Annotated in this window: 48 protein-coding genes (1 of these 48 running past the window's edge); 21 read left to right on the plus strand and 27 right to left on the minus strand. The window is 57.5% G+C overall.

Features of this window, described 5'->3' with window-relative positions:
• The 10 genes in view from gspE to gspG are tightly spaced (at most 13 nt apart) and all read right to left on the minus strand, a layout consistent with a single transcriptional unit that may run on beyond the window.
• A protein-coding gene (gspE, locus tag VF694_RS04360; protein WP_003803163.1) for a type II secretion system ATPase GspE crosses the window boundary here: on the minus strand, nt 1-633 show its 5' end (the start). 786 nt of this gene lie to the left of the window's left edge; the window shows 633 of its 1419 coding nt (coding positions 1-633); it begins with the start codon at nt 631-633; the stop codon falls past the left edge of the window.
• Nucleotides 630-2942 (minus strand): type II secretion system secretin GspD, encoded by a 2313-nt coding sequence (gene gspD, locus VF694_RS04365; RefSeq protein WP_131070831.1) that lies wholly within the window; start codon nt 2940-2942, stop codon nt 630-632. The genes gspE and gspD overlap by 4 nt, the downstream gene beginning before the upstream one ends.
• Before the next feature lie 13 nt (nt 2943-2955).
• A complete protein-coding gene (gspN, locus tag VF694_RS04370) occupies nt 2956-3702 on the minus strand; it encodes a type II secretion system protein N (protein WP_440163784.1) in 747 nt (248 codons plus the stop codon).
• Nucleotides 3699-4250: a type II secretion system protein GspM gene (gene gspM / locus VF694_RS04375; protein WP_440163786.1), complete on the minus strand. Its 552-nt coding sequence runs from the start codon at nt 4248-4250 to the stop codon at nt 3699-3701. Before gspM ends, gspN begins: the two co-directional genes overlap by 4 nt.
• Nucleotides 4247-5209 carry a GspL/Epsl periplasmic domain-containing protein gene (locus VF694_RS04380; protein WP_440163787.1) on the minus strand — a complete coding sequence of 321 codons (963 nt, stop codon included), beginning with the start codon at nt 5207-5209 and terminating at the stop codon, nt 4247-4249. Before VF694_RS04380 ends, gspM begins: the two co-directional genes overlap by 4 nt.
• Nucleotides 5210-5213: 4 nt before the next feature.
• Entirely contained in the window at nt 5214-6074 is an 861-nt protein-coding gene (gene gspK / locus VF694_RS04385; RefSeq protein WP_003803151.1) for a type II secretion system minor pseudopilin GspK, read from the minus strand.
• Nucleotides 6071-6670 (minus strand): PulJ/GspJ family protein, encoded by a 600-nt coding sequence (locus VF694_RS04390; protein WP_440163788.1) that lies wholly within the window; start codon nt 6668-6670, stop codon nt 6071-6073. Before VF694_RS04390 ends, gspK begins: the two co-directional genes overlap by 4 nt.
• Nucleotides 6667-7026, minus strand: coding sequence for a type II secretion system minor pseudopilin GspI (gspI, locus tag VF694_RS04395; protein WP_003803147.1), 360 nt, complete (start codon nt 7024-7026; stop codon nt 6667-6669). The genes VF694_RS04390 and gspI overlap by 4 nt, the downstream gene beginning before the upstream one ends.
• Nucleotides 7023-7493: a type II secretion system protein gene (locus VF694_RS04400; RefSeq protein ID WP_003803146.1), complete on the minus strand. Its 471-nt coding sequence runs from the start codon at nt 7491-7493 to the stop codon at nt 7023-7025. The genes gspI and VF694_RS04400 overlap by 4 nt, the downstream gene beginning before the upstream one ends.
• A gap of 1 nt (nt 7494) precedes the next feature.
• Complete coding sequence (gene gspG / locus VF694_RS04405) at nt 7495-7965, minus strand: type II secretion system major pseudopilin GspG (protein ID WP_219235051.1); 471 nt, start codon at nt 7963-7965, stop codon at nt 7495-7497.
• A gap of 125 nt (nt 7966-8090) precedes the next feature.
• Between gspG and VF694_RS04410 the strand changes: the two genes are divergently transcribed.
• Complete coding sequence (locus VF694_RS04410; RefSeq protein ID WP_440163791.1) at nt 8091-8531, plus strand: hypothetical protein; 441 nt, start codon at nt 8091-8093, stop codon at nt 8529-8531.
• Between the two features lie 56 nt (nt 8532-8587).
• Nucleotides 8588-9724 carry an HPP family protein gene (locus tag VF694_RS04415; RefSeq protein ID WP_440163793.1) on the plus strand — a complete coding sequence of 379 codons (1137 nt, stop codon included), beginning with the start codon at nt 8588-8590 and terminating at the stop codon, nt 9722-9724.
• A 93-nt stretch (nt 9725-9817) separates the two neighbouring features.
• On the opposite strand, the gene hppD is transcribed toward VF694_RS04415, so the two are convergent.
• Nucleotides 9818-10894 carry a 4-hydroxyphenylpyruvate dioxygenase gene (gene hppD / locus VF694_RS04420; protein ID WP_003803137.1) on the minus strand — a complete coding sequence of 359 codons (1077 nt, stop codon included), beginning with the start codon at nt 10892-10894 and terminating at the stop codon, nt 9818-9820.
• 374 nt (nt 10895-11268) lie between these two features.
• A complete protein-coding gene (gene aspA, locus VF694_RS04425; protein WP_003803135.1) occupies nt 11269-12687 on the minus strand; it encodes an aspartate ammonia-lyase in 1419 nt (472 codons plus the stop codon).
• Between the two features lie 841 nt (nt 12688-13528).
• Here aspA and VF694_RS04430 point away from each other — a divergent pair.
• From VF694_RS04430 to VF694_RS04455, 6 genes are all read left to right on the plus strand, one after another.
• On the plus strand, nt 13529-14086 hold the full coding sequence (locus tag VF694_RS04430) for a MarR family winged helix-turn-helix transcriptional regulator (RefSeq protein ID WP_003803134.1): 558 nt from the start codon (nt 13529-13531) through the stop codon (nt 14084-14086).
• A gap of 110 nt (nt 14087-14196) precedes the next feature.
• Complete coding sequence (locus tag VF694_RS04435; protein ID WP_003803132.1) at nt 14197-14799, plus strand: DUF2946 family protein; 603 nt, start codon at nt 14197-14199, stop codon at nt 14797-14799.
• A 20-nt stretch (nt 14800-14819) separates the two neighbouring features.
• Nucleotides 14820-15410: an NUDIX hydrolase gene (locus VF694_RS04440; RefSeq protein WP_440163795.1), complete on the plus strand. Its 591-nt coding sequence runs from the start codon at nt 14820-14822 to the stop codon at nt 15408-15410.
• A 2-nt stretch (nt 15411-15412) separates the two neighbouring features.
• Nucleotides 15413-16141 carry a leucyl/phenylalanyl-tRNA--protein transferase gene (gene aat / locus VF694_RS04445; RefSeq protein WP_440163796.1) on the plus strand — a complete coding sequence of 243 codons (729 nt, stop codon included), beginning with the start codon at nt 15413-15415 and terminating at the stop codon, nt 16139-16141.
• 48 nt (nt 16142-16189) lie between these two features.
• Entirely contained in the window at nt 16190-16912 is a 723-nt protein-coding gene (locus VF694_RS04450; RefSeq protein ID WP_003803127.1) for an arginyltransferase, read from the plus strand.
• Between the two features lie 21 nt (nt 16913-16933).
• Entirely contained in the window at nt 16934-17968 is a 1035-nt protein-coding gene (locus VF694_RS04455; RefSeq protein WP_059318579.1) for a quinone-dependent dihydroorotate dehydrogenase, read from the plus strand.
• Between the two features lie 139 nt (nt 17969-18107).
• On the opposite strand, the gene phaP is transcribed toward VF694_RS04455, so the two are convergent.
• From phaP to VF694_RS04475, 4 genes are all read right to left on the minus strand, one after another.
• On the minus strand, nt 18108-18707 hold the full coding sequence (phaP, locus tag VF694_RS04460; protein ID WP_440163798.1) for a TIGR01841 family phasin: 600 nt from the start codon (nt 18705-18707) through the stop codon (nt 18108-18110).
• A gap of 243 nt (nt 18708-18950) precedes the next feature.
• Entirely contained in the window at nt 18951-19700 is a 750-nt protein-coding gene (locus tag VF694_RS04465; RefSeq protein WP_003803119.1) for an IclR family transcriptional regulator, read from the minus strand.
• Nucleotides 19701-19821: 121 nt separating this feature from the next.
• Nucleotides 19822-20631: a competence/damage-inducible protein A gene (locus tag VF694_RS04470; protein WP_059318578.1), complete on the minus strand. Its 810-nt coding sequence runs from the start codon at nt 20629-20631 to the stop codon at nt 19822-19824.
• Entirely contained in the window at nt 20621-21439 is an 819-nt protein-coding gene (locus VF694_RS04475) for an EI24 domain-containing protein (protein WP_440163799.1), read from the minus strand. Before VF694_RS04475 ends, VF694_RS04470 begins: the two co-directional genes overlap by 11 nt.
• Before the next feature lie 73 nt (nt 21440-21512).
• Here VF694_RS04475 and VF694_RS04480 point away from each other — a divergent pair, with 73 nt between their 5' ends.
• A complete protein-coding gene (locus VF694_RS04480) occupies nt 21513-21902 on the plus strand; it encodes a thioredoxin family protein (protein ID WP_003803113.1) in 390 nt (129 codons plus the stop codon).
• Here the strand turns inward: VF694_RS04480 and VF694_RS04485 are convergent.
• The 3 genes from VF694_RS04485 to VF694_RS04495 form a co-directional block, all read right to left on the minus strand.
• The gene (locus VF694_RS04485) at nt 21882-23258 is read right to left on the minus strand and encodes a DEAD/DEAH box helicase (protein ID WP_440163800.1); all 1377 of its coding nucleotides are present in this window, start codon (nt 23256-23258) and stop codon (nt 21882-21884) included. The genes VF694_RS04480 and VF694_RS04485 overlap by 21 nt on opposite strands.
• A gap of 114 nt (nt 23259-23372) precedes the next feature.
• Nucleotides 23373-23708, minus strand: a complete 336-nt coding sequence (locus VF694_RS04490) for an AzlD domain-containing protein (RefSeq protein ID WP_003803109.1) — start codon at nt 23706-23708, stop codon at nt 23373-23375.
• On the minus strand, nt 23708-24394 hold the full coding sequence (locus VF694_RS04495; protein ID WP_003803107.1) for an AzlC family ABC transporter permease: 687 nt from the start codon (nt 24392-24394) through the stop codon (nt 23708-23710). Before VF694_RS04495 ends, VF694_RS04490 begins: the two co-directional genes overlap by 1 nt.
• Before the next feature lie 286 nt (nt 24395-24680).
• On the opposite strand from VF694_RS04495, the gene VF694_RS04500 reads away from it, so the two are divergent.
• Together VF694_RS04500 and VF694_RS04505 are read left to right on the plus strand one after the other, a co-directional pair.
• A complete protein-coding gene (locus tag VF694_RS04500; protein ID WP_003803104.1) occupies nt 24681-24893 on the plus strand; it encodes a zinc-finger domain-containing protein in 213 nt (70 codons plus the stop codon).
• A gap of 51 nt (nt 24894-24944) precedes the next feature.
• Nucleotides 24945-26090 (plus strand): YheT family hydrolase, encoded by a 1146-nt coding sequence (locus VF694_RS04505; protein ID WP_131071848.1) that lies wholly within the window; start codon nt 24945-24947, stop codon nt 26088-26090.
• 34 nt (nt 26091-26124) lie between these two features.
• On the opposite strand, the gene VF694_RS04510 is transcribed toward VF694_RS04505, so the two are convergent.
• From VF694_RS04510 to VF694_RS04525, 4 genes are all read right to left on the minus strand, one after another.
• A complete protein-coding gene (locus VF694_RS04510) occupies nt 26125-27618 on the minus strand; it encodes a M48 family metalloprotease (RefSeq protein ID WP_440163802.1) in 1494 nt (497 codons plus the stop codon).
• Nucleotides 27619-27635: 17 nt separating this feature from the next.
• Nucleotides 27636-28490 (minus strand): cytochrome c oxidase assembly protein, encoded by an 855-nt coding sequence (locus tag VF694_RS04515; protein WP_131070836.1) that lies wholly within the window; start codon nt 28488-28490, stop codon nt 27636-27638.
• A gap of 30 nt (nt 28491-28520) precedes the next feature.
• Entirely contained in the window at nt 28521-28856 is a 336-nt protein-coding gene (locus tag VF694_RS04520; RefSeq protein ID WP_003803097.1) for a hypothetical protein, read from the minus strand.
• A gap of 341 nt (nt 28857-29197) precedes the next feature.
• On the minus strand, nt 29198-29683 hold the full coding sequence (locus VF694_RS04525; protein WP_003803095.1) for a hypothetical protein: 486 nt from the start codon (nt 29681-29683) through the stop codon (nt 29198-29200).
• 89 nt (nt 29684-29772) lie between these two features.
• Here VF694_RS04525 and VF694_RS04530 point away from each other — a divergent pair, with 89 nt between their 5' ends.
• From VF694_RS04530 to ruvA, 6 genes are all read left to right on the plus strand, one after another.
• Nucleotides 29773-30933 carry an FAD-dependent monooxygenase gene (locus VF694_RS04530; protein WP_440163804.1) on the plus strand — a complete coding sequence of 387 codons (1161 nt, stop codon included), beginning with the start codon at nt 29773-29775 and terminating at the stop codon, nt 30931-30933.
• 97 nt (nt 30934-31030) lie between these two features.
• Complete coding sequence (gene dusB / locus VF694_RS04535; RefSeq protein WP_003803091.1) at nt 31031-32026, plus strand: tRNA dihydrouridine synthase DusB; 996 nt, start codon at nt 31031-31033, stop codon at nt 32024-32026.
• Between the two features lie 55 nt (nt 32027-32081).
• On the plus strand, nt 32082-32321 hold the full coding sequence (locus tag VF694_RS04540; RefSeq protein WP_003803089.1) for a helix-turn-helix domain-containing protein: 240 nt from the start codon (nt 32082-32084) through the stop codon (nt 32319-32321).
• Between the two features lie 26 nt (nt 32322-32347).
• Nucleotides 32348-33940 carry a bifunctional phosphoribosylaminoimidazolecarboxamide formyltransferase/IMP cyclohydrolase gene (gene purH, locus VF694_RS04545; RefSeq protein WP_440163805.1) on the plus strand — a complete coding sequence of 531 codons (1593 nt, stop codon included), beginning with the start codon at nt 32348-32350 and terminating at the stop codon, nt 33938-33940.
• A gap of 1 nt (nt 33941) precedes the next feature.
• Entirely contained in the window at nt 33942-34487 is a 546-nt protein-coding gene (gene ruvC / locus VF694_RS04550; protein WP_003803085.1) for a crossover junction endodeoxyribonuclease RuvC, read from the plus strand.
• Between the two features lie 18 nt (nt 34488-34505).
• Nucleotides 34506-35087, plus strand: a complete 582-nt coding sequence (gene ruvA, locus VF694_RS04555) for a Holliday junction branch migration protein RuvA (RefSeq protein WP_003803083.1) — start codon at nt 34506-34508, stop codon at nt 35085-35087.
• A 264-nt stretch (nt 35088-35351) separates the two neighbouring features.
• Here the strand turns inward: ruvA and VF694_RS04560 are convergent, their stop codons facing one another.
• Complete coding sequence (locus tag VF694_RS04560; RefSeq protein WP_003803080.1) at nt 35352-36311, minus strand: threo-3-hydroxy-L-aspartate ammonia-lyase; 960 nt, start codon at nt 36309-36311, stop codon at nt 35352-35354.
• A 201-nt stretch (nt 36312-36512) separates the two neighbouring features.
• On the opposite strand from VF694_RS04560, the gene ruvB reads away from it, so the two are divergent.
• Nucleotides 36513-37583 (plus strand): Holliday junction branch migration DNA helicase RuvB, encoded by a 1071-nt coding sequence (gene ruvB / locus VF694_RS04565; RefSeq protein ID WP_003803078.1) that lies wholly within the window; start codon nt 36513-36515, stop codon nt 37581-37583.
• A gap of 4 nt (nt 37584-37587) precedes the next feature.
• On the opposite strand, the gene VF694_RS04570 is transcribed toward ruvB, so the two are convergent.
• Both VF694_RS04570 and pyrC read right to left on the minus strand, forming a co-directional pair.
• Nucleotides 37588-38340 carry a hypothetical protein gene (locus VF694_RS04570; protein WP_240209412.1) on the minus strand — a complete coding sequence of 251 codons (753 nt, stop codon included), beginning with the start codon at nt 38338-38340 and terminating at the stop codon, nt 37588-37590.
• Between the two features lie 135 nt (nt 38341-38475).
• Entirely contained in the window at nt 38476-39534 is a 1059-nt protein-coding gene (gene pyrC / locus VF694_RS04575; RefSeq protein WP_003803075.1) for a dihydroorotase, read from the minus strand.
• Between the two features lie 319 nt (nt 39535-39853).
• On the opposite strand from pyrC, the gene VF694_RS04580 reads away from it, so the two are divergent.
• From VF694_RS04580 to VF694_RS04590, 3 genes are all read left to right on the plus strand, one after another.
• A complete protein-coding gene (locus VF694_RS04580; RefSeq protein WP_003803072.1) occupies nt 39854-40132 on the plus strand; it encodes an SWIB/MDM2 domain-containing protein in 279 nt (92 codons plus the stop codon).
• 106 nt (nt 40133-40238) lie between these two features.
• Nucleotides 40239-41684 (plus strand): cryptochrome/photolyase family protein, encoded by a 1446-nt coding sequence (locus tag VF694_RS04585; protein WP_051010453.1) that lies wholly within the window; start codon nt 40239-40241, stop codon nt 41682-41684.
• Nucleotides 41685-41702: 18 nt separating this feature from the next.
• A complete protein-coding gene (locus VF694_RS04590) occupies nt 41703-42281 on the plus strand; it encodes a hypothetical protein (protein ID WP_440163807.1) in 579 nt (192 codons plus the stop codon).
• 158 nt (nt 42282-42439) lie between these two features.
• Here the strand turns inward: VF694_RS04590 and VF694_RS04595 are convergent, their stop codons facing one another.
• Entirely contained in the window at nt 42440-42805 is a 366-nt protein-coding gene (locus VF694_RS04595) for a DUF4870 family protein (RefSeq protein ID WP_003803067.1), read from the minus strand.
• Nucleotides 42806-43505: the final 700 nt, after the last annotated feature.

Raw genomic sequence — 43505 nt, forward strand, 5'->3', positions numbered from 1 at the left:
CTTGTCCAGCAAACGCATGACGGCACGCTCGCCATGGCCGGTAGGCAGAATCGATACGCGCAGGTCCAGGGCCCGCCCCCCCACCTTCAGGGCGATGCGGCCATCCTGAGGGAGCCGCTTTTCAGCAATATCCAGGCTGGCCATGATCTTGATACGCGACACCAGGGCACCGTGCAAGGCGCGCCGTGGGCTGACAATATCGCGCAAACGGCCATCCACCCGGTAACGCACCACCGAATGGGTTTCATAGGGCTCCAGGTGAATATCACTCGCTCCGTCCCGCACTGCCTGGGTGAACAAGGCGTTAATCATGCGGATAACCGGTGCATCGTCCTGGTTCTCCAGCAAATCGGTCACGGCGGGCAATTCCTGCATCAAGCGATCCAGGTCCACCTCATTGGCCGCCGCATCCACCACGCTGGCGGCATCGTCTCCCTGCGCATAACTGGCATCAATCAGGGTGTCGAGCTGGGCATCGGGCACTTGCCGTTCCTCGAACTCGGGGTAACGACGACGCAACTCCACCAAAGCCCAATCTGGCGTGCGCTCGCTGATGACCCGCGTTCCCACGCCTTGCTGCTGCGTCAGCACGGCCCGGTGCTGACGTGCCCAGGAATACGGCAGACGACTCATAGTGTCTCCCGCAAGTCGACGGCGCCTGGCGCGCCGGCAGCTTGTGGCAGCACCATATGCTCCGCATCCGGATGGAACCAGGTGGAGCGGTCCGGCAAAGTGGTCTGCAGCGCACGCATATAGTTGTAGCGGTCCAGGGACAAGCTCTGGCTATCCTGGGCATTGCGCACGATATGGGGGCGCAGAAACACCATCAGATTAGTCTTGCTGCGCTTGCGCTTCTCGTATTTAAAAAGATTGCCCACCAACGGAATATCGCCCAGCAAGGGCACCGATTGCTGACCATCCTCAATCGAGTCTTCCAATAAGCCGCCCAGCACAATAATCTGCCCATCATCGACCAGCACATTGGTACTAAGCGCACGTTTACGCGTGACAGGCGTGCTGGGTGATACCGACGTCGTAGGGTCCAGGCTGCTGACCTCCTGGTACAGAGCCATCTTGACGGTCCCACCTTCGGAGATCTGCGGACGCACTTTCAGGGTCAGGCCCACATCCTCGCGCTGAATGGTCTGAAAGGGATTACTGGCCCCATCACCCGTGGTCGTGTACTGCCCCGTCACAAAGGGCACGGTACGGCCCACCATGATGCTGGCTTCTTCGTTATCGAGCGTCATCAGGTTGGGCGTGGACAGAATATTGATGCCGCCCTGGCGCTCCATCGCCCGGGCCAGGACGCCCAGATTGACAATCTGCTGGCCCAGCACGTTCACCGTACCTTTGACCACGCCCAGACTTAAACCCGCCGCCAACGAATCCAGGGTGGTCACCCCGGCCTTGTTAATCCCGCTACCGCCCAGATTGGCGCCCCCGACAAAACCTGAACCTCCATCGGCAATATTGCCACCGCCTGTCATCCACTGGATGCCAAACTCGGCCGCATTCTCCGCATTCACCTCCACAATCAAGCTCTCGACCAGCACTTGAGCGCGACGTTGATCCAGTTGATCGATCACTTCACGCAAGCTGCGGTAAACCGGATCGGGGGCCGAAATGATCAGCGTATTCGTGGATGGATCAGCCTGCACAGTGGCACCGCCAGCGCTAAAAGCCACGGTGCCGCTGGCACTGTTTGCGGCGCTCAAACCCATCTCGGCCTGAGGCTGCTGCTTGGCAGTGGCCGACGTGTCCATGGCCTTGGCACCGCCGGTGATACCGGCATTGGCGGCGGGTGCCAGGCTATTGCTATTTGACTGTTGATTCCCGGTGCTCGCGTTCCCCGAAGCCGCTTGACCGGTCAGGGCCCCGCGCAGCACCTCAGCCAGCTGCACCGCCTGAGCATTGCGCAGATAGACCACATGCAAATTGCCTTTATTGCTTTCCGGGCTGTCAATACGCCGGATCAGGTCACGGGCCAGATCCAGCCGGGCCGGACTGCCTGCCCGCACCAGGACCGAGTTGCTACGCGGGTCGGCCACCACCGTAATGCGCTGCGCCACATCGTTGCCGGGCGTATCGAGCATTTGCGAGGCCAGGGCGGCCACATCCAGGGCCACGCCGTAGTCAATCGGGATAATGTCCGTGTTCAAGCCCGCGGGGGTATCGATCCCCGCAATGACCTGGGCGATACGGTCCAGATTGTCACCGTAATCGGTCACCACCAGCGTATTGTTGGACGGGTAGGCATTGATGGGATTATTGGGCGAAATCATCGGCCGCAGCACCGGAACCAAGGCGGTCGCATTTTCATAACGCAAGGTAAACACCCGCGTTTCCAGCTCACCGCTGCCACTGGCCCCGGTACCAGCCGCCCGCACCGCACCGCCCTGCTGGCGCGCTTCGGCTTCAGGGACCACCCGACTGATCTTGCCATTACGCAGGACGGCAAAGCCTTGCATCCGCAGCGCCGACAGCAGCATCTCGTAGGCCGTTCTGGCGTCTACCGGCACCTCTGACACCAGCGTCAACTGCCCTTTCACGCGCGGGTCCACAATAAAATTCTGACCCGTGAAACGGGCCAGAGCCGCCACCACGCCATCCAGCTCCGCATCCACAAAATTGAGCGTAATGTCGTCGCCTTGCGGGAACTCGGCCGGGTCCGGCAAATCGATAGGCGCCGCACTGCCCCCGACCCGCTGCGGTACCCGCCGCGTGACGGCCGCAGAGGCCGTATTGCTATTGGCAAAGCGCGGATCAGCCTGCCCGCTGCGTACCGGCGCCTTGCCCACTGAGGCAAAAAAAGAAGAAGGGTCGGGACCGGGCTCAGGTTTCTGACCATTGCTGGCACAGGCGCTCAACAGCACGGCTGCACCCAGGCTTAAGAGGAAGCGAGGCCGCAGCCCAGGAAGTCGTTTAGTCAAGGTACTCATAGTCAAAATATCGTTAATCCTGCTTGCTAGTCGTTGTGGCTATCCGCCAATGGGTCACGCCCTGACGCTGAGGCCCCAAGGCCTCTAATAACTCATTAAATCGTTGATCGTCGGCCTGTCTGGGTTGAGCGCGCCCTTCAAACAGGCCGCCCTCCGGCCCCCACTGACCTTGCCCGGCCAAAGTGAAGTCTCCTTGAAGTGTGCGCAGACCCAGTTGAACGCCCTGCCCCTTGCGGCTGACCAGCAACTGGTAATCGCCTAACTGAGCCTGTGCTGCCAAGGCAGAGCGCGCATTGCGCCAGTCCAGTTCCAGCAGCGGACCGGTCGTGGCTGCCAACGCCTGACTGGGCCAACGCAGCTGTAACTGACCTTGCGGTTGCACAGTCTGCAACAAGGGATGCAGACGCCCCAAAAGTGCTGCGGGCACCGTCAGGCTTTGGCCGGATATTCGCCAGCCCTGCAGGCTGGCTTGCAGTCGCACAGGCTGATCCAGCCAATCATGGTTCAATTCCATTTGCGGCCAAGGGGTCAAGCGCCAACGCCAGCTCACCGGCCCAGGAACCGTACGGGCCAGCAGTCCCGAGCCCACGACCAGCAAGCCTTGTCCCGAAGCCAGGCTGCCATGCGCGGTTTCAAGCCGCAAAGGCAAGCGCTCCGGCTGCCAGATCAGCATCAGACGGGCTGGCAAAAAAGGCACCGCGACCAACAACAGTCCCATCGTCAGCAAGGCCAACACGAAAATCTTGGTGAGTTTTTTCATGAGGGCTCTCCGGTGCGCAGCACAATACGCCCATCCAGCAGCCCTGCACGCTCCCGGCTATCCACCACCGAGCGACTGAGACTGAGCTCCTGGACAGCAAAGCCCAAAACACGGGGAGTCTGCAGCAGCCAGTCCATCAAGGCCGAAGCCGCTACGGCCTGACAGATCAAGACACGCTGCCCGGCCGGCGACTCCTCTGTCTGACACTGAGCGCCCAACGTTTGCAAACTGCGCTGCAAGGCCTTGTCCTGCCCCTGCGCATCGACCGACGTCACCAGTGCTTTATCCAGAATCTGAATCTGCGCCAAGACTGTTTGCAACTGCGCCATCTCGTACTGCAGGCGCGGCAATTCCTGTTTGGCCAGGGCCAGATCACGAACGGCGGGGCGCACCAGCAGCAGCCACAAGAACATCAAGGCCAGCAAAGCACCCAATACAGACAAGGCCAGTTGATCCCGGCGGCTCAAGGCCTGCCAATGCTGTCTGGCAATGGCGAGCTTGCCTTGCACGGTCAGCAGGGCAGGCTGGAGGGCAGTGAATTTGCTCATTGCTGCGCCTCCTGCTGGCTGGATTGCCCCTCTTTGCGTAAACCTATTTCCCACTGGCGGGCCGAATCCCCCTGCTTCCAGGTCAGTTCGGACTCGGCAGGCAAGGGCTGTGCCGGCAAGTCACTGGCCAGCGTCAGACGCAACTGCTGATCGTCGAAATGCAGTGCGCGCACCTGCCCCTGCAAGTCTGGCCACTGTATGGCGCTGCTCATCAACAAACGATCAAACGGTGCGGAGGCAGGACTTTTCTCCGCCAGCAAGGCATCACGATGCTGGCTGGCCTGCGTCAAGGGCGCGACGATGACAGGCAAATGCGGCAAGGCTTGTCGAACCGCCTGCTCCATCTGGGTCTGCAGCTGTTTCGTCTGGGACCGCAAGGCCTGTGCCTGCTGCTGCAAAACCAATGTCCAGCTCAGCACGGCGGCCAGCGTCCACCAAAGGCTGTGGCGCACGACGCGACTTGTGCCGCTGGCGGCCATCTCGGGCATCAGCAAGGAACAGGCTGGCACCGTCACGCTCGGCCCCTTGCCCTGTCGATCCTGTGCGTGAGCCTCGGACCAGGGATAAACCGCGTTCAAGGGCAGACCTGCCTGGCGGGCCTGCGCCCCCAACGCCAGCAAAGGCTGCCGCTCTGTCCAGGCCAACTGACTCATCCCGGAAGGATCGGGGGCCGAACACGCCACCCACACCTGTTCAATCGGACTCAGACACAGGGGTTCAACGGCGCTGCAGGCCACAGCCTGCCGCCGCGACGCACTGACCGCGGGAAGGCGCAGCTCGGTCACCGTTGCCATCCCTGCCGGCAAAACCAGCTCCAAGGAGCGGGCCTGGGTCTTGAGCTCGTCAAGTTCTCCTCGCCCGCGACGCAAGACTTTGGCGCGTTTGTCCCGCAGCACAAAGTCCACCGGCTGATCCAGCCTGGGCGGCACGTCCAGATAAATACGCAGCACTTTACTCATCACTTCAACGAATCCAGACAATCCGGCTGCGATCGGCGGCCCTGTGGATCAGGGCCTGAGTCGCCACCCGGCTATGGTCAAGTCGCAACTCACCACTTAATAAAAACCATTCACTGCGCACTGTCAGTGTTTGCCCCTTGAGCCCTTCTTGCGCCTGCAGGCGCGCCTGCACATCTGCCTGATCCCGGAACCATTGCCCCCGGTCACGCTGCTCCAGCAGTCCTCGCCACTCCACCAGACTGACCGAGGGCTGCACGGCGGCGAGCACCTGAGCGCTGGCCGTATTCACATTCAGAGACTTGGCCTGCGGCAAATAGCTCAGATAAGGCTCCAACTGCTTGGCCAGTACGGGTGCATCCGGGAAGAAATCCTGCAAATGAGTGGGCCAGGGTGCCTGCCCCGCCTGTGCCCGCTCCAGGCGCTGAGCCAGCTCAAGCGCAAGAGAAGGCGTTTGCTGAATACTGCGCAGCAACTGCTCAAGCGCCTGCACATACATGGCCTGTACACGCCCCTCCCGCAATAACAGGGCCAGATTGAACTTGCCCTGCTCATCCTGGATGTAACCGGAGAAATAGGCAGCCCGGGTCTTGTCCGGCGTCTCTACCTTGAGCTCACTGAGGGCCTGGGCCCACAGACCACCCTTGTGAGTGACCGCCGTGCGCTGCGAATCCAGGCGCAGTACCAGCACCGCCCAATCCAGCGCACCACGAAGCAACCAGTTGGCCTGAAGATAGTCACGCTCACTGGCCAACTGGCTTGCCAGCCCGCTTTGACGCTGCACAATGCCCATGGTGGCAATGGACACCGCCATCACCAGCACCAACGCATTGATCACGGCCATGCCTTGTTGTCTGGCGCGTGTCATAGCAGCATCACCACCTTGCGATAGGGATGCTCCTGACCTTCGAGCTGCACGGTCAGCTCGATTCCTGTGGCCGCTGCTCCCGCCTGCTCGGGCCAGGGCCAACTTTGCCAGCCGCGCGCCGGAATCCAGATACGTAAATTCCATGCGCTGACCTGCTCCAGAACATCTTGCAAAGGTCCCAGTTCGGGCAAGGGGTAAGCCGTTCCGGCCAGACTCATCGCTCGTTGCAAAACCCCATGCTGCAAACGCCATTGAATATGCTGGGTGCCCGCCCCTGCGTCGGCGCGACGCTCAATCGTCAGGATGGCCGGCCCCTCGCCCTGAGCCTGCCAGCGGATACTGGCCGGCAGGACCGCCGTCGCTGCGCCCGGGTCTTGGGCAGACAGCACGGGGGGTAGATGCAGTTCCAGATCGCGCCCCATTTGGGACAGGACATTGAACAGGGCCTGGGTCTGACGCGCCTGACGACTGAGTTGCTCATCGGCGTGCAAGACTGCGTCCAGACCACGCCAGGACATCAGGCTGATCAAGGCCATGATGGTCAAGGCCACCAACATTTCCACCAGCGTAAATCCCTCCTGAGCCGGCTCTGTCATGGCAAGGACGCCAGGGTCGCATGCAGTTCAGTCAGCACGGGGCCATTGGGCAAGAAAGTCTGAATCGTCACCTGACGAAAGAAACGATTGGCCGTGGGTTGCACCGTCTGTCTGCACTGCAGATCCAAGCCCCCTTGGCGACACGACACCACCGTTTCACCGGGCTCGGGAAACAGACGACGCAATCGCATCTCGGCCATCACGCTGTCGGCGGCCAGCAAGGCCAGGCTGCGCTCATGCATGGCCTGGCTGCCCGAAGCACTCAATCCCAGCGCCCGCAGCCCGGCAGTCAGCGCCACCGACACAATGGCCAACGCAATCAATACTTCTATCAAACTCATGCCGCGCTCAGTCATGACTGCACATCAAAAAGGCCCGTGGGATCGCTGCGCAAATGCAGGACCTCATGACCATCATCCAGCTCCAACTGACGCGGCGCAGACAACCACTCATTGACGAAAACCCACGGTCCTGCCGGATCCAGGCGCACACGCAGCGCCTCCAGCGACCAGGAGCGCGCAGGAAACAATTGTGCAAAGCGGGCCTGGTCGCGCAACCATCCCGGCGTTGGGCTGGAACCATCGGTGGCATCCGGAATCAGGCTGAAGCGATAACCCTGCTGATCCGCACTCCAGATCACACTTCGGCCGCTTTCACGTACATAGCGCTGTACATCGGCCAGGCGCAGAGCCAGCTGGCGGGCTTCCCGCTGTATTCCCTGATCACGATCCAGTACCAGCACACTCAAGCCGGCGCTGCTGACGATGCCCACGATCAGCAAGACCACCAAAGTCTCGATCAAGGAAAAGCCCCGTTGTGTCACGTCAGTCCCAGTTGCCTATGTCCGCGTCACTGCCGGACCCGCCGGCCTGCCCGTCCGCCCCCAAGGAGAACACATCGATCTCGCCATTAACGCCGGGTTGCAGATACTGATAGGGATTGCCCCAAGGGTCATTGGGCAAACGGTCCATATACGAGCGCCAGTTACGAGGCTCTGGCGGCTGCGAGGGCCGCTGATGCAAGGCGGCCAGACCTTGGGCCGTGCTGGGGTAGCGACCGTTATCCAGGCGATACAGCTTGAGCGCCTGGGTCAGGGCGGCAATGTCCTGACGGGCCGCCACTGCGCGCGCCTGATCGGGGCGATCCATGAGGCTGGGAACTACCAAGGCCGCCATAATGCCCATGATGACCACGACCACCATGACCTCAATCAGAGAAAAACCTTGTTGAACGCGCGAGCTGGCCGGTCTGGCCAGGGTACGCGCCGGCGTACGAAATAAAATAGGACGAGACATGAAAGAAGTAAGTCACCCAAAAAGACAAGCTCCTGTCATACGGGCTTCATGCAGCACACGCACAATAAGAGCTCTTAAGACAGCCAAACAGGCCGTCTGCCAAAGCACTATGCGATGCAGTCTAAATGGGTATTATTTCCGCCATATTTCCGTCACATCTTTGGCTGCGTTTGTGTCAGGCCGGCGTTGTGCTGGCCTTGATCACGCTGCTGATCAACCTGTTCCTACCTTCGCAGGACACGATTGCTCCCGTGCTGGACGAAGACCACAGTGAGCAGATCAGCACCCGGCAAATCGCGCAATGGTTTGGCGGCAGCACGGCCCTGCCGGAGTTGCGCTTGCACGGCATGATTGTGAGCGGCACGGGCGGCGCCGCCCTGCTCAGTATCAATCAGCAGTCTGTACGGGCGTATCGCCCTGGTCAGGAGCTGGCTCACGGCGTGTTGCTGGACTCGATACAGCGCGAGCACATCGTGATCACAGTCGATTCCGTCCCTCAGCACATCGCCACCGAGCGCAAAGGTCCTGTTGCCATTCCCGGTATCCGGCAAGGGGCTCAGCCCTGACATAAACAGTTAGCAGTATGATCTGAGGCTGTCGTCCTTCTTTGCCCTGGTGGCTAATGCCCGCTTTACTTCGTCACTGGTTTGACAGCCTGCGCCCCAAGTCCCTGGCCATTGCACGCCCGGAAATGTTGCGTGCCACCTTTGGTGCCACGCTCAGCGTGCTGATTGTTTCCTCCCTGAGCCTGTACCTGTCGGATTTTGCGCATACACATCATTGGCTGGTGGCCTCTCTGGCAGCCAGTGCCTTGCTGATTTTCCTGGTTCCGACCAGCCCCCTGGCTCAGCCCTGGAATGTGTTGCTGGGCAATCTGGTGGGCGCGCTGACGGGCATTAGCTGCGCGATTTTTCTTCCTCATCCGATTGCTGCTATTACGATGGCCGTGTGCCTGAGCATGCCGGTCATGCTGGCCTTGCGCTGCGTCCACCCGCCCAGCCTGGCGATGGCCGTCTTTCCGGCCCTCAATGGCATTCAGAACTATGACTTCGTGCTGTTTCCGGTGATGTTTGACTCCAGCCTGCTGATTATGCTTGGCATGCTGTACAACCGCCTGACAGGCGTGGCTTACCCGCCAGTCCATAAACCCGCCACGCGCGCGGTCACGACACCATCACGCTTTACCGACCAGGATTATGATGCAGCGCTTAGCCATTACAAGCAGACGCTGAATATCAGTCACGATGATCTGGAAAAACTGGTCAGCTATGTGCATCAGTCGGCATTCCGGCGCAATCTGGGCACCCGTCGCTGCGCGAGCCTGATGAACGATGCCCCGCTGGCCTGCCAGGCCGACACGCCCTTGCAACAGGCCTGGGACCTGATGCGCGAGCGCAGGATCAAGGCCTTGCCGGTGCTGGACCAGAACAAGCAGGTGATCGGCATTCTGGCCCTGTCGGACTTTTTACAGCGTGCCGGGCTGGATCAGCCCGATAATCTGCGCCAGCGACTCCGGCGCTTCCTGAGCCCCCGACAGCGTTCGGCACCTACCGTGGCCGATATCATGACCAGTCCCGCCGTCACTGCCAATGCCAACTGGTCGGTGGCCGAACTGATCCCCCTGTTCAGCCAGGGACGGCATCGCCACATGCCGGTGGTCAACGATCACCAAGAGCTGGTGGGCATGATTACTCAGTCGGATCTGATGCTGGAGCTCTTTCGCATTCTGCAGCCAGCCCGCAACATCCAGGGCCAATAGCTAGAACACCCCAAAAAAAATCCCCCTGTTTGCCATCGCCAAACAGGAGGGACAGGTCAGCGCCAGTCGTGTGAGCACTGGCACGGAACCGCTTTACTGTGCCTGCAAGACACCCCGACGCAGCTGGTCGCGCTCAATCGATTCAAACAAGGCCTTGAAGTTGCCTTCACCAAAGCCGTCATCACCCTTGCGCTGGATGAACTCGAAAAACACCGGGCCCATCAAGGTTTCAGAAAAAATCTGCAGCAAGAGACGGCGGTTGCCCCCTTCCGATGTGCCATCGAGCAAGATGCCGCGGCGTTGCAACTCGGCAGTAGGCTCGCCATGTCCGGGCAAGCGGCCCTCCAGCATCTCGTAATAGGTTTGTGGTGGCGCAGTCATAAAACGCATGCCCATCGCCTTGAGCTTGTCCCAAGTGGCAATCAGATCGTCTGTCAGAAAGGCAACGTGCTGAATCCCTTCCCCGTTAAATTGCATCAGGAACTCTTCGATCTGGCCCGACCCCTTGGCGGACTCCTCATTCAAAGGAATACGAATTTTGCCATCGGGAGCCGTCATCGCCTTGGAGGTCAGACCGGTGTACTCCCCCTTGATATCGAAGTAGCGAATCTCGCGGAAATTGAACAGATGCTCGTAGAACTGGGCCCAGTAGGCCATGCGACCGCGGTAGACATTATGGGTCAGGTGATCGATCTCTTTAAGACCTGCACCCACAGGATGACGGTCCACCCCTTCCAGATAAACAAAGTCGATATCGTAAATGGAGTTACCTTCGCCAAAGCGGTCGATCAGGTACAGGGGAGCGCCGCCGATGCCCTTGATGGCGGGCAAACGCAACTCCATGGGGCCGGTCGGAATGTCCACAGGCTGGGCGCCCAGTTCCAGTGCGCGCTCGTACGCTTTTTGCGCATCGCGCACCCGAAACGCCATGCCGCAAGCCGATGGGCCATGCTCGGCTGCAAAATAAGCCGCCTGACTCTTGGGTTCTTCGTTCAGGATCAGATTGATTTCCCCCTGGCGATACAGAGAGACTTTCTTGGAACGGTGCACGGCCACTTTGGTAAATCCCATCATCGCAAAGACGGGTTCCATCAGACCAGGCTGGGGAGAGGCAAATTCGATGAACTCAAAGCCCATCAGGCCCATAGGATTGTCAAACAAGTCAGTCATGGCAGACTCCAGTTGTAATCAGGTAATCAAAGATGGCGTGAAACGCCTTGCAACTTGGACTCAGACCGTGCAGGGGGGCGCGCAGGATACCCCGCGCACACTGCGTGCCAAGTGATCACCAAACAACAATTGAAATCCCAGAACTCTCACAGGCTCTGCTCCAGTGGGCGGGAACCCGAAATGCGCTCCCGATGCCGATTCCCATTATGAGGGGGGCCGTCGCTCAACCGCCATAGAGCATTACCCTAGCGGTCTAAACCACCCAGCCTCTGACACGAAACAAGCGGGCAGAAAAAAGCCTCCACAATGGAGGCTTCCCAAACTGTTACCGGCGTCGGCCAAGACTGGCCAAATCAGGCCTGGTTCAGAATGGTTCAGGCTGGGTCAGCAGCACGCAGATCACGGGGTTGGATCAGCGATTCGGCACGCAATACCTCGTTCAGGGTTTCAGCGTCCATCAGGCCACGCTTGAGAACCACATCACGAATGTTGGTACCGGTCTGGAAGGCTTCGGCGGCAACCGAGGTAGCCGCTTTGTAACCGATGAACGGATTCAAGGCAGTCACCAGCGAAATGGAACGCTCGATATTGCTCTCCAGGCATTCACGGTTGGCCGTGATCCCCACCACGCAGAACTGAGTCAACGTGTCGCATGCATTGCTCAACAAAGCCATGCTACGCAACAGGGAGTGAATAATCACGGGCTCAAACGCGTTCAACTGCAGTTGACCTGCTTCGGCGGCCATGGTCACGGTCATGTCAGCACCGATCACTTCAAAGGCAACCTGGTTGACCACTTCTGGAATCACCGGATTGACCTTGCCAGGCATGATGGACGAGCCAGCTTGCACGGCAGGCAGACAAATTTCACCCATACCGGCACGAGGACCGCTCGAGAGCAGACGCAAGTCATTGGACAGCTTGGACAGTTTGACGGCAGCGCGCTTCAACACGCCCGACAGGTGCAGGAAACCACCGCAATCCTGCGTTGCTTCGATCAGGTCCGCCGATACGCGCAACGGCACACCGGACAGCTCAGACAAGGCAGCCACCGCCAGCTCGGCGTAATCAGGGTGGGCCGTAATGCCCGTGCCAATGGCGGTACCGCCCAGATTCACGTCACACATCAGTTTGCGCGATTCCTTCAGGCGCACGATGTCTTCGTTAATCATGGTGGCAAACGCGTTGAACTCCTGACCCAGGGTCATGGGCACTGCATCTTGCAGCTGGGTGCGACCAATCTTCATGTACGAGGAGAATTCCTCGGACTTTTTCAGGAACGCATCACGCAAACGCTCCATGGAGGCAAACAAGGGGTCCAGCGAACGGTAGGCCGCCAGATGCAGCGCCGTCGGGTAAACGTCGTTGGTGCTTTGGGCCATGTTCACATCTTCATTGGGGTGAAGATACTGGTATTCGCCCCGCTTGTGACCCATATGCTCCAAGGCCAGATTACAAATAACCTCGTTGGCATTCATATTGGTCGAAGTACCGGCGCCACCTTGAATCATGTCTACCACGAAATGCTCGTGACATTTACCCGTTTGAACGGCTTGACATGCCGCCACGATGGCATCGTGCTTGTCCTGCTCCAACAAACCCAGTTTGAAATTGGCCTGCGCAGCGGCCTGCTTGACCAGCGCCAGAGCATTAATCAGTTCCGGGTAAGTTGAAATAGGCGTACCGGTAATGTGGAAATTCTCCTTGGCACGCAAGGTATGAACACCATAATAGACTTCATCGGGGACTTGTCGGTCTCCCAGCAAATCATGTTCGATACGGAACTGACTCATAATTCCTTCGTTTCCTTAATAACGATAGCAAGACTTTTCTGACACGCCTCATACTCGATCCCGGACTACAAACGGAACAAAGCCCTGCCATTTCTTGCGAACTTGGCAGGGGCTCGGGGACATGCTGGCAAATACCGCCAATAAGCTTTGGATAATGCTTGCATCCAAATCTGGAAAGCAAAGGCCCGTAAAAAACGGGCCTCTATTGCAATCCGCCACGCGGGGTGAATGATCCAACCGCCTTTTTTGAAGGCATCGTCGAGCTCGGGAAGCGCTGGGAACATTGTAAACGCCGAGCGCACGCGTGTACGCCGTTTTACGGTTTTTCTTGGATTGAGCTGCCTTATCGGACGAACCCACGGTTGAAAACACGCTTAATTTAGCCGTGTATGTCTGGCATAGCTCGCTCATCCTGCCTGCAACCTGCTAAGGGTTCCGACGTGATGAACGTTGCGCGCTTGCATCATTTTGGGGCCTAAATGTCATAAAACTCCCAGGCACAGAAGGCATCAGATCGTCGTGACAGACCGATAGGAAGTTCACACACCTTGCAGTTTGAGAAAAAAAGGAAGGCGAAAGAGTATACCCAGGCTTTAACGCTATTCCATAAAAGTATGGCTGCCTATACTGAAAAAAACTGGTCTTATTTTACTAAATGAAAATTCCTGATCAATAAAAGATGTTTAAATCAGACAAAATGGAATTAAAAAATAAGATCAATTTCCACATTAAAAGAAGCGGCTCAGTAATAAAAGAAAGCAAACCCGTTTTTATTGGGTTTTGTTGATTCTTTCTAAATAACTACTGCTCTTTGCCGCGCCCTCCTTAACGGCACAGCACTATGAAATTACTCGATCTGAAATATCAAACCATCCTGAGCGAATCACAGCGCCGGGCTCATCCTAAAACCGAGGATATCGAACTGTGTTTGCGCGTTCTGTCGCTGGCCTCCAGCATTAATCGCGCCTCCAGCACTGTTTTGAACGAGTTCGGCCTATCCGAAGGACGTCTGGTCCTGTTGTTTTTGCTTAGCCGCCAGCCGTCGGGGCTGAGCCCGGCTCTGTTGGCAGAGCAGGCCGGTGTCACCCGGGCCACCATTACCGGGCTGCTTGACGGACTGGAACAGCAGCAGTTGCTGGTGCGACAAAACAATACCTCAGACCGCCGTGTGCTCACTGTTAAACTCACCGAAGCCGGACACGAATTGTGCGAACACCTGTTGCCCTATTACATCGACTGGCTCTCGGATGCCCTCAGTCATGTGCCACAGGATATGCGCCAACGCTTGTCCAGTTTGTTATCCAAAGCCTTGCAAGGCAATGAAACGCCGGAAGTCAAAGTTGAAAAGACTCACTCGCACCCCCTGCCCGGTACCCTGCAACGCAGTTATATGGCTTAAGACACCAGACCGTCTTGCCCTTGGGGCGACTGTGCTGTCGCCCCTCTCCCATCAAGGGTGGCGCCAGTATGGCTGCCACCCTTTGTTTTCCCCCCTGCCAGGCTAACTCTATGGATACCGCCGTTATTGAAGCCATGAAAAAATGGCCCAATGTCCCCGCTGTCAGCGGCTATCTTTCCCTGGATCAATCCGGCCACTGGCGTCATCATCGGGCCGGTGATGCCAACCGGTATCCCGAGCAGCCCGGTGAGCGCATCACTCATCCAGGGCTGCTGGCTTTTTTCAATCGCAACTACCAGAGCGATGAGCAAGGCCGCTGGTTTATTCAGAATGGCCCTCAACGAGTCTACGTTCGGCTGGACGCTGCCCCCCTGATCGTGTCTCTGGCCCAGGACCTGCTTCATTTACAAGACCATACGGGCAGACAAGTCGACACCATCCAGGCCTGGTATCTCAGTGCCCAGGGCACACTCTATCTGCGCACGCCTGCCGGTCCCGCCTTGCTGTCAGGCCGTGATATTGCCGCCTTGCTGGACCAACTGCGCTCAGCCGATCAGGGACTGGACAGCCTGGATCTGGGGCAGCCCTGCCACTACGAAGGCTGGACATTGCCCGCCTATCCCGATGCCTGTCCGTTGACGGTGTGGTCTTCCTGCGTGTCACCGGCCCGGGAATTGGCGTATATTGTTTTGCCAGAGCCCGATCCAACTTGAACCGCCCTCACAGAATCTGCATGACCCAGCCATCCGCCTCTTTTTATTTTCCCGCCCCTCGTACACAAAACTTTTGCACTCAATGTGGCAGCAAGCTGACACGCATGGTGCCGCCAGACGATAACCGCATGCGCGACGTCTGCGAAAACTGTGGGGCCGTTCACTATCAGAACCCTCGCAATGTGGTCGGTATCGTTCCTATGTGGAAAGACGATCAGGTCTTGCTGTGCCGTCGAGCCATCGAGCCACGCTACAACACATGGACGCTGCCGGCCGGCTTTATGGAGCTGGGCGAGACCCTGGTGCAGGGCGCCTTGCGTGAAATGGGCGAAGAAGCGGGCGCACTGGTCGAACCCGGCCCGCTTTTTACCGTCATCAGCGTGCCCTATGCAGAACAGGTGCATGTGTACTATCTGGCCAAAGTCACTAGCGATGTGCTGGACCCCGGCCCGGAATCCCTGGAAGCGCGCTTTTTTCACCTGGACGAAATTCCGTGGGACCAGTTGGCTTTCCGTACGGTCAGCGCCACGCTGGAACGCTACGTTCAGGACCACAAAGCCGGCCGCTTCCAAATCCACGAGTTTGATATCGCCCCCCGCGACCACGAGTAATCATGGCGCTGACATGGGTCACTGCAGAACAAGCCCTGCCTAACCCGGAACATGCCAGCCCTGACGGGCTGGTGGCTGCGGGCCTGGATTTGAGCGTCCCGCGTTTGCTGCAGGCCTATGGTCAAGGCATGTTCCCCTGGTACAGCCCGGGCGACCCGGTACTGTGGTGGTCTCCGGACCCGCGCATGGTGCTGGAGGTCGACAAGTTCAAGGTTTCCCGGTCCCTGGGCAAGAAATTGCGCCAGATTCATCGACAGCAGGATCTGGCCCAAGCTCGTATCCGCGTCACCTGCGATTTGGCCTTTGAGCAAGTAATTGGCCAATGTGCAGCCCTGCGCAGCATCACCGGAACCTGGATCAGCCCGGACATTCAAAAGGTCTATACCGAGCTGCACCACGAAGGCTATGCACACAGCATAGAAACCTGGGTGGACGGCAAGCTCGTTGGCGGTTTGTACGGTGTCAGTCTGGGGCGCTTCTTTTTTGGCGAATCCATGTTTGCCTTGCAAACCGATGCCAGCAAGATCGCCCTGGCTCATCTGGTGGAGTTTCTGAGGTTTGCCGGCGTGCCGTACATAGACTGCCAACAGGAAACCTCCCACCTGGCCAGTTTGGGCGCGGCCCCCATTCCCCGCAAGGCCTTCCTGCAAAAGCTGGCTTGGGCCACAAGCCAACCCGGCCCCGCCTGGCCACGCGGGCTCCTGCCACTAGGCCTGCCCCCAACTTGCTAGGTGGGCGCGAGCATCCCATAATGGCTCTATCACGCTTGGCAGAGTCGCATGAATTATCCCAAAGCACCCAGTCCCCAAACGCTGCAATTCTATTCCACGGCCAGTTATCGTTGCAGCTACCTACCTGAACAACAGGCACGCTCTCTGGTTGCCGCTCCCGCCCATCTGATCAACGATGCGGTTTACTCCAGGCTGGTCCAGCAAGGGTTTCGGCGCAGCGGCACCTTTACCTACCGCCCTTATTGCGACCAATGCCGCGCCTGTCTGCCCTTGCGCTGCGATACCCAGAACTTCAAACCGGACCGCACCCAGCGCCGCGCTAAAAAACGCCACAGTACGCTGATCGTGCAGGATCTGCCTTTGCATTGGAACGCAGAACACTACGCGCTGTACCGCCGTTACCAGGCCAGTCGTCACCCCGGCGCGGGCATGGATGACGATGACCAGTCACAATATGCCCAGTTTTTGCTGGCCAGCCACGTCACCTCGCGCCTGCTGGAGTTTCGCGAGCCTGACGGCACCTTGAAAATTGTGGCAGTGATTGACGTGCTGCAAGACGGACTGTCTGCCGTCTACACCTTTTTCGATCCCGATGACACCGGCAGTCTGGGCACCTATGCCGTACTGTGGCAACTGGACTATTGTCGTCAGCAATCGCTGCCCTGGCTCTATTTAGGCTACTGGATCGAAGAAAGCCGTAAAATGGCCTATAAAACCCGCTTTCGCCCCTACCAGCTCCTGATGAAAGGTCGTTGGGAATGGCTGGCTTAATGTCCTCTTTTATCGATCCCCATGTCTGCCCTATTCAGCCTTTATCCCTTGGCTCGTCGGGTGCTGTTCAGTCTGGATGCTGAACGCGCGCACGAACTGACCCTGAAATCTCTGCATTGCGCCCACCAAACCCCGCTTTTGGGAAATTTGCTCAAAGACCTGCCCAGCAAACCCCTGGAGTTAATGGGTTTGACGTTGCGCAATCCCGTGGGACTGGCCGCTGGCCTGGATAAGAACGGCGCCCATATCGATGCTTTGGGAGCACTGGGTTTCGGTTTTGTGGAAGTGGGTACGGTGACCCCGAAGCCGCAGCCCGGCAATCCCAAACCCCGTCTTTTTCGCTTGCCTGAGGCCCATAGCCTCATCAACCGGTTCGGCTTTAACAACCACGGGCTGGATACGTTTATCGACAATGTGCGTAAAAGTCAGTTTCGCTCCCAAGGAGGCATTCTCGGACTGAATATTGGCAAGAATGCCACCACCCCTATTGAGCAGGCTGACCAGGACTATCTGACCTGCCTGCGCGCGGTCTATCCGCACGCAGACTATGTCACTGTCAATATTTCCTCGCCCAACACCCAGAACCTGCGCGCGCTACAGGCACAGGACGAATTGGCTCGCCTCTTGGGCGCCCTGCAAACCTTGCGCGGTGAACTGGCCCAACAGTACCAGCGCTACGTGCCAATTGTGGTGAAAATCGCTCCTGATCTGGATCAGTCGCAAATCGACGCTATTGCCGAGACGGTTCCTTCGCAAGGCCTGGACGGCATCATCGCCACCAATACCACCCTGTCACGCGATGCAGTTAAAGGCTTGCAGCATAGTCAGGAACAAGGTGGCTTGTCCGGCCCTCCAGTCCATGAATTATCCTTGAACGTCATTCGTCGTCTGCGCGAACAGCTAGGCCCCGACTTCCCGATTATTGGTGTGGGCGGGATTGAGTCTGGTCGTCAGGCGCAGGAAAAAATTCAGGCGGGTGCACAAGCCGTGCAGCTTTATACCGGCTTGATTTACAAAGGCCCTGCGCTGATTTCCGAGTGTATTCGCGCGCTGTAACACACCTGTTGCCCGCTTGACGCGGGCAGTAGCATCCTCTTTAGCAACAAGCGCACAGATTGCCCAGCATGCAATAAAAAAGCCAGCTCAATGAGCTGGCTTTTTCTTTGGCACCTGATCAAATCAGGCAAGCAAAGATTTACTTCTTGCTGGTAGCTGCGGTAGCAGCAGCGGCAGCAGCCTCAACCGTTTTGTTGCCAGCTTCCGTCACTTGAACAGCCGCTTTCAGGCTGGCATTGGTCGCTGCCTGAATGTTGCTTTCAGCAGCATCAGCCGCCTGGCGGGCCGCTTTCACCACGGTTTCAGCGGCATTGGTCGCTGTGGCAAACGAAGACTTCAACAACGCAACAGCGCTTTCGGTGCCAGTAGGAGCATTCTTGGCCAGTTGATCGATCGCATCAGCGGCGTGCTGTTGACCTTGCGCCAACTGGGCTTCCGCAATGCGCGACAGATTCAATTGCAGGTCGGAGAAGATGTCGTAAACGCTTTTGCCGTATTCCAGAGCCTGAGCCGCGCTGGGTTTGGCCACGTTCTGCGACAAAGCCACCACGTCTTGCACATCTTTAGCGTTGATAGCCTGCTGGGATTGACCAGCCGCTTGCTCCAGCGAGCTGCGCAGCAGATTCAGGTTCAAACCAACCAGCTTCTCAAAGCCCTGCAACAACTGACCTTGAGCGGCGAACAGGTTGTTCAACGTCGCTTGTTGAGCTTGCAGTACATTTTGGGGAATAGCACTCATGATGTTTTCCTTGGAGATACGTGGCCTGGGTCAAGCCAGCGTGAAATTAGTGACTGTGTTACTAGACAGGGGTCTGAAGAAGGCCCGGCCCACTCGCAACTACGCAAGGCAAACCTTCTATGTTGCACCGCAACAATTCCACTTTAAGCGCTATCCAAAACAAAGTCAACGGGATTTGCTGCAATGCAACAAATGCCGTTGACTATGTACTCAACGCAGGCAAAACCGCCTGAAAACAAGGGTCTAGCGCTGTTTGTCGTAACCCAGGGTTTCAGAGATTTTGGCAGCGGTATTGAGTAAAACCGGTATCCAGTCGTCATGCAGACGTTCAGCCGGAGCAGACAAGGAAAGGCCCGCCAACAGCTTGCCCGTGTCGTCATACACCCCCGCCGCGATGCAGCGCACACCCATCTCCAGCTCCTCGTTATCACGGGCATAACCCAGACGACGAACCTGGGCCAGCTCACGTTCCAACAGATCAAGCTGGGTAATGCTGTTCCGAGTCGCGCCAGCCAGCCCGGTGCGCATCACGTAAGCCCGCACCTGTCGGGGCTCCCAGGAGGCCAAAAAGAGCTTGCCAGTCGAGGTCAAATGCAAAGGCGCGTGCCCACCAATGGCGCGCACCACCTGCATGCCCGAACTCTCGCTCCAGGATCGCTCCACATACACAATTTCATCCCCTTGCTGCAAGGAGAGATTCACCGTTTGCCCAGTGTACTTGTGCAGTTCACGCATCGGTCCCAAAGAGGCGGCGCGTACGTTCAGACGCCCCTTGACCAGAGAACCCAATTCCAGCAGACGCATGCCCAGACGGTACAAACCGCTGTCCACGCGCTCGACATAACGACCGACGACCAGATCATTGAGAATGCGGTGCGTCGTAGAGGTATGCAGGCCAGTTGCCGCCGCCAGATTCTTCAAGGCCACTGGCTCGGACTGCTTGGCCAGTTCGTCCAGGAGAATCATGGCGCGTTCCAGAACCTGGATCGACATCTGACCCCCGTTGCTTGACGACGCGCTAGAAGGCGTAAAGGAATTTGTTGTCATTATTGGCAGAATTATGATGCAACGCAACAAATTCCATAATATGAAATGCGCGCGTGCTTGGCAAGCGCTATTTTAGCGCAGGGCTCAAGCTCCCACCCAAGTCAAGCACCTGTTGCCGCAGGTAGGCCAGGGCCTCGGCGGATGGTTCCGCCTCCCCCTTGACGCCCAGCTCAATGTGCGGCTGTCCGCCTGCCTCCCCCACACTGGGCAGGCTGAAGGCTTTGACTCCTGGCCAATGAAGCTCGACATGTTCCATAGCCGGTGTAATCCGCGACTCTGGCAAATTGAATGCCAGGAAGGAATGCTCCACCCGATGAGCTTGATGATGCAGGTCGCGGTACCGGGTATCCAGCGTCCACTCCATCATGGGCCAGGCCATCACGGGAAAGCCGGGCATGAACGTGTGATTGCGAATAAAAAATCCAGGGATCTTGTTATAGGTGTTGGGAACAATTTCAGCACCTTCAGGAAACACCCCCATTTGCAGGCGCTGCTGGTTTTCCGGCAAAGACATATCAGCACTGCCCAAGCCATTGCGTTCATTTTCAGCACAACGCTCCGCAATCAGGGCCGCAGCCTCTGGGTGCAGCGTCAACTCCACGCCCAACGCCTTGGCAGCAGCCTGTCGAGTCTGGTCATCGGGCGTGGCACCAATCCCGCCACAGCAAAACACGATATCCGGTGTTGCAAAACTACGTTCCAAGGTTGCGGCAATGGTGTCCAGATCATCGGGAATGATCTGTGCGCCCCCCAGTTGCAATCCTCTGGCTCCCAGCAGTTCAATCAGTTTTGAAAAATGTTTATCGTAGCGACGTCCCGACAGGATTTCGTCACCGATGATAATCAAACGAATAATGGCTTGATCGTTAGTTGTCATGGTCAATAAGTGGATGAGTGATCGCAACTGCTTCTTGCTGACGCAGGCGACGTAGGTTTTCCAAAGAGAAATGCGCAAATACCAGCGCCGAGAACACGGGTAAAACCAGCCAGGCCGGCGGAATCAGGTTCAACAAGGCAAAAATCAGACCAATCAGCCAATATTGACTGCTCAGACGGGACCAAAGATATTTGCGTTCCTGCACATTGGCATGTTCCACCAGCGCGTCCACCCGCAATATCCGTGTGAGTGCAAAAACCCACCACAACACCGGCAAAATCAGCGCAAAAGGAGGAAAAATCCATAAAGGCAAGGTCAGGAGCCACCCCACTACAAACAGGGTCCCCACCCACACCGCGTTCCAAACACTGTAGACCGTGGCATTGTGTCCCTGTTTGATGACATCGGGATAATCTTTCTGCTGCAAATGCCCCAGAACCAGGGGCATGACCAGCACTGCCGCAAGGACCAGCCCCAGCACCCCTGCCAGGGGCAGCAAAATCCCAATCGCCAGCAACGGTACCAGATACACTTTCAGTGAAAACAAGCCGAGGCCCACCAGCCACTGATCGACGGACTCAAAGGCATTCCAGCCGCCGAGCAGCTCCAGCAACCAGGTCTGGATAGGAGTCCATAACAGCCAGCTCAGTAAAATCAGCCCCACGAACATGATCAGAAAGGGCATAAGCAGGGCCATCAGCATGCGTGGCTGAAATTGCGACACCAACGATCGCTTGAAGGCGGTGGAAATGCTGGCCCATCCGCCAGCAGGGCCCGAGCGCGAGGGGGCGGACGATGAAAAGGACATATGGCTCCTGCTAAGCAAATTCAATTACCCGAGTATCATAGACACAGTCACTTCTTTTTGTCTGTATGAAATTATGGCCTTGTTCAACGCCCAACATGATCTGCCCGCCCTGGCGGCCCACCTGCACGCCCAACCCGATGCCCTGTTGATTGCCTGTTTCTGTGCCCAATGGTGTAAGACCTGTCAACAGTATCAGCCCGCCTTTGAAGCCTTGGCTGCGCAGTTTCCACAGGCCTGTCTGGTCTGGATCGATATCGAAGAGCAACCCGATCTGTTGGGCGATGAAGATATCGAGGACTTCCCCACCATACAGATCCAAAATAAAAATGGGACCGTTTTTTACGGTCCCATGTTGCCTCATATTGAGCATCTGGAGCGTCTGGTGCAAAGCATTTCAGAACGCAGCCCGGTCCTGAATGCCGGGCCTGGAGATTTGCGCGCCTTAGTAGCGGCCGCCGCCTAGCAAAACCCCCACCGAACGCTTGCGCGTGGTGTTGGAGGGCGTTGTCACCGCAGGCTTGGGGGCCGCCGCGCTGGAAGGCTCGTAGGGTTTCAGGAAAAAATCGTCTATGGGTGGCGTGTTCGACTGGTACGAACGACGTTCGCCACGCTCGTGACGGCTGGAACCCGAACGAGACGAGGACGGCGCCGAGGGCAAATCCAGCCTCAGGCGGGGAACCGGGTTCCCGATGAGTTTTTCAATTTCTTGCAGCAAATGCTCTTCGTCCGGCGCCATCAAGGCAATGGCCTCCCCGGACGCCCCCGCACGACCGGTACGGCCAATACGGTGCACATAATCTTCGGCGTTGTATGGCAGATCCACGTTGATCACGCAAGGCATGCCAGCCACATCCAGACCTCGTGCCGCCACATCGGTGGCTACCAGCACGTCCACAGTCCCGCTCTTGAACGCATCGAGTACTTTCATGCGTTCCAGCTGACTCTTGTTGCCGTGAATGGACTCGGCCTTGATACCTTCACGCTCCAGATAGCGGGCCAATTGCCCAGCGCCAATCTTGGTATTGGAGAAAACAATCGTCTGAGTCAGCTTCTTGGTTTTGACCAGATGCACCACGGCACGACGCTTGTCCTCAGCCGACATGGGGTACACCACCTGTGTGACCGTAGAGGCGGTTGCATTGCGTGCGGCCACTTCAATTTCGACAGGATCGTTCAGGAAAGTGCGTGCCAGCTTGCGGATTTCCTTGCTGAAAGTGGCCGAAAACAGCAGGCCCTGACGATTTTTGGGCAGCAAGGAAACAATACGGTCCAGATCAGGCAAAAAGCCCATATCCAGCATGCGGTCTGCCTCGTCCAGCACCAGAATGCTGACCTGGCTTAAATTGATGGTGCGCTGATCAATGTGATCGAGCAAACGGCCCGGGGTGGCAATAACAATTTCCACACCCCGCCGCAGCGCTTCTTTTTGCGGTCCGATATCCACGCCGCCAAACACCACCGTCGAGCGCAGCGGAACCGACTTGCTGTAGAGCGCAATGCTCTCAGCCACCTGATCGGCCAGCTCGCGAGTGGGCGTCAATACCAAGGCCCGCACCGGGTGACGGGCAGGCGACGCGCTGGTCGTGGCATGTGCCATCAGACGATTCAGGATAGGCAAGGAAAAAGCGGCCGTCTTACCTGTACCCGTCTGGGCTGCCCCCATGACATCACGGCCGGCCAGCACCACGGGAATGGCCTCAGCCTGAATAGGCGTAGGCTTGGAATACCCCGCTCCGGTAACGGCGCTTAATATTCCTGGGTGCAGACCGAAATCAGCAAACGTAAGGTCATTGGAGGTCGAAGGAGTTTTATCTGTCATGTACGCAAAAAGTCGGCTTGCCACGAGTGGCAAGCATTTGTAACAATCCTATTTTAACTTATGCCCGCCTGCCTCAACAGCAGTGACGAACAGGTAAGTACTCGCGTCAGGATTTTAGGGCATCAAGGCACGTATCAGCCAGAACGCCACCATCCCGGCCACGATTACCCAAACAGCGTTACGGGTACGGATAAATACCAGCACAGCTACCAGGCTGGCCAGAGCTTTAATATCCAATCGGGGGGTGTCGCCGTAAGCCCAAGGCAAAAGTTCCGGGATGATGATTGCTGCCAGAGCAGCCACCGGAGCAAAGCGCAAGGCGCGCCGCATACGTTCGGTCAGGGGCAGCAGATCACCAAACATAAAATAGCCTGAGCGGGTGAGCAAGCTGCACAACACCAACAGGGCGATTGCACCCAAAACGTACCAATCATACTGCCAATCGCTCATCACCGTGCATCCCTATGCCGTTGCAGTTGTTCTGCCGCCACGCCCGCCAGCACGCCACCCAGCACCGCAGCGACCAGTCCTAAACGCAAGGGCAGCACCTGTCCGACCCACGCAATCACGCTGGCGGTTATCAGACAGGCCCACATGGCGCGGTTGTTGACCAGCGGAATCAACAGCGCCAGCAAAGCCAGAATGGCCGCAAACTCCAGCGACCAGGAAGGCGGCACATAGGCACTGAGCACAATGCCAGACAAGGAGGCAATCTGCCAACTTAGCCAGCCAGGCAAAATAATGCCCAGGTAATACCAGAGATGCTCACGCGAGCCGCGCTCTTTGGCATCTCCATACTTGGACATGAACAACACAAACACCATATCGCTGGTGATATAGCCCAGGCCCAGGCGTTTTTTCCAGCTCAGATGACGAAAAAAGGGCTGCAGGGCCGCGCCAAAAATAATGAAGCGAATATTGACGATGAAACCGGCGGTAAAAATCAGCCACAAGGGCGCGTGAGACTCAATCAGGGGCAAGGCAGTGAGCTGGGCCGAGCCGGCATACACAAACAGCGTCATCAAGGTGGCTTCAACACCACTTAACCCCGACTTGACCATGGCCACGCCCGTTACAAACCCCCACACCACCGTGGCAATCAGGGCAGGAATAAAGTCGATAAAACCGGCGCGCATATGCACACGATCCTGTGCACGGGGCAACAAGGCCGATAATCTTGTGATGGCTGACACGCCGTCTCCTGAGATGTGCTGCCCGCAAGCGCTGAACAGCGGTGACAGCTTTACTTATGATTGGCCTTATTCTAGAAGCAAAACTCGGGCACGAACATCTTGCGCAGTCGATAAGGTCAAGAAAAAACAGGCCGTGTCTTGCTACAATCGCAACTCTAGGCACGTAATGTTCGGCACCGCCGCTACGTGTACGGTATGTTTACCCTTGTCATTGTTTATCAGGAACCCTATGAGCGCCGCTATCGAACCTAAAAAAGCAGATCACGAACTGATTATGGTCGGAGCCGACGATCTGCCCGTGCACTGCCCCCGTCCTGGCAGCCCACTGTGGAACATGCACCCTCGCGTGTATATCGATATCAGCAAAACCGGTGAGGCCGCCTGCCCTTACTGTGGTGCCCGCTACCGCCTGAAAGAAGGCGAGAAAGTTCACGGTCATTAATTTCTGAAACTGGCTTCGTTGGACCCTACTGCTTCCCCCTCTGGCAATGCGATGGAACCGGGCTTGGCGCCCGGAGTAGACGCGCAACCCTGGCGTCACGCCGATCCGGTCGCCCGCCTGGATTCCAGCGCCTGTCCCCTGCCGGCCTGGCTGCCTGGCGGACACCTGCAAACCATCCATGGGGCTTTTTTCGCCCGCCATCACCACATCGCCTTTGTTCGTCAAAGAATCGACACACCGGATGGTGACTTCCTGGATCTGGACTGGACCGGGCCCGGTCTGTTTGCCGACAAATTGGCTAGCGGCGCCACAGCTCAACCTGACGCCCACTTGTCGCGCACTGCCGCCCGACGCTGGATGCAAGACCAGGACTGGAACAGCTTGCCGGCGACGGCCGACACGCATGCCCTGGTCCTGTTTCACGGACTGGAAGGCAGCAGTCGCAGCCATTACATTCAGGCGATTGCGCAATATTTCCGCGCTCGCGGCTGGATTGTCGTGGTGGCCCATTTCCGGGGTTGCTCCGGCTTTCCCAATCGCATGGCACGCGCCTACTATTCGGGTGACTCAGAAGAGGTCAGCTTTATTCTGAATACGGTGCGCACGCATCTACCCCATGTGCGCTGGCATGCGGCCGGCACCTCACTGGGTGGCAATGCCATGCTCAAATACCTGGGCGAAGCGGGCGACGAGGTTTCCTGGCTGCAGGCCTGTGCGTCCATTTCGGTTCCGCTGGATCTGGTCGCCTGCGGTCGCTATCTGTCCGAGTCCCGCATGGGGCGCTGGTTCTACTCGCCCTATTTCCTCAAAAGCATGCGCAGCAAACTGCAGGACAAAGCCCATCGATTCCCCGGCATGGTCGATACCGCACGTCTGAATCAAGCGCGTACCTTGCGGGACTTTGACGATATTTATACGGCGCCGATGCATGGTTTCAGCCACGCCCTGGATTATTGGACACGCGCCTCCAGCAAACCCTTGCTGCGCCACATCAAAGTGCCCACACTGGTCCTGAATGCCCTGAACGACCCATTCGTGCCACAAGTCAGCCTGCCCACCATTCAGGATTGCTCGGACGCCATCTTGCTGCACCAGCCCGCACAAGGCGGGCATGTGGGTTTCATCACAGGGAGTATTCCCGGCAATATGGGGTGGTTGCCCGCACGCCTGGCCCGCTTCTTTGAAACCAATAGCTGATACCGACTGAGCTCACCGGCAAGCGGCGCATTGCTCAAGAGCGGAACCGCTCCAGCAAGACGCGCTCGCTTTCCACCCGTTCGCGTAATTGACGAATCTGGGTATCCAGCTCGGACTGCTGATAAAAATCCTGCGTCAAATTACGCGCCTGCTGCAGTTGTTCCACCGCGGTAGGCAAGGCCCCGACCAGTTGATAATACTCAGCCATGGCGCGCCGGGCTTTTACGCCATCCCCGAGGCGATCGTAAGTCTGGGCCAGCAACTGGTGCAGTTGCGGCTCATCGGGCCATTGCTTGATGCGCTCCAGCAAAAATGCCTGGGCCTGATCATTTTGACCCAACTGCTGCAGAACCTGTACATAGGCCAACGCCACTCCTTGGCTCTTGGGCCAACGCTGCCATGCCTGCTTGGCCAGATTCAGCGCGCCTTGTATGTCCCGATCGGCAATCGCAATGCGAATATCCAGGGTATCCAACTCGGGAGCCTGATACTTGCCCTGCGCTCGGGCCTGTGCCAAATGCGCACGCGCCTGCTCATAATCCTGACGTCCTTGCGCAATATAGGCCAGACCGTACTGGGCTGCCGAACGCTCCACCTCGCTTTGTGACTGATTCGTACTTTGCAGCGCCTGCTCCAATGCTCTCAGGGACTGCCCTCCTCCAGCCTGCAGCACCATCAGCTTGGCCCGGATATACCAGAATGAGGGCGTGTCCTGATACTGTTTGGCCGGCAAGCCCCGCACGCGGTTGCTGATATCCGACTCGCGTTGCTGAGACATGGGGTGCGTACTGGCGTATTCATTGGCAGTGGCCCGCTCGTTCAGGCGCGAGGCGGCAGCCAGGCGCTGAAACATCTGCACCATGCCTTGGGGCTCGTAGCCGGCCTTGAGCAGCATTTCAAAACCCAGCCGGTCGGCCTCCTGCTCAGCCTGACGCGAAAAACCCAGCTGACGATCCACCGCCGCCGCCTGACCAAACGCGGCTGCCCCCATCGCCAGATCGCCACTACCGGCCAAGGCGCCCAGCAAGGCGCCGGCCAGAGCGGCAATCAGCAAATGGTTGCTCTGTGCGCTTTGCGTAATGCCACGCGCCACGTGTCGCTGCGCTACGTGGGCGATTTCGTGAGCCAGCACCGAGGCCAGCTCGGACTCGGACTTCGACGCCGTAAACAACCCGCTATGAATGCCGATGTATCCCCCCGGCAATGCGAAAGCATTAATACTGCTATCGCGCAGGGCAAACACCGTGACGGGTTGTGTCATGGCGGGGCCATACTGGGCCAGCTTGCGACCCATGTCAGTCAGATACTGGTTGATGTCCGGGTCCGACACGTATTCAGGCGAACGCCTGCCCTGCTCCATGATGGCATTGCCCAAGGTACGCTCCAAAGCCGGCGACAGCTCGGCCCCCGAAGCCGCTCCCATGGAGGGAATCCCCACAGGCTGAGCCTGTACCGGCAGCGCCGGACTGAAAGCCAGCGACAGGGTCAGACACAAAGACAAGGTGGAACGAGCAGGTCTAAACGACATGGATACTCCCGACAAAATCAATTGGCCCTGACCATCATAGCGCTGCCCGGCTTGCGCGATTCTGGCAAACGGTGACGCGTCGACAAACGCATCAACGTGCCTAAGGCATACAACAGGCCAAATACTTCCACCAAACCAGCCAGCACCCACATAATCAGGCCACCCATAACCTGATCCGCCAGGGCGTCCATACCTGGAATGGCACGACCACAGAGATCAAAAATCGGATAAAGGTCGTATTCGGTGAACGTGATGACGGCGCCCACGATCATTTGCGGCACCATCGTAATGACCGGCGAAAGTATACGCCCGCCCACCGACAAGCGGGCTGGAGGCGAAGGGCGACGATCCAGAATGAGGTTCCAGTACAGGATCCCGCTGATAACCACAGACCAGTTCATCAGACGGTACAGACGCCAGTCCAACATGGAGTAAAACTGCACCGTGGGCAGCATCCAGATCAGAACCAGAAAAACGAACAGGAAGGCAACCAGAATCGGGTTGGTCAAGATAGCCTGAACGCCTCGCCCAACAGGACGGCGCAGCCATTGCGCCAAGGCTCGACGCCCGCTCAGGGGCAGACCGGCACGCAAGGTTTGGCCGGGATAAGCCCCCATCAGGAACAAGGGACCCAGATGATGAAGAATCAAATGTTGGGCCCGATGGATGAAGAACATGCGCTCAGCGTAATAATCCAGGCGCGTGTGCAAGGAAAGGTAGAGAAGAATCAGGCCAATCCAAAAGAAGGACTGGCGCAAAAGATTGGGGCGGTGCACTTGCCGCCCCCGGACGTACAGAATAATGACCAGCAGAAAGGTCAATAGCAGAACAGGAGAGAACTCCCAGGGTGTCAGCCAGTCGAGCAAGGACATAGCAGCGCCATCCGCAAATCCAGTTGCGGTTTAGTTTATAGCAATACGCTCGCGCCCTGCCCACTTCACATTCAACACACCGGGATAATCCCGAATCAGCCGTGCGCGCTGCATCAGCTCGGCACGCAACTCGGGCGGACAGGTCAACGTCACGCAGGCCGTATCATGCGTGTCGGAATGGTCAACCTGCACATTGGCCACACGGATACCCGCCGTATTCAGGTCTGAATAGATACGGCGCCGAATCTGAGCCAGATCGCCACGTGGGCAGACAACCGTCAGGCGAGAGACGGACAAAGGAGCACGGGCACGCAGGGCAGAAGCCTGGATGCCGGCACGGCGCAAAAAGAGATCAAAAATACGCATACATTCCCCCTATTGCACATGAACGTTGCAACACATCAGGATTCGGAAAAGCCAAGGGCTTTCCAGAGAATGAAATGGCGGGGAATTGAGGGCAGCAGAACAGCTGCCTGAGATACCACGCCCTGAAATTACCAGGACGCGGCAAGCTGTGAAGGAATCAGCGGGCCTGAACGCGCCTGGACATGGTTAGGTCGAACATAGATCGACTAGCACTGTCGCCGGGGTCGGGATTCACCACACAGCTCCTATAAAACGAAAGAACTTGCATTGTAACGTGCCCCTGCTTCCTTCACAAGGGAAGACCTGTGAAAAACCTTTACTTTACAAGGCACTTGATGTGTTTAATACACAGACAGATCCAGCCAGCCCAGGTGGCGGTACACCGCCATGATGATGTGTACCAGCCAGTACAGGCTAATGTTCACAAACGCGACGCTTGCGATAACGGCGGTCAAGACAGAAGGCCAGCCATGTTGATTATGCCGCTCGCTTTGCGGGTTGTAGAGAGCATCAAATTTTTTCGGATTGCGCAGGGCCAAGACCACCGCTTCGATTATCCCGGCGCTGACCGGCAAAATCAGCATGTTCGGGAACACATCGTCCAGCCCCTGCTTCCATGCCACCGTGCCCCCTATGGCCAATGCCGTCACCATCAAAGGGATATACCAGTAGCGACGACCCAGATACCAGCCATGCGCGCCGATCGCCCCCAACAGCAAGGACAGGCAGGCGGCGGTAAGCTGATGACGAAATGGTTTGGTCTGTTCCAATGACAAAGTCGGGTGGGGCATGCGGGGCATCCAGTCCGGGCTTGTGTTGTCAGCCATTGCTCACAGCTGTCACGGGCCTGACGGCAAATTGACAGCCACCTTCCCGTACAATACCCGAATTACTTCCTTGCCGTCATGAGGTTCCCATGAATGCCACTGACTACGACATCGCCATTTGTGGCGCCGGTCCAGTAGGCGCAGCTTTGGCGCTAATGCTGGCTGCCCAGCACCCAAATCCGTCACTTATCGCCGTTCTGGGGAAAAACTTCGACCTGGCCAGCACCGAACATGCACAGGGCGACCCGCGCACCCTGGCTCTCAATCACGGCAGCCGCCGCCTGATTGTGAACCAGCTCCAGGCCTGGCCGGAGCGCGCGGCCCTGATGCGCACCGTGCATGTTTCCCAGAAAGGACGACTGGGCCGCTGCCTGATTCAGGCTGACGAGCTGGGGGTGCCTGATCTGGGCGCCGTCGTCCATTACGACGATTTGCTCTGGGCCTTGCACGCTCGACTGCGAGACAGCGGCGTGACCCTGTTACCCGCGCAGCAGGCGCAGACCCACAGCGCCCCCGGACAGATTCTGGTCGATCACGATAGCGGGCAGGCCACTGCCTTACTGGCCGTGCAATGCGATGGCGTCCGCCCCAAAGGGGTGCGCCGCGACTATGGTCAGCACGCCTTGCTGACCACCGTGCGCGCCAGTCAGCCTCAAAGCGGCTGGGCTTATGAACGCTTTACGGAAAATGGTCCCTTTGCAGCCCTGCCCCATCCTGATGCGCCGGATCTGTACGCAATCGTCTGGTGCAACAGCCCTGAGCGCAGCCAGTCCCTGGCCGAACTACCTGTTGAGCAGTTCCAGACCGCCATGCTGCACGCCTTTGGCGAGCGTTTGGGACAGCTGGAGCTGGTATCGAAACGCCACATTTTCCCCCTCGCCTTTCATGCCGGCCCCAGCCGCCTGTCCGAACGTCTGCTGGCCGTAGGCAATGCGGCCCAGACCCTTCATCCGGTGGCCGGCCAAGGCCTGAACCTGGGCTTGCGCGATGTCGCGCAATTGTCACAGTGCCTGGCGGCCTGGCAAGCAGATTGTCGGCAAAACCCAGACCCATTTCTGGCTCGTTACGCGCGCCTGCGTCGCCCTGATCGCTGGCTGACGGCGGCCATCACGGACACGCTGCCACGCTTGTTTGCGACCAGAAACCCATTGATCCAGCATGCCTGTGGTCTGGGGCTATTGGCCATGGACACCCTGCCTTTTGCCCGTCAGCCATTTGCCCGGCAACTTCTGCAAGGGATGCGCGCGTAAGCACACTGGCTGCCAAGGCCCCGAATCGGGGCTAACCCTTTTTTCTTCTTGCAAGTCCTTGCGCACGAACCGGTGTCGCAGGGTTAAAATCTTTCCCATGCGTATCGGCCCCTGGACCCTTCCCAACCCTATTTTCATTGCACCCATGGCGGGAGTCACAGATAGACCTTATCGTCGTCTGTGCAAGACCTTGGGCGCAGGCTATGCCGTCTCGGAAATGGCTGCCAGCAACAAGCGTTTGTGGGACAGCGTGAAAACATCACGGCGCCTCAATCACGAGGGCGAGGCCGATCCGGTGGCAGTACAGATTGCCGGTTCCGACCCCGAGATGATGGCCGAGGCAGCGGTGTTCAATATCCGCAAAGGCGCCCGCATCATTGATATCAATATGGGGTGTCCGGCCAAAAAAGTGTGCAATGTCGCCTCCGGTTCCGCCCTGCTGCGCGATGAGCCGCGCATCATCCAGATCCTTGAGCATGTTGTCAAGGCATGTACTCCCTACCAGGTTCCGGTTACACTCAAGACCCGCACCGGCTGGGATGCGCAATCGCGCAATGCTGTTCGTATTGCCCGCTTGGCCGAGGATATCGGCATCGCTGCTTTGACCTTGCATGGCCGCACCCGCTGCGACTTCTACCAGGGCCATGCCGAATACGACACCATACGCGAAGTCAAAAACAGTCTCTCTATTCCGGTCATCGCCAATGGGGATATCGATAGTCCCGAAAAGGCAAAATTCGTACTAGAGTACACCGGAGCGGATGCCGTCATGATAGGCCGAGCCGCGCAAGGACGCCCCTGGATTTTCCGGGAAATCCTGCATTATCTCGAGCATGGCGAACATCGCGCTGCCCCCACCTTTGGCGAGCTGCGCGATTGCATGATCGAACACCTGCAAGACCATTACGCTTTCTACGGGCAGCACACTGGAGTACGTACTGCCCGCAAGCACATAGGCTGGTATCTGTCGGACATGCCTGACGCCCGACACTGGCTGGATCAGATTAATCGTATCGAAAACTGTGCAGATCAATTAGAAGCCATTACTCAATGGTTTCAAGAATGCGACCTGGACCAGCCCTACCTGCAATAAAAGTCAGCCATGTGGCTCTTTTGTATTTAAGTACTTCGTATACCTTCAGAAAAAAATGTCAACGACCAACCCACTAGAACAGTCCGTACGTGAACGCCTCGAGCGCTATTTCGCCGATCTGGGCGAATCCGAGCCACGCGATCTGTTGTCGATGGTCATCTCGTGCGTGGAACGGCCTGTGCTGCAAGTTGCCCTGGAAAAATCCGCAGGCAATCAGTCCAAGGCCGCGGAAATGCTGGGCATCACGCGCAGTACCTTGCGCAAGAAGCTCAGTGCCCACAACCTGCAACCCTGATTCCTAACTCTCACGTCTCACCTTCCATGAAAATCCAGACAGCTCTTCTTTCTGTCTCCGACAAAACCGGTATTGTCGAGTTCGCCCAAGCACTTGCCCAACGTGGCGTGCGTCTCCTTTCCACAGGCGGCACGGCCAAGTTGCTGGCCCAGGCTGGCTTGACCGTCACCGAAGTGGCCCAGCACACTGGTTCGCCAGAAATTCTGGATGGCCGTGTCAAAACACTGCATCCAAAAATTCACGGTGGTCTGCTGGCTCGTCGCGACAGCGCCGAACACCTGAAGACGCTGGAAGAACACGACATTGACCGTATCGATCTGCTGGTCGTCAATCTCTACCCGTTCCGTGAAACCATCGCCAAGCCCGGCTGCACCTTCGCCGATGCGGTGGAAAACATTGATATTGGCGGCCCTGCCATGCTGCGTGCAGCAGCCAAAAATCACGGCACCCCCGAAGGCGGCGCCTGTGTCGTGATTGACCCTGTTGATTACGAACGCGTGCTGGCGGATATGGACGGCCCTGCCGGTCACCCTTCTTACGGCCTGCGTCTGGAACTGGCGGCCAAAGTGTATGCTCACACGGCCGCTTACGACGGCGTGATTGCCGCTTACCTGAGCAGCCTGGCTCAAGCCGAGCCCGCCCAGGACAGCGCCCCCGAAGTGAACACATGGCCCAATGTGCTGACTATTCAGCTCAAACAGGAACAGACCCTGCGTTACGGCGAAAACCCGCACCAAAGCGCTGCCTTTTACACAGACGGCACCATTGGCGAAGGTCTGCTGGGCCGCTACAAGCAATTGCAGGGTAAAGAGCTGTCTTACAACAATATTGCAGACGCCGATGCAGCTTGGGAGTGTGTGCGCAGCTTTGATGCCGGCGCTTGCGTCATCGTCAAGCACGCCAACCCTTGCGGCGTGGCGCTGGGCGAAACTGCCCAAGAGTCCTACCGCAAAGCCTTCCAAACCGACCCAACTTCGGCCTTTGGCGGCATTATTGCCTTTAACCGCGAAGTGGACGAAGCCGCTGCCCTAGCGATCAGCAGCCAGTTTGTAGAAGTGCTGCTGGCACCTTCCTACACACAAGGCGCCTTGGACGTATTTGCTGCCAAAAAGAACGTACGCGTACTCAGCATTCAGCCTGGTCAGGCGCACAACGCCTTTGACGTGAAGCGTGTCGGCGGCGGCTGGTTGGTGCAAACACCTGACACGTTCCGCGACAACACCGAAGGCTTCAAGGTTGTGACGCAAGTTCAACCTACGGCTCAGCAAATGCAAGACATGCTGTTTGCCTGGAACGTGGCCAAGTACGTGAAATCGAACGCTATCGTGTTCTGCGGTCAGGGCATGACGCTGGGCGTGGGCGCAGGCCAAATGAGCCGTGTGGACTCCGCCCGCATCGCGTCCATCAAGGCTGAAAACGCTGGCTTGACCCTGCAGGGTTCAGCCGTCGCATCCGACGCCTTCTTCCCCTTCCGCGATGGTCTGGATGTGGTTGCCGAAGCGGGCGCCACCTGCGTGATTCAACCCGGCGGCAGCGTGCGTGATGACGAAGTCATCGCCGCCGCCAACGAGCGTGGTATTGCCATGGTCCTGACCGGCACACGCCACTTCCGTCACTAATATGCGAATCCTGGGCATAGACCCTGGCTTGCGTCGCACTGGTTTCGGAGTGATCGACGCCCAGGGGCCCAGCTTGCGCTATGTGGCCAGCGGGACCATTGTGGTCCCGCCAGATCTGCCTCTGGCAGAGCGGCTAAAGCTGATTCTGACTCACATCACGGAAGTGATTGAGCAAAGCAAGCCCGATACCTCTGCGATCGAAAAAGTCTTTGTCAACAGCAACCCGGCCTCTACCCTTTTGCTGGGGCAAGCTCGGGGTGCCGCCTTGTGTGCGCTGGCTGTAGGTGGACTGGATGTGCATGAGTACACCGCTTTGCAGATCAAGAAAACCGTCACCGGCAGCGGTCATGCTGCCAAAGAACAAATCCAGCTGATGGTACAGCGGCTCCTGCAGCTGAACGGCCTGCCTGCGCCGGACTCGGCCGATGCCCTGGCCTGCGCCATCAGCCATGCTCATCACAGCAGTGTGGTGGGCGGCCTGCAAAAAAGCGGAGCCATCACCACCGGGCCGCGCCGCCGCATTCGTGCTGGCCGGATCTTGGGTTAACTGTCCATAAGGAATGTCATGATAGGTCGCATCCGGGGTACCTTGATCGAAAAACAACCGCCCACCATCTGTGTGGATGTGGGTGGGGTTGGTTATGAAATCGATGTGCCCATGAGTACGCTCTACCAAATGCCGGAACTGGGCGCACAGGTCAATCTGTTCACCCATCTGGCCATTCGTGAAGATGCTCACGTGCTGTTTGGCTTTTCCAGCCTGAACGAGCGCAGCACGTTCAAGGCACTGATCAAAGTCACCGGCATCGGTGCCCGCACGGCCCTGTCCTTGCTCTCGGGCATGAGTGCTGAAGAGCTGGCCGATGCTATTACACGCCAGGAGACTTCCCGTCTGGTGAAGATCCCCGGTATAGGTAAAAAAACTGCCGAGCGTCTGTTACTGGAGTTGCGCGGCAAGCTGGGTGCGGACCTGGGTTCCAGCGGTACAGTCAGCGCGGTGCCCAACAGCCGGGATGACGTATTGCATGCTCTGGAAGCTTTGGGTTATTCCAGCAAGGAGGCCAGTATTGCTGTCAAAGCCTTGCCGGATGATATTGATGTGTCGGAAGGGATCAAGCAGGCACTGAAGTCGCTGTCACGCGCTTGATACCACACTGCCATGTATAAAAAAACCGGGCTGTTCATAGGAACGGCCCGGTTTCTTTGTCTATACAGGGGGCAACTTATCCATCATGACGCTTATTGATGAGATGAGGTACGGGCTAACTGCCCTATTGGCTTACTGTGGTCTGCTCGTTTGCTCGTTTGCTCGTTTGCTCGTTTGCTCGTTTGCTCGTTTGCAACTCCAGTTTGACCCGCTTTTTGAAACATGGGCAAGATCAATGCCTGCGTCTGCAACCCATTTAACGCATCAAGCAAGCAGACGCCCCAGGGCGGACACATCCACATTACCGCCACTGATCAGTACGCCCACCTTGCGGCCTTGCAAATCTCCCTGCCGCATTACCGCCGCGGCCCCCAAACAGCCTGTAGGCTCCACCACCATCTTCATGCGTTCCGCAAAAAAACGCATGGCCTGAACCAGCTCGGTATCAGGCACCGTCAAAATATCCGTCACCATGCTGCGAATCAACTCAAATGTCATCGGTGCCAACGCTTGGGTCAGTGCCCCATCCGCAATCGATGCAGGCGGCGCAATCTTGACGATCTCCCCACTGCGCAGGGACTGCTGGGCATCATCTCCTGCCTGCGGCTCCACCCCAAAGACTTCACAAGCCGGAGCCATGGCCTTGACCGCCAGCAAGCAGCCCGACAGCAAGCCGCCGCCTCCTAAGGGCGCGTAGAACTGTTGCAAGTCCGGCACGTCCTGCAACAGCTCCAATGCGGCCGTCCCCTGCCCCGCGATGACATCGGGATGTGCAAAGGGGGGAATCAGGGTCAACCCCTCACGATCCACCAACTCTTGTGCAATCTGGGCACGATCCTGGGTCAGGCGGTCATACTCGATCACTTTGGCACCATAGCCGCGCGTCGCAGCCAGTTTGGCAGCCGGAGCATCCGAATTCATGATGATGGTGGCCGGTATGCCCAAAAGCTTGGCCGACAAGGCGACCGCCTGCGCATGATTGCCAGAGGAAAAAGCCACGACACCTGCTTTTTTCTGCTGCTCGTTCAACTGCGCCAGCGCATTGAAGCCACCGCGAAACTTGAAAGCACCAATACGCTGAAAGTTCTCGCACTTGAAGTAGACTTCGCCATTCAGGCGCTCGTTCAAGGTGGCAGAAGTCAAGACTGGTGTACGGTGTGCCACAGGCGCCAAGCGTTCAGCGGCGGCTACAACATCAGCAAAAACAGGTAATTCCAGGGACATGGCTAAAATCTCGTTTGAAAACTCCAGTCCACATTATGGAGGATGCCTCGCAACGTGGCCTAGCCCTGAGTGCTTAAAACCGGGTTCCGGCACAAGGTGTGAAGCATGAGAGGTCTACGGCCGCTCATCCCACGCTGGTGACGGTACTCAAGCGGCTTGCGCTTGGTGTACCATACTGTATATTCAATCAGCGTAGTCATCATGGCCATTCATTCCGATTCGCTCTCCAGCCTGCCTTCTGAACAGCGCATCATCACGCCCAAGCCCCTGTCGCCCAACGAAGAGTCCATCGAACGCGCCTTGCGACCCAAGATGCTGGAGGACTATGTCGGGCAAGCCCGGGCCCGCGAACAGCTGGAAATCTTTATCGCGGCTGCTCGCCAGCGCCAGGAAGCGCTAGACCACGTCTTGCTGTTTGGCCCTCCCGGTTTGGGTAAAACCACCCTGGCTCACATCATTGCCCATGAAATGGGGGTGAACCTGCGCCAGACTTCCGGTCCCGTGCTGGAGCGTCCCGGTGATCTGGCCGCCTTGCTGACAAATCTGGAACCCAACGACGTTCTCTTTATTGACGAGATCCATCGCTTGTCCCCCGTCGTGGAGGAAATTCTGTATCCAGCGCTGGAAGACTTTCAAATTGATATCCTGATTGGCGAAGGCCCGGCCGCCCGCAGCGTCAAACTGGATTTGCAGCCCTTTACCCTGGTCGGCGCGACCACTCGCGCCGGCATGTTGACCAATCCCTTGCGCGACCGCTTTGGCATTGTGTCTCGCCTGGAGTTCTATGACGTCAAAGACCTGACGCATATCGTGGCGCGCAGTGCGGGGCTGCTTAATGTCAGCACAACCGATGAAGGCACTTACGAAATTGCCCGCCGTTCACGCGGCACACCACGTATCGCCAACCGGCTCTTGCGCCGGGTGCGCGACTACGCCGAAGTCAAAACCGGCGGCATCATCCATACCGAGTGTGCACAAGCCGCCCTGTCCATGCTGGAAGTGGACCCGCAAGGTCTGGATTTGATGGACAGAAAACTGCTGGAAGCCATCGTGCATAAATTCGACGGTGGCCCAGTGGGCGTAGACAGTCTGGCCGCTGCCATTGGTGAAGAGCGCGACACCATCGAAGATGTGATCGAACCGTATCTGATCCAGCACGGTTTTTTGCAACGCACCCCCAGGGGCCGTATTGCTACCCTGAACACCTGGCGTCACTTGGGGCTAACGCCTCCACGCAACACACAGGGTCAGGATCTGTTCGACGCAGAATAAGTACTTAATCCCGGCGAGCCCAGGGACGAAACACCAATAGCAAGGTAATCGCAATCGACACGGCGGCAGCCAGCAACAAGGCTGTCAGCCAGTGCAGATGCGTGAAAGTCAGCGCCAGCGTGGTGCAAAACCCCGCCAGGCTACCTGTCCCCCACAACGCTGAACGCAAGGTCGCTACCAGGCTTGCCGCACCCAAGGTTTGATGAATGGTCACCGCCACCACGGTGTAGCCAATGGGGAAGGCCATAATCAGCCCTGACAAGCTCGGTCCCAGCAGGGAGCTGCTGGTGGTCACGATAGCGACCAAAAGTCCAGCCAAAGCCCCTCTGAATATCAGCAAGCCCCAGCCCGCCTTCGCTTTGCTGCTTCCTTTCATGCCGGCCAGACGGCGCGAAACGCGCAAGCTGAACGCAGTCACAACAATAAACAAAGCCAGGCCCAGCAAGGGCTGCACAGGCATAAAGGACAGGAGCAAGGCTGCCACCGCCCAACCTGCCACTGCACACAATAAGGTGCGCCAGGGCGACAGGGTGGGAGCACAAAGAATGATGAGCAGCAAGAACAGCTGAGTCGCGCTTAGCGAATACACGGCATAGGTTGCCGCCTGCTGCACATAATCGGCAGGAAACTGCTGGGACAGAAAATAAAAGCCGGGGCCCAATACCATGGGCAAGCCCGCCAGCGCACCACCAATCAAGGGCCCAAATACCCCGACTGACCACGAAACCAGAACAACAACCAAAGCAGTGGCGGCCATGCGAACAGCCAAGGCAGACCACGCTGTATCAAGAAAAGCAGTTTCCACGGAGCTATCTTGCAGTGAAAGCAGATATCAGGAGCTGCCCGACTCAGCGCTATCAAAGACACTGAAATCGGACGGCTTCTTTCACCCTTAGCTCACCACACTCCAGTCCAGAGCCTGGCCGGCAGCCAGAGGAATCAACGGCTCACCCGCCATTTCCACGGACTCGGGAATGGTGAACTGGCTACGTTGCAACGTCATGGTTCCTTCATTGACCGGCAAACCGTAAAAAGCAGGGCCATTCAAGCTGGCAAAGGCTTCCAGGCGGTCCAGACGACCGGCCTTATCAAAAGCCGAAGCGTACAGCTCCATAGCGTGCAGAGCGGTATAACAGCCCGCACAGCCACAGCTTTGTTCTTTGCGGCTACGCGAATGCGGCGCACTGTCTGTGCCCAGGAAGAAACGATTGCTATCGCTGGTGGCGGCATCTACCAAAGCCTGACGGTGCTTCTCGCGCTTCAAGACGGGCAGACAATACCAATGCGGCTGCAGGCCACCCTGGAACAGGGCATTACGGTTATAGAGCAAGTGGTGGGCGGTGATGGTTGCGGCAACCGGGCCTTCGGCCTGGCTCACGTAAGCGGCGCCCTCTGCCGTGGTCAAGTGCTCAAACACCACTTTCAGCTCGGGGAAAGCCTTGCGCATGGGAATCATCACACGCTCGATGAACACGGCCTCGCGGTCGAACAAGTCGATGCTGGGGTCCGTGACCTCACCGTGCATCAGCAACGGCATGCCCGATTCCTGCATCTGGGCCAGCACCTTGGAACAGTTCTTCAGCAAATCTGTCACGCCTGCATCGGAGTTTGTGGTGGCGCCGGCTGGATACAGCTTCACGCCATGCACAAACCCACTTTCCTTGGCGCGAACGATTTCCTCAGGCTGAGTATTGTCCGTCAGGTACAAAGTCATCAAAGGTTCAAACTTGCCGACATACTCGGTTTTGGCCAATGCGCTCAGAATACGCTCGCGATAGGCCAGTGCCTGTGCAGTGGCTGTAACGGGCGGGGTCAGGTTGGGCATGACGATGGCCCGGTCAAATTGTGCCGCCGTATGGCCCAAGACCGATTCCAGCACAGCGCCATCACGCAGGTGCAAATGCCAATCATCAGGACGACGAATGACCAGGGTATCCACAGTAGGGCTCATATCTTTACTCAATCTCAAACAAAGAACCCGCGCTTTGACGCGTTATGCAAGCGACGGGCATCACCATTGCCTTCCAGCAGGCCGAATCCATCATTATGCTACAGCTACCCGTGCCGCGCATGACAGACACGGCAATCCTGAGCCTGGCCGCAGCCTGTCCTGCCCTTGCCCGTAAACACGGGAAAATCTGCTTACAGACCTGCAAAGCGCAGGCTCACAAAGGGCTTGGACGTACAGGGAGTATCACGGTATGCTGACAGACAAGTCGTGCCCTAGCGCATAACCCGCCCCTTCAACTCGTTTCTCAGGAGTTCCGTTCATGGCCAGCACTGAAAAAAAGCCTGCTACCCGCAAACCCAATGCAGCCTTCATGAAACCACTCACTCCTAGCCCAACACTGGCTGCGGTGATTGGCTCCGACGCGCTGCCGCGTACTGAAGTTACGAAGAAAATCTGGGAATACATCAAGAAGCACGATCTCCAAGACCCCAAGAACCGTCGCAACATCAATGCCGACGCCAAACTGCGTCCCTTGTTCGGCAAGGATCAGGTCTCCATGTTTGAACTGACCAAGCTGGTTAGCGCTCACCTGAAATAAGCAAGGGGTGCCCAGGCACCTCTGGCACTATCGGGCCGCGCCGCTGAGCTTTCAGCCGCGGCCCTTTTTCATCCTGCGGCATCCGGCCTTCTGTTTTACCGTCTTCATGTCGATTTCACTGCCTACCCCAACCATCCAAACGCCCCATGTACTGTGCTGGCTGCGTCGTGATTTGCGCCTGCAGGATCACGCTGCCTTGCACCACGCCTTACAAAGCGGACTGCCCGTTGCCTGTGTCTTTGTCTTTGACAGCACCATCCTGGACTCCTTGCCGGCCGATGACGTGCGCGTCGCGTTCATTCTCGACAGTCTGCAATCCCTCCAGGAGCAACTGCGCCAACATGGCAGTGAGCTGATTACCGTTCACGGCGACCCGGTACAGCAAATTCCCTTGCTGGCAAACCATCTGAATGCACAGACTGTTTATGCCAATGAGGACTACGAGCCGGCCGCCTTGACACGGGATCACGCAGTCAGCCAGTCCCTTGCCGCTCAAGGCCGAGTGCTAAAGCTGTTCAAAGACCAGGTAATCTTTGCACGCGATGAGATTCTGACACAGCAAAAGCAGCCTTATACCGTATTCACTCCCTACAAGCGCAACTGGCTGGCGCGTATTCAGCCAAGCGATATACAGGCGTATGACTGCTCACAGGGGCAATGGGCACCACTTCCCGCTCAGGCACTTCCGTGCTTGAAGGAGCTGGGTTTTCACGAGGAAGCTCGCACCAAACTACTCAGCCCTGCGGGCTGGCAAGGCGCACAGACCCTGCTGCAGCAGTTCGAACCAAGAATTCACGCCTATCACGAACGCCGAGACTTCCCAGCCAAACGGGGTGTCTCTTACCTGGCTCCGCACCTGCGCTTCGGCACACTGTCCATCCGTCAGGCAGTAGCACTGGCTTGGCCCAGCGACTCCGAAGGCGCAGCTACCTGGCTGAGCGAGTTGATCTGGCGCGAGTTCTACCAACAATTCCTGTGGCATCACCCCGAAACCGCACAAGAAAGTTTCAAGCCAGCTTATAAGAACCTTCCTTTTCCTAACCGCGACGACTGGTTCCAGGCTTGGAAGGACGGACAAACCGGCTACCCGATTGTTGATGCCGCCATGCGCCAATTGAATCAGTCAGGCTATATGCATAACCGCCTGCGCATGATCAGTGCGTCCTTTCTGGTGAAAGACCTGTTGATAGACTGGCGCTGGGGAGAACAGTATTTTGCCCAAAAACTGCTTGATTACGATATGGCTTCCAACGTGGGGGGCTGGCAATGGGCCGCTTCTACCGGCTGTGATGCCCAACCGTACTTCCGCATCTTTAATCCCATCACCCAATCGCGTAAATTTGACCCAGAGGGACAGTTCATACGACGCTATGTTCCTGAATTGGCGTCCTTGGATAAACAGGCGATTCACGCACCTTGGCAAGCCAAACAACTTCCCTTGGCATTTCGCCTGGGCCAACATTACCCGGCCCCGATTGTGGATCACGATACCCAACGGCATCTTGCTTTGGCGCTATTCAAGCAGGCAGGAGAGCAAGAAGCAGCGGATTAAATACGTTTAAGGATAGGTATGTCAAACAGCTCCAGACCATCACCGCCAGCCAGCACCGCTGTAGTGCTGCAAAATTTGCAAGCCGCCCACCCTCAGGCCCAAGTGGCCGTCCTGGATTTCGCAAGCGACCATGCGGAAATAAGCCTGGCTCATAAAGGCGTGCCTGTTCACACCGAGCATTTTCCAGAACTGAGTGGCACCCAGTTGCTATCCCACTGTTTTACCAACTCTCACTCCCGTGAGGCTCAGTTGGAACATGGTATTGAGCTTGTGGAAGACGCGATCATGCCAGCCAGTCTGGACCTGCGCCAATTCATGGTGTTTGCGACGGGAGAGTACGCCGAAGATCTGGGCGTCTGGCTTAATGAAGCTCAAGGCAGCGAACAGCACATCTTGAGTCGCGACATGATTGATGATCTGTTCACGCTGTATGCCGCCGCCAGCCAAGGAGCCATCAGCCTGAAGATGGTGAATGCAGGCTCCTTGGAAAATATCCATGGGCTGATCAATAATCAGAATCTTGGAATCTATCTTCTGCTACTGCGCGAGTGCATGCACCATATGCATATCGAGCAGGTTCACCTGTTGGCACCCTGATACCGGCTCAGCAGACAAAAGCCTGTCGGACCTGCCTCTCCACACGGGTCAAGCACGCACCAACACCCGCCTACACGTACAAAAAAAGGTGCTCATCAGAGCACCTTTTTTACTTTTCACCCGATCAGGGGCAAATCCTTGGAAAGGATGGTGTCACTTTAATAGTCGTGACCTAAAGCCTGCCCACCCGCCAAGGCTAACCAGCCTTTGATCAGACGGTGAATAATCCAGACCAGAGCCACCAAGGCGGTAACCCAACCGATAAAGATGGATGTCAGCAAGGCGCTCAAAACCATCCACAACAGGCCCCACCAGAACGTCTTGATAAGCCAGTCCAGATGACTGGCATAGATCGTGCCCGATGCGTCACCACGCTTGACGTAGGCCAGAATTACAGCTGCCACAGCCGCTGCACCGAAGATACCTGCACTAATCATAGCCAGAGAAAACAAGCCATAGCAGATGTGCGTGATCTTGCGCAGCGACAAGCCAGGTTCGAGCTCGGGGCTAATGGGCTGAGTCATTCGGTTCTCCTGAAACAAGCATTATCGATAACTATACCGAACTATTTTACCCATACTTTGGCGATTAACCGTATGACAGTGGCTGAGCTACCACCATGACCTTTGCAGAAGCAAACAATCGGCAGTAGACCTGACCGTACCTATATGCTCAAGCAGCATGCCCAAGCGGTGTATATCAGCTTGTTGATGCCCCAAGCTCCAACTTCCAACTGCATCAGGATGTCGTTTGTACGATTGTTGATGTGGGCGGGGTGAGCGCAGGGAGGAGCGTACTCAGGGCGGTGGGCCTGGTTAGGGGCGGTCAGCGCGAGCAAGAGGCAGGCCCAGGGGGACGCCTTCGCCCTTGAGGCTCAAGGACACCCGTCGCCTCTGAGGAGTGCCGCGATCACCCGGCAGATAGACAACGGCTTGATGCGAGAGGCTGAGGTTCAGCAAGCCGCTAAGGCTGAACCCGCCCCTCGCAGGGCTGCCATCGTACAGGTAGCACCCGCAGAGGACTCAACATCAACTCTCAAGCCCAGGAAGCATACGCAATAACGGACCCCATCGTCTTGGGCCAAGAGGCGTAGTCTGCAACAAGAAGGGATAAGCGGTGCCCAGAACGGGCTTTGGGGAGGGGGGTGGTACGTCTGAAGTCGTAACCCAGGGGCCAGACGATCAGCATCGTTCCGGTGTATCCGTCGCCGATGCGTTGGCGACT

Origin of the sequence: Alcaligenes sp. Lyrl_28 (genome assembly GCF_051948705.1) — a bacterium.
GTDB classification, from domain to species: domain Bacteria; phylum Pseudomonadota; class Gammaproteobacteria; order Burkholderiales; family Burkholderiaceae_B; genus Alcaligenes; species Alcaligenes ammonioxydans.

Excerpts from the sequence above, each read along its gene's own strand:
- VF694_RS04590 (WP_440163807.1), top strand. The coding sequence starts at position 41,703 with ATGTCAAACAGCTCCAGACCATCACCGCCAGCCAGCACCGCTGTAGTG.
- VF694_RS04390 (WP_440163788.1), bottom strand. The coding sequence starts at position 6,670 with ATGACAGAGCCGGCTCAGGAGGGATTTACGCTGGTGGAAATGTTGGTG.
- hppD (WP_003803137.1), bottom strand. The coding sequence starts at position 10,894 with ATGACTGACTTGTTTGACAATCCTATGGGCCTGATGGGCTTTGAGTTC.
- aat (WP_440163796.1), top strand. The coding sequence starts at position 15,413 with ATGGCGCTGACATGGGTCACTGCAGAACAAGCCCTGCCTAACCCGGAA.
- aspA (WP_003803135.1), bottom strand. The coding sequence starts at position 12,687 with ATGAGTCAGTTCCGTATCGAACATGATTTGCTGGGAGACCGACAAGTC.
- dusB (WP_003803091.1), top strand. The coding sequence starts at position 31,031 with ATGCGTATCGGCCCCTGGACCCTTCCCAACCCTATTTTCATTGCACCC.
- VF694_RS04450 (WP_003803127.1), top strand. The coding sequence starts at position 16,190 with ATGAATTATCCCAAAGCACCCAGTCCCCAAACGCTGCAATTCTATTCC.
- gspN (WP_440163784.1), bottom strand. The coding sequence starts at position 3,702 with ATGAAAAAACTCACCAAGATTTTCGTGTTGGCCTTGCTGACGATGGGA.
- VF694_RS04410 (WP_440163791.1), top strand. The coding sequence starts at position 8,091 with ATGGGTATTATTTCCGCCATATTTCCGTCACATCTTTGGCTGCGTTTG.
- VF694_RS04520 (WP_003803097.1), bottom strand. The coding sequence starts at position 28,856 with ATGCGTATTTTTGATCTCTTTTTGCGCCGTGCCGGCATCCAGGCTTCT.
- VF694_RS04540 (WP_003803089.1), top strand. The coding sequence starts at position 32,082 with ATGTCAACGACCAACCCACTAGAACAGTCCGTACGTGAACGCCTCGAG.
- VF694_RS04485 (WP_440163800.1), bottom strand. The coding sequence starts at position 23,258 with ATGACAGATAAAACTCCTTCGACCTCCAATGACCTTACGTTTGCTGAT.
- VF694_RS04415 (WP_440163793.1), top strand. The coding sequence starts at position 8,588 with ATGCCCGCTTTACTTCGTCACTGGTTTGACAGCCTGCGCCCCAAGTCC.
- purH (WP_440163805.1), top strand. The coding sequence starts at position 32,348 with ATGAAAATCCAGACAGCTCTTCTTTCTGTCTCCGACAAAACCGGTATT.
- ruvA (WP_003803083.1), top strand. The coding sequence starts at position 34,506 with ATGATAGGTCGCATCCGGGGTACCTTGATCGAAAAACAACCGCCCACC.
- gspK (WP_003803151.1), bottom strand. The coding sequence starts at position 6,074 with ATGACACGCGCCAGACAACAAGGCATGGCCGTGATCAATGCGTTGGTG.
- gspG (WP_219235051.1), bottom strand. The coding sequence starts at position 7,965 with ATGTCTCGTCCTATTTTATTTCGTACGCCGGCGCGTACCCTGGCCAGA.
- VF694_RS04585 (WP_051010453.1), top strand. The coding sequence starts at position 40,239 with ATGTCGATTTCACTGCCTACCCCAACCATCCAAACGCCCCATGTACTG.
- VF694_RS04490 (WP_003803109.1), bottom strand. The coding sequence starts at position 23,708 with ATGAGCGATTGGCAGTATGATTGGTACGTTTTGGGTGCAATCGCCCTG.
- VF694_RS04570 (WP_240209412.1), bottom strand. The coding sequence starts at position 38,340 with ATGGCCGCCACTGCTTTGGTTGTTGTTCTGGTTTCGTGGTCAGTCGGG.
- VF694_RS04500 (WP_003803104.1), top strand. The coding sequence starts at position 24,681 with ATGAGCGCCGCTATCGAACCTAAAAAAGCAGATCACGAACTGATTATG.
- pyrC (WP_003803075.1), bottom strand. The coding sequence starts at position 39,534 with ATGAGCCCTACTGTGGATACCCTGGTCATTCGTCGTCCTGATGATTGG.
- VF694_RS04530 (WP_440163804.1), top strand. The coding sequence starts at position 29,773 with ATGAATGCCACTGACTACGACATCGCCATTTGTGGCGCCGGTCCAGTA.
- VF694_RS04455 (WP_059318579.1), top strand. The coding sequence starts at position 16,934 with ATGTCTGCCCTATTCAGCCTTTATCCCTTGGCTCGTCGGGTGCTGTTC.
- VF694_RS04430 (WP_003803134.1), top strand. The coding sequence starts at position 13,529 with ATGAAATTACTCGATCTGAAATATCAAACCATCCTGAGCGAATCACAG.
- VF694_RS04480 (WP_003803113.1), top strand. The coding sequence starts at position 21,513 with ATGGCCTTGTTCAACGCCCAACATGATCTGCCCGCCCTGGCGGCCCAC.
- VF694_RS04440 (WP_440163795.1), top strand. The coding sequence starts at position 14,820 with ATGACCCAGCCATCCGCCTCTTTTTATTTTCCCGCCCCTCGTACACAA.
- gspD (WP_131070831.1), bottom strand. The coding sequence starts at position 2,942 with ATGAGTACCTTGACTAAACGACTTCCTGGGCTGCGGCCTCGCTTCCTC.
- VF694_RS04580 (WP_003803072.1), top strand. The coding sequence starts at position 39,854 with ATGGCCAGCACTGAAAAAAAGCCTGCTACCCGCAAACCCAATGCAGCC.
- ruvC (WP_003803085.1), top strand. The coding sequence starts at position 33,942 with ATGCGAATCCTGGGCATAGACCCTGGCTTGCGTCGCACTGGTTTCGGA.
- VF694_RS04475 (WP_440163799.1), bottom strand. The coding sequence starts at position 21,439 with ATGTCCTTTTCATCGTCCGCCCCCTCGCGCTCGGGCCCTGCTGGCGGA.
- gspM (WP_440163786.1), bottom strand. The coding sequence starts at position 4,250 with ATGAGCAAATTCACTGCCCTCCAGCCTGCCCTGCTGACCGTGCAAGGC.
- VF694_RS04510 (WP_440163802.1), bottom strand. The coding sequence starts at position 27,618 with ATGTCGTTTAGACCTGCTCGTTCCACCTTGTCTTTGTGTCTGACCCTG.
- phaP (WP_440163798.1), bottom strand. The coding sequence starts at position 18,707 with ATGAGTGCTATTCCCCAAAATGTACTGCAAGCTCAACAAGCGACGTTG.
- ruvB (WP_003803078.1), top strand. The coding sequence starts at position 36,513 with ATGGCCATTCATTCCGATTCGCTCTCCAGCCTGCCTTCTGAACAGCGC.
- VF694_RS04505 (WP_131071848.1), top strand. The coding sequence starts at position 24,945 with ATGGAACCGGGCTTGGCGCCCGGAGTAGACGCGCAACCCTGGCGTCAC.
- VF694_RS04515 (WP_131070836.1), bottom strand. The coding sequence starts at position 28,490 with ATGTCCTTGCTCGACTGGCTGACACCCTGGGAGTTCTCTCCTGTTCTG.
- VF694_RS04595 (WP_003803067.1), bottom strand. The coding sequence starts at position 42,805 with ATGACTCAGCCCATTAGCCCCGAGCTCGAACCTGGCTTGTCGCTGCGC.
- VF694_RS04495 (WP_003803107.1), bottom strand. The coding sequence starts at position 24,394 with ATGCGCGCCGGTTTTATCGACTTTATTCCTGCCCTGATTGCCACGGTG.
- VF694_RS04560 (WP_003803080.1), bottom strand. The coding sequence starts at position 36,311 with ATGTCCCTGGAATTACCTGTTTTTGCTGATGTTGTAGCCGCCGCTGAA.
- gspI (WP_003803147.1), bottom strand. The coding sequence starts at position 7,026 with ATGACTGAGCGCGGCATGAGTTTGATAGAAGTATTGATTGCGTTGGCC.
- VF694_RS04435 (WP_003803132.1), top strand. The coding sequence starts at position 14,197 with ATGGATACCGCCGTTATTGAAGCCATGAAAAAATGGCCCAATGTCCCC.
- VF694_RS04380 (WP_440163787.1), bottom strand. The coding sequence starts at position 5,209 with ATGAGTAAAGTGCTGCGTATTTATCTGGACGTGCCGCCCAGGCTGGAT.
- VF694_RS04525 (WP_003803095.1), bottom strand. The coding sequence starts at position 29,683 with ATGGCTGACAACACAAGCCCGGACTGGATGCCCCGCATGCCCCACCCG.
- VF694_RS04470 (WP_059318578.1), bottom strand. The coding sequence starts at position 20,631 with ATGACAACTAACGATCAAGCCATTATTCGTTTGATTATCATCGGTGAC.
- VF694_RS04465 (WP_003803119.1), bottom strand. The coding sequence starts at position 19,700 with ATGTCGATCCAGGTTCTGGAACGCGCCATGATTCTCCTGGACGAACTG.